49 protein-coding genes and 3 tRNA genes (2 of these 52 only partly in view) are annotated in these 57,671 nt (G+C 33.6%); 23 read left to right on the top strand and 29 right to left on the bottom strand.

Features of this window, described 5'->3' with window-relative positions:
• On the bottom strand, positions 1 to 502 hold the 5' portion of the coding sequence (locus tag RT250_RS07140) for a nitroreductase family protein (RefSeq protein ID WP_313113452.1). The gene continues 101 nt to the left of window position 1, outside the view; 502 of the gene's 603 nt are visible here — the first part of the coding sequence; it begins with the start codon at positions 500 to 502; its stop codon lies off the left edge, out of view.
• Positions 503 to 648: 146 nt separating this feature from the next.
• Here RT250_RS07140 and RT250_RS07145 point away from each other — a divergent pair, with 146 nt between their 5' ends.
• The 3 genes from RT250_RS07145 to RT250_RS07155 all read left to right on the top strand — a co-directional run bounded on the left by RT250_RS07145 (position 649) and on the right by RT250_RS07155 (position 2,458).
• A complete protein-coding gene (locus RT250_RS07145) occupies positions 649 to 1,608 on the top strand; it encodes a TerC family protein (RefSeq protein WP_313113453.1) in 960 nt (319 codons plus the stop codon).
• An 80-nt stretch (positions 1,609 to 1,688) separates the two neighbouring features.
• Positions 1,689 to 1,991 (top strand): ribosome hibernation-promoting factor, HPF/YfiA family, encoded by a 303-nt coding sequence (hpf, locus tag RT250_RS07150; RefSeq protein ID WP_237607030.1) that lies wholly within the window; start codon positions 1,689 to 1,691, stop codon positions 1,989 to 1,991.
• A gap of 11 nt (positions 1,992 to 2,002) precedes the next feature.
• Positions 2,003 to 2,458 (top strand): arsenate reductase family protein, encoded by a 456-nt coding sequence (locus RT250_RS07155; protein WP_313113456.1) that lies wholly within the window; start codon positions 2,003 to 2,005, stop codon positions 2,456 to 2,458.
• Between the two features lie 112 nt (positions 2,459 to 2,570).
• Here the strand turns inward: RT250_RS07155 and RT250_RS07160 are convergent, their stop codons facing one another.
• The 11 genes from RT250_RS07160 to RT250_RS07210 form a co-directional block, all read right to left on the bottom strand.
• Positions 2,571 to 2,819, bottom strand: a complete 249-nt coding sequence (locus RT250_RS07160) for an acyl carrier protein (protein WP_313113458.1) — start codon at positions 2,817 to 2,819, stop codon at positions 2,571 to 2,573.
• A 7-nt stretch (positions 2,820 to 2,826) separates the two neighbouring features.
• A complete protein-coding gene (locus RT250_RS07165; RefSeq protein WP_313113460.1) occupies positions 2,827 to 4,095 on the bottom strand; it encodes a beta-ketoacyl-[acyl-carrier-protein] synthase family protein in 1,269 nt (422 codons plus the stop codon).
• Positions 4,088 to 4,528, bottom strand: coding sequence for a 3-hydroxyacyl-ACP dehydratase FabZ family protein (locus RT250_RS07170; protein ID WP_313113462.1), 441 nt, complete (start codon positions 4,526 to 4,528; stop codon positions 4,088 to 4,090). The genes RT250_RS07165 and RT250_RS07170 overlap by 8 nt, the downstream gene beginning before the upstream one ends.
• A 15-nt stretch (positions 4,529 to 4,543) precedes the next feature.
• Positions 4,544 to 5,311 carry an SDR family oxidoreductase gene (locus RT250_RS07175; protein WP_313113463.1) on the bottom strand — a complete coding sequence of 256 codons (768 nt, stop codon included), beginning with the start codon at positions 5,309 to 5,311 and terminating at the stop codon, positions 4,544 to 4,546.
• A gap of 10 nt (positions 5,312 to 5,321) precedes the next feature.
• On the bottom strand, positions 5,322 to 6,374 hold the full coding sequence (locus tag RT250_RS07180) for a type III polyketide synthase (protein WP_313113909.1): 1,053 nt from the start codon (positions 6,372 to 6,374) through the stop codon (positions 5,322 to 5,324).
• The gene (locus RT250_RS07185) at positions 6,371 to 7,090 is read right to left on the bottom strand and encodes a methyltransferase domain-containing protein (protein WP_313113465.1); all 720 of its coding nucleotides are present in this window, start codon (positions 7,088 to 7,090) and stop codon (positions 6,371 to 6,373) included. Before RT250_RS07185 ends, RT250_RS07180 begins: the two co-directional genes overlap by 4 nt.
• The gene (locus tag RT250_RS07190) at positions 7,087 to 8,214 is read right to left on the bottom strand and encodes an NAD(P)/FAD-dependent oxidoreductase (protein WP_313113466.1); all 1,128 of its coding nucleotides are present in this window, start codon (positions 8,212 to 8,214) and stop codon (positions 7,087 to 7,089) included. The genes RT250_RS07185 and RT250_RS07190 overlap by 4 nt, the downstream gene beginning before the upstream one ends.
• Positions 8,215 to 8,282: 68 nt before the next feature.
• Positions 8,283 to 8,990, bottom strand: a complete 708-nt coding sequence (locus RT250_RS07195; RefSeq protein ID WP_313113468.1) for a YiaD family glycine zipper/OmpA-like lipoprotein — start codon at positions 8,988 to 8,990, stop codon at positions 8,283 to 8,285.
• 6 nt (positions 8,991 to 8,996) lie between these two features.
• On the bottom strand, positions 8,997 to 9,476 hold the full coding sequence (locus RT250_RS07200) for a lipocalin family protein (RefSeq protein ID WP_313113471.1): 480 nt from the start codon (positions 9,474 to 9,476) through the stop codon (positions 8,997 to 8,999).
• A gap of 46 nt (positions 9,477 to 9,522) precedes the next feature.
• Positions 9,523 to 9,684, bottom strand: coding sequence for a DUF1328 family protein (locus RT250_RS07205; RefSeq protein WP_139854662.1), 162 nt, complete (start codon positions 9,682 to 9,684; stop codon positions 9,523 to 9,525).
• A 97-nt stretch (positions 9,685 to 9,781) separates the two neighbouring features.
• Positions 9,782 to 11,788, bottom strand: coding sequence for an alpha-ketoacid dehydrogenase subunit alpha/beta (locus RT250_RS07210; protein ID WP_313113473.1), 2,007 nt, complete (start codon positions 11,786 to 11,788; stop codon positions 9,782 to 9,784).
• 254 nt (positions 11,789 to 12,042) lie between these two features.
• Here RT250_RS07210 and RT250_RS07215 point away from each other — a divergent pair, with 254 nt between their 5' ends.
• The 4 genes from RT250_RS07215 to RT250_RS07230 all read left to right on the top strand — a co-directional run bounded on the left by RT250_RS07215 (position 12,043) and on the right by RT250_RS07230 (position 15,191).
• Positions 12,043 to 12,993, top strand: coding sequence for an isopenicillin N synthase family dioxygenase (locus RT250_RS07215; protein WP_313113474.1), 951 nt, complete (start codon positions 12,043 to 12,045; stop codon positions 12,991 to 12,993).
• Positions 12,994 to 13,065: 72 nt separating this feature from the next.
• The gene (locus RT250_RS07220) at positions 13,066 to 13,395 is read left to right on the top strand and encodes a translation initiation factor (RefSeq protein ID WP_313113477.1); all 330 of its coding nucleotides are present in this window, start codon (positions 13,066 to 13,068) and stop codon (positions 13,393 to 13,395) included.
• A gap of 63 nt (positions 13,396 to 13,458) precedes the next feature.
• Positions 13,459 to 14,340 (top strand): nucleoside phosphorylase, encoded by an 882-nt coding sequence (locus RT250_RS07225; RefSeq protein ID WP_313113478.1) that lies wholly within the window; start codon positions 13,459 to 13,461, stop codon positions 14,338 to 14,340.
• Positions 14,337 to 15,191, top strand: coding sequence for a substrate-binding domain-containing protein (locus RT250_RS07230; RefSeq protein WP_313113480.1), 855 nt, complete (start codon positions 14,337 to 14,339; stop codon positions 15,189 to 15,191). Before RT250_RS07225 ends, RT250_RS07230 begins: the two co-directional genes overlap by 4 nt.
• A gap of 273 nt (positions 15,192 to 15,464) precedes the next feature.
• Here RT250_RS07230 and ung read toward each other — a convergent pair whose 3' ends face one another.
• Positions 15,465 to 16,130: a uracil-DNA glycosylase gene (gene ung / locus RT250_RS07235; RefSeq protein ID WP_313113481.1), complete on the bottom strand. Its 666-nt coding sequence runs from the start codon at positions 16,128 to 16,130 to the stop codon at positions 15,465 to 15,467.
• A 194-nt stretch (positions 16,131 to 16,324) separates the two neighbouring features.
• On the opposite strand from ung, the gene RT250_RS07240 reads away from it, so the two are divergent.
• Positions 16,325 to 18,505 carry an endonuclease MutS2 gene (locus RT250_RS07240; RefSeq protein WP_313113482.1) on the top strand — a complete coding sequence of 727 codons (2,181 nt, stop codon included), beginning with the start codon at positions 16,325 to 16,327 and terminating at the stop codon, positions 18,503 to 18,505.
• Between the two features lie 100 nt (positions 18,506 to 18,605).
• Positions 18,606 to 19,007, top strand: a complete 402-nt coding sequence (locus RT250_RS07245) for a thiol-disulfide oxidoreductase DCC family protein (RefSeq protein WP_313113483.1) — start codon at positions 18,606 to 18,608, stop codon at positions 19,005 to 19,007.
• Between the two features lie 8 nt (positions 19,008 to 19,015).
• Here the strand turns inward: RT250_RS07245 and RT250_RS07250 are convergent, their stop codons facing one another.
• From RT250_RS07250 to RT250_RS07265, 4 genes are all read right to left on the bottom strand, one after another.
• On the bottom strand, positions 19,016 to 19,774 hold the full coding sequence (locus RT250_RS07250) for a lamin tail domain-containing protein (protein WP_313113484.1): 759 nt from the start codon (positions 19,772 to 19,774) through the stop codon (positions 19,016 to 19,018).
• Positions 19,775 to 19,903: 129 nt separating this feature from the next.
• A complete protein-coding gene (locus tag RT250_RS07255; protein WP_313113486.1) occupies positions 19,904 to 21,349 on the bottom strand; it encodes a dicarboxylate/amino acid:cation symporter in 1,446 nt (481 codons plus the stop codon).
• A gap of 63 nt (positions 21,350 to 21,412) precedes the next feature.
• Positions 21,413 to 22,480 (bottom strand): chorismate synthase, encoded by a 1,068-nt coding sequence (aroC, locus tag RT250_RS07260; RefSeq protein ID WP_313113489.1) that lies wholly within the window; start codon positions 22,478 to 22,480, stop codon positions 21,413 to 21,415.
• A 124-nt stretch (positions 22,481 to 22,604) separates the two neighbouring features.
• Positions 22,605 to 25,523, bottom strand: coding sequence for an FAD-binding and (Fe-S)-binding domain-containing protein (locus tag RT250_RS07265; protein WP_313113491.1), 2,919 nt, complete (start codon positions 25,521 to 25,523; stop codon positions 22,605 to 22,607).
• A gap of 130 nt (positions 25,524 to 25,653) precedes the next feature.
• Between RT250_RS07265 and RT250_RS07270 the strand changes: the two genes are divergently transcribed.
• The gene (locus RT250_RS07270) at positions 25,654 to 26,148 is read left to right on the top strand and encodes a hypothetical protein (protein WP_313113495.1); all 495 of its coding nucleotides are present in this window, start codon (positions 25,654 to 25,656) and stop codon (positions 26,146 to 26,148) included.
• A 129-nt stretch (positions 26,149 to 26,277) separates the two neighbouring features.
• Entirely contained in the window at positions 26,278 to 27,732 is a 1,455-nt protein-coding gene (locus RT250_RS07275; protein WP_313113497.1) for a membrane dipeptidase, read from the top strand.
• Positions 27,733 to 27,735: 3 nt separating this feature from the next.
• Here the strand turns inward: RT250_RS07275 and bshA are convergent, their stop codons facing one another.
• From bshA to RT250_RS07315, 8 genes are all read right to left on the bottom strand, one after another.
• Positions 27,736 to 28,872, bottom strand: a complete 1,137-nt coding sequence (bshA, locus tag RT250_RS07280; protein ID WP_313113499.1) for an N-acetyl-alpha-D-glucosaminyl L-malate synthase BshA — start codon at positions 28,870 to 28,872, stop codon at positions 27,736 to 27,738.
• Between the two features lie 53 nt (positions 28,873 to 28,925).
• Entirely contained in the window at positions 28,926 to 31,844 is a 2,919-nt protein-coding gene (locus RT250_RS07285) for a serine hydrolase domain-containing protein (protein ID WP_313113501.1), read from the bottom strand.
• Positions 31,845 to 31,859: 15 nt separating this feature from the next.
• On the bottom strand, positions 31,860 to 32,345 hold the full coding sequence (locus RT250_RS07290; protein ID WP_313113503.1) for an ABC transporter ATPase: 486 nt from the start codon (positions 32,343 to 32,345) through the stop codon (positions 31,860 to 31,862).
• Between the two features lie 115 nt (positions 32,346 to 32,460).
• Positions 32,461 to 33,252, bottom strand: coding sequence for a (Fe-S)-binding protein (locus tag RT250_RS07295; protein ID WP_313113504.1), 792 nt, complete (start codon positions 33,250 to 33,252; stop codon positions 32,461 to 32,463).
• Between the two features lie 76 nt (positions 33,253 to 33,328).
• Positions 33,329 to 33,763, bottom strand: a complete 435-nt coding sequence (locus RT250_RS07300) for an LNS2 domain-containing protein (RefSeq protein ID WP_313113505.1) — start codon at positions 33,761 to 33,763, stop codon at positions 33,329 to 33,331.
• Between the two features lie 12 nt (positions 33,764 to 33,775).
• Complete coding sequence (locus RT250_RS07305; RefSeq protein ID WP_313113508.1) at positions 33,776 to 35,080, bottom strand: (Fe-S)-binding protein; 1,305 nt, start codon at positions 35,078 to 35,080, stop codon at positions 33,776 to 33,778.
• A 2-nt stretch (positions 35,081 to 35,082) separates the two neighbouring features.
• Positions 35,083 to 36,030, bottom strand: coding sequence for an MlaD family protein (locus tag RT250_RS07310; RefSeq protein WP_313113511.1), 948 nt, complete (start codon positions 36,028 to 36,030; stop codon positions 35,083 to 35,085).
• A 54-nt stretch (positions 36,031 to 36,084) separates the two neighbouring features.
• Positions 36,085 to 37,215 carry an N-acetylmuramoyl-L-alanine amidase family protein gene (locus RT250_RS07315; protein ID WP_313113513.1) on the bottom strand — a complete coding sequence of 377 codons (1,131 nt, stop codon included), beginning with the start codon at positions 37,213 to 37,215 and terminating at the stop codon, positions 36,085 to 36,087.
• 206 nt (positions 37,216 to 37,421) lie between these two features.
• Between RT250_RS07315 and RT250_RS07320 the strand changes: the two genes are divergently transcribed.
• Positions 37,422 to 40,187 (top strand): putative LPS assembly protein LptD, encoded by a 2,766-nt coding sequence (locus tag RT250_RS07320; protein ID WP_313113515.1) that lies wholly within the window; start codon positions 37,422 to 37,424, stop codon positions 40,185 to 40,187.
• A 98-nt stretch (positions 40,188 to 40,285) separates the two neighbouring features.
• Positions 40,286 to 40,666: a RidA family protein gene (locus RT250_RS07325; RefSeq protein ID WP_313113516.1), complete on the top strand. Its 381-nt coding sequence runs from the start codon at positions 40,286 to 40,288 to the stop codon at positions 40,664 to 40,666.
• A gap of 39 nt (positions 40,667 to 40,705) precedes the next feature.
• Here RT250_RS07325 and RT250_RS07330 read toward each other — a convergent pair whose 3' ends face one another.
• On the bottom strand, positions 40,706 to 44,473 hold the full coding sequence (locus tag RT250_RS07330; protein WP_313113517.1) for a translocation/assembly module TamB domain-containing protein: 3,768 nt from the start codon (positions 44,471 to 44,473) through the stop codon (positions 40,706 to 40,708).
• Between the two features lie 723 nt (positions 44,474 to 45,196).
• Between RT250_RS07330 and tsaD the strand changes: the two genes are divergently transcribed.
• The 8 genes from tsaD to RT250_RS07370 all read left to right on the top strand — a co-directional run bounded on the left by tsaD (position 45,197) and on the right by RT250_RS07370 (position 50,835).
• Complete coding sequence (gene tsaD / locus RT250_RS07335; protein WP_313113520.1) at positions 45,197 to 46,219, top strand: tRNA (adenosine(37)-N6)-threonylcarbamoyltransferase complex transferase subunit TsaD; 1,023 nt, start codon at positions 45,197 to 45,199, stop codon at positions 46,217 to 46,219.
• Between the two features lie 69 nt (positions 46,220 to 46,288).
• Positions 46,289 to 47,005, top strand: a complete 717-nt coding sequence (locus RT250_RS07340; protein WP_313113522.1) for a 16S rRNA (uracil(1498)-N(3))-methyltransferase — start codon at positions 46,289 to 46,291, stop codon at positions 47,003 to 47,005.
• Between the two features lie 280 nt (positions 47,006 to 47,285).
• Complete coding sequence (locus tag RT250_RS07345) at positions 47,286 to 47,930, top strand: DUF4159 domain-containing protein (protein WP_313113525.1); 645 nt, start codon at positions 47,286 to 47,288, stop codon at positions 47,928 to 47,930.
• Positions 47,931 to 48,055: 125 nt separating this feature from the next.
• Entirely contained in the window at positions 48,056 to 49,153 is a 1,098-nt protein-coding gene (locus tag RT250_RS07350) for an AI-2E family transporter (RefSeq protein ID WP_313113526.1), read from the top strand.
• Positions 49,154 to 50,335: a THUMP-like domain-containing protein gene (locus RT250_RS07355; protein WP_313113528.1), complete on the top strand. Its 1,182-nt coding sequence runs from the start codon at positions 49,154 to 49,156 to the stop codon at positions 50,333 to 50,335. It abuts the gene before it with no gap.
• Between the two features lie 137 nt (positions 50,336 to 50,472).
• Positions 50,473 to 50,556, top strand: a tRNA-Ser gene (locus tag RT250_RS07360).
• Positions 50,557 to 50,640: 84 nt separating this feature from the next.
• Positions 50,641 to 50,715 (top strand) — tRNA-Pro (locus tag RT250_RS07365).
• A 46-nt stretch (positions 50,716 to 50,761) separates the two neighbouring features.
• Positions 50,762 to 50,835, top strand: a tRNA-Arg gene (locus RT250_RS07370).
• Between the two features lie 53 nt (positions 50,836 to 50,888).
• Here RT250_RS07370 and RT250_RS07375 read toward each other — a convergent pair.
• Positions 50,889 to 52,934: an HD family phosphohydrolase gene (locus RT250_RS07375; protein WP_313113530.1), complete on the bottom strand. Its 2,046-nt coding sequence runs from the start codon at positions 52,932 to 52,934 to the stop codon at positions 50,889 to 50,891.
• Between the two features lie 129 nt (positions 52,935 to 53,063).
• Between RT250_RS07375 and RT250_RS07380 the strand changes: the two genes are divergently transcribed.
• Together RT250_RS07380 and RT250_RS07385 are read left to right on the top strand one after the other, a co-directional pair.
• Entirely contained in the window at positions 53,064 to 54,242 is a 1,179-nt protein-coding gene (locus tag RT250_RS07380; protein ID WP_313113533.1) for an acetyl-CoA C-acyltransferase, read from the top strand.
• Between the two features lie 24 nt (positions 54,243 to 54,266).
• A complete protein-coding gene (locus tag RT250_RS07385; RefSeq protein WP_313113535.1) occupies positions 54,267 to 55,016 on the top strand; it encodes a C40 family peptidase in 750 nt (249 codons plus the stop codon).
• A gap of 123 nt (positions 55,017 to 55,139) precedes the next feature.
• On the opposite strand, the gene RT250_RS07390 is transcribed toward RT250_RS07385, so the two are convergent.
• Entirely contained in the window at positions 55,140 to 56,396 is a 1,257-nt protein-coding gene (locus RT250_RS07390) for a tetratricopeptide repeat protein (protein ID WP_313113539.1), read from the bottom strand.
• Between the two features lie 10 nt (positions 56,397 to 56,406).
• A protein-coding gene (gyrA, locus tag RT250_RS07395) for a DNA gyrase subunit A (protein WP_313113541.1) crosses the window boundary here: on the bottom strand, positions 56,407 to 57,671 show its 3' portion. It continues 1,261 nt past the right edge of the window; the window shows 1,265 of its 2,526 coding nt (coding positions 1,262–2,526); its start codon lies off the right edge, out of view; its stop codon occupies positions 56,407 to 56,409.

A 57,671-nucleotide genomic window follows, 5' to 3' on the forward strand; every position in this document is an offset into this window, starting at 1 on the left:
AATCTTCAGGATTACCACCAAAATAGCCAAAAGCTATCGCTGTAGTTACATGATAATCATCGGTAAACCCAAATTCTTGTTGGGCTTTCTTAAAATCTACTCCAGCCATTTGATGGACTGCAATTTCCATACTATTTGCTTGTTGGATTACATTCCCCATAAATAGCCCTAAATCGTGTAAGGCGTGAAAGTTATCCACATCTCTATTATTCATGGTTTTTTTATAGGCGTTAATCCATAGTAACTGTGAATTCCCCGCCCAACTACTATTAAATTCGTCTAAGCAATTAAAAATTCGATCGTACATTTCTGTACCTTTTAATCCCCATATTACACGCCATGGCTGAATATTTGAAGCGCTTGGCGCCCAACGTCCAGCTTCTAGCAATATTTTTACTTGTTGTTCGGTAATGGGTTTATTAGAAAAGACCCTTGGACTCCATCTATCTTTGATACTTTCTAAAATTGGGTAATCAGTTGGTGTAGTTTTATTTACTTTCATACGTTTTAAATATTTTTATTAAAATTAATCAGTTAATGACTGGCTAAAAAGGATTTAAAAAAGATTTAACGGAAATATAATTTATTAACAGATCTGTTGTATATTTTAACATGATTTACACCTAAATTTAGCCGAAAATTTTCGCGATGTTAGTATGGGGTGTATTTATAGCATTTATAATTTTATTTCTAGCCTTAGATTTAGGGGTATTTAATCGTACTCCGCATGTAATTAAAACCAAAGAAGCGGCAATTTGGACTTCTATTTGGATAACTATTGCCTTAGGTTTTTCTGGCATAATCTTTTGGTTGTTTTCTGAAGGGCTAGTTGAAAATCCTACAGAGCTTACTCCACAAAATGCAGTTCTTAAGTATATCACTGGATATTTAATCGAGCTGTCGTTAAGTATTGACAATGTATTTGTAATAGCTGTTGTATTTTCATCCTTTGCTATTCCTCAAAAATATCAACATGAGGTATTGTTTTGGGGAATTTTAGGCGCGATAGTTTTTAGAGCGTTAATGATATTTTTTGGTGTAGCTCTCATTAACAAGTTCGATTGGATAATCTACGTTTTTGGTGCTTTCCTTTTACTTACGGCTTTTAGAATGTTAATTCATAAAGAGTCTGAATTCGATCCAAAAAAATCGAAAGTATTTCGATATATGAAAAAACTCTTTCCTATAAGTTATAAAATGGATGGAGATAAATTTTTTATAAAACGAATGGGAATACGAGCAGCCACTCCCCTTTTCGTGGCTTTAATAATTATAGAATTAACCGATATTCTTTTTGCTTTAGACAGCATTCCTGCAATACTTGCAATTACATCCGATCCATTTATTGTTTTTAGCTCTAATATCTTAGCAATTCTAGGACTTCGCTCTATGTATTTTTTAATTTCTAGAATGTTGACGAAGTTCAGATTCATAAACTATAGCTTGGTTATTATTCTTGCATTTGTCGGTATTAAAATGCTACTATCACATAATGTAGAAATACCCGAATGGCTTTCACTTGGAATTATAGGCATATCTTTGGCTGGAGGTGTATTAGCGTCTTTGTTAATTCCAGATTCTAGTAATACACCAATTAAGGACGATTAATTTCACAAAAAGCTATTAAAAGTTTGGAATGGATTTTATGCTATTGTATCTTTAATATTCAAATTTTAAATACATAAAATATGACTATCAATTTTGAATATCACGAGGTAACCGCAAGTCCAAGGTTAGAAGCTTTATTGACAGAAAGGTTAAATAAACTGGAATCTAAATACGACTCTATAGTAAGTGCAGATGTTTATTTCAAAAAAGAAAATAGCAGCAATCCAGAAAAAGGTAAAATTTGCAGTGTACGTTTAAGCGTGCCAGGCTCTAATATTTTTGCTGAAACATCAGCAGCATCATTTGAGGCCTCTGTGGCAAAGGTTTCAACAGAGCTTAGAACACAACTACAAAAGCGAAAAGAAAAACTACAAGCACATTAATTATATATAATATGGGAGTTATAGCACGTGACGAAAATCAATTAACATTAATATACAGCAGTAATACACGTGTAGGGGCACATACGTTGAGTTATCTTACAGGTATTGAGAAACCGTATTTAGCAGTTGATATTGCTAAAACCAAGGTTGGAGATACCCAATGGGTGGAAATAGCAAAGGCACTTGGAGTGAAAGTTGGCGACCTTGTTGACACTCGTGAGCTTGATCTCAATTCTGATAACACCTCGGATTTTAACACTGAGGATTGGATAAAAATTATTCAAAGTAATGACTTTGTAATTTCGAATCCTATTGCTATAAATGGCGATAGAACAAAACAAATTGAGAATCCTACAGAAATATTAGCGTTTTTTGAAGTTGAATCTGCAGGTTTGGAGCAAAGTCCATCCAACGACACGCAACCAGATATAACACCTACTTCCGAAAACGAAAATTTTATAGAGTAATAAAATTTATCAACTGTTTTTATTAGTATTTAGGAATCTAGTCCTTTGCACTAATAAAAACAGTTTTTTTATACCAAGTAAAACTCAGTAACTGTTAACTAGGAATACCTAATTATTCCGTTTTCTGTTTGATTAAATTAATTACATCATTCAGATTTCTGAGTTTTTCGAGATCTTCATTTTTTATTTCGATATCAAATACATCTTCTACATCTAAAACAATATCTATTAAATGAGCTGAGTTGATATTCAATTCTTTTGTAAGATCACTTTCTCTATTAACTTCCATTTTAGAAACATCTTCTGGTAAGTAGTTCTTAATAATTGGTTCAATTTTTTTATATATAATTTCTGAAGTCATATTTTATTTATTTTTTGAAAATAACACAGGCGTTGACATCTCCAAACCCAAAACTCGCCTTGGCCATAACATTAAATGATTTGTGTAACGTTTGTGTTGGAATTTTATCAATAGAAATGTTTTTTAGTATTTCAGGGTGTATTGGTTCACAGTTAAGATTTTGAAAAATAAATCCTTCCTTCATTTGTACTAATGCCGAAACTATTTCAATACTAGCACTAGCACCTATACAATGCCCTATTGCACCTTTTAAGGAATTTATATAAGGAAAGTTATTTCCATTTCTATTAAGTGCTTTACACCAACTTTCAATTTCCTCTGGGTCTTTGGAAGTTGCTGTTAAATGACCATTTATATATTCAATATCTTTTCCTTCAATTTTTGAATCAACTAAGGCTGCTTGAATACATTTTATAATAGCTTTATTATTAGGAGCTGTCATAGTTCCTTTACCTCTTTGTCCACCGTTATTAACGGCACCCCCTAAAACTTCTGCATAAATTGTAGCTCCTCTTTTTTCCGCACTCGTTAACGATTCTAATAGATACGCCCCTGCTCCACTTCCTGGTATAAATCCTTTTGCAGCTTCACTTAAAGGACCCGGCACTTTTCCAGGAGCATCGTTATATCTATAATTAGAAACTCTTAGAGCGTCAAAACCAGCCCAAATATAGGGGCCGTGATCACTTGTACTCCCACAAAGCATTTGCTTGGCTTTGCCAGTTTTTATTCTTTCGTAACCTAATAGTAGCGCTTCAGTACCCGTGGAACAGGCAGATGAATTTGTTGTAACCATATTTCCTGCTCCAATTAAACCCCCTAAATAAGCACTAATTCCGCTAGTCATTATTTGTTGAACGGTATTACTACTTAACCTACGTGAGTTTTTATCATCTACTTTGTGTATGCTTTCTCTAAACTTTTCTACGCTACTTACACCGGTTCCGAAAATAATTCCTAAATCCCATAATGGTTCATCATCAATTTTAGCTGCTGGAATTTTCGCATCTTTTAGAGCGTCCATTCCTGCAATAATACCATATAAAATATTACTACTTTTAAAATTCCGTAGCTGTAGTTCTGTAAGATACTCCCTCTTTTTTTCTTCAGTAACTTTAGGAATGGCCCCTAAATGACAAGAAAACTTTAAATCTTCTAATTCAGAATAATATCGAATTCCCGAATTACCGTTTTGTAAAGCTTTTGTAAAATCGGGTAGCCCCACTCCTATTGGGGAACATACACCTAAACCAGTTATTACAACTCTATTATTCATACTTCTTTACCATTCCGCTTAATTCACCATTCGCTACGAGCTCCCCTTTTTCATTAAACATCCTAATCTTGCATTTTAATTTATTAAATCTAAAGTAAACCTTTTCTGAAACAACTTTTACTTTTTCTCCCGGAAACACAGGGATAAAAAAGTCGACTTGAGAGCTGCTAAATGCAACTGCTGTTTTCTCAGATATCTTTTCTGAATTTAATAAATATATTCCCAAACACACAAGGCCGATTTGAGCCATACACTCTATTAGGATTACTCCAGGTGTTACAGGATTTTCTTTAAAATGACCTTTGTAAAAATATTCGTGCTTTTTAAACGTGTAGTAGCCCTCAGCCCTTTCCGAAGAAATCTTAGTGAGTTCGTCCACAAATAAAAATTCGGGTCCGTAAGGGAGTATTTTGATTATATTATCGCGCTTCAAATTTTACTTTTTTGTTTACCGAAGACTTTCGCCACCATCAACTTTTATTATTGTTCCATTGATCCACTTAGCCTCATCTTTGCAAAGTAAAAATACCACATTGGCGACATCTTCTGCTTGCGTCATTCTTTTAAATGGATTCCTGAATTTACTCATTTCCGCTAATTTCCCACTACCTGGAATCATTTTAAAGGAAGCTGTTTGTGTGGTACCGGCTTGAATACAATTAGTTGTAATATTAAATGGTGCAAGTTCTACAGCCATACTTCTCATTAAAGATTCTAAAACCGATTTTGCAGCTGAAACTGCCGCGTATCCAGGCCAAACCCTAGTATTTCCTTCACTTGTAAAAGCTAGATTTCTAGCACTATCTGAAAATTTATTGTTTTGGATTAAAGCTTGAGTCCACTCGTACCAACTAGTGGCCATCGCATGTATGGTTATATCTAAATCTTGTTTTTCAAGATTAGCTCCATCGTCAGTCATAGATTTTAAACTTCCTTTCGCAATACTATGCAATAACAGCTTCACACTCATTTCTGGTAATTCAGAAATTATTTGATTTCGTACCTCTCTGTTTAATGCATCCTTATTAAAAGTTTTTATATCTATTCCTAACGCTTTTAATTTAGAAACTTCAGCTTCAAATTCAGGTATGTAACTTTTTCTATCTCTATGAACAATACAAATATTCATTCCTTCAGTAGCGAGTTTTATAGCAGTTGCAAGCCCTAAACCACTACTACCACCTAAAATCACTGCCCATTTATTTTTAAAATTCATAGTCTTTACCTTAAAACTTTAACAATATGCGCTGAGCCGAAAATCCTGGGCCAAAGCTCAACATAAGTCCATAGGAGCCAGCTTCAAGATTTCGTGTCATAAATCTTTCTAGAACAAAAAGTACAGTGGCACTACTCATGTTTCCATAGAGCCTTAACACTTCCTTGGTATCGGTAATATTCTTTCCTAATTTACCAAAAAGTTCTTCCACGGTTTCTACAATTTTCCTCCCTCCTGGGTGGAAAATTAGGTGGTCTATTTTTTCGATTGCCAGATCATTCGTTTTTAAAAATGGGTGAATGATTTTAGGAAAGTGTTCTGCTATTTTTTCGGGAACTTCCTTATCAAGTATCATTTGTAAGCCTGTATCAACAAGTTTAAATCCCATCATATCCGTTGCATCATAAAAATGATACATTTCATCGGCAATTATTTCAGGCCCAGTGTCGTCTTCACACGAAGATAACAATACACAGGCAGCACCATCTCCAAATATTGCGGTACTTACAATATTTGCCATTGAGTAATCATTAATTTGAAAGGTTGCAGTAGGAGCTTCAATTGACACTAAAGCAGCTCTTTTTCCCGGATTCGCTTTTAAGAAATTTCGAGCATAGATTATTCCAGATACTCCAGCGGCGCACCCCATTTCAGTTACAGGTAAACGCACAACATCATCCCTCATTTTTAGGTCATTAATTAAATAAGCATCCACCGAAGGAATCATAATTCCTGTACAACTTACGGTAATAATAAAATCAATATCAGTAGCCTTCCAATTTGCTTGGTTTAGTGCTGTTTGGAGGCATTCTTTGCCCATTTTTTTTATTTCCTTAATGTATATATTATTACGAGATTCAAAACTAGGATTTTTAAATACATCTACAGGGTTCATAATAGAATAGCGTTTGTCCACCCCTGCTCCTTCCATTATTTTTATTACTTTACGTTTATATCGATTATCTTGGTTGCTCATCCAATTTTTGACTAGCTCAATGATCTCAGGTGTTTCTCTACAATGTTGAGCTACTTGAGTCGATACTGTTGTAATTTTTACCATTATTTATTTTTATTTATAATCCATTGAAATCTAAAGGCCCAACACCAACGGATAGTACTTTTTTGATTTGGAATGTGCTCTGAAAATCTTACAAGTTCATTCTTTTTAAAACCTCTTGCGATGGATATTAAACCGTCGTATCTAGCTGTTTTTGTTTTCAGAAATAATTTATGTACCAATTTAAACAAATTAAATGCTAGTTTACTTCTTTCTAAATCATTTATAACTATCCCTAATCGTGACTTGACCAAAAACTTTTTTATTAACTTTTCTATTTCTTCATTTTTGAAGTGATGAAGAAATAATGTACATAAAATAATATCGCTTTCAGGTATTGCTTCTGTATTGTTTACGACATCCATATTAAGAAATGAAATATTTGAATAACCAACGCTTTTGGATTCGGCTATTTCTAATATGTTTTCATTGAAATCTATACCAATAAGCTTAAATCTTAAATTTTGCTTTACAAAATAATCAGCACATTTTCTTAGCATTTCTCCATCACCACACCCAATATCAAGTATTGTAACAGTACTGTCTCTAGAGTGATTTTTTATTAACTTTTTAACCCCATCAATGGTAATGTGATTGCCCCCCAACCACTTGTTTATAGCTTTTAAGTCAAGCAGTAGATTATTCAATTCATCTCCTTGAAAATCCAAACTGTCCATCACTTCTTTTTGAGAAGATCTATTTTTATGGCTGAAACTAATCATTTAGTAGGATTACCATGTGTTTTTTTAATTAGTATAGGAATTATTGATGGAAATGTTTTGGCTACGGAAAATCCAATTTTTGAACTATGGGGATTCATCAGCAAGTTTTGAATAAATCTTCCTGTTTTTAGCCTATTACCGAATTCAGTGTACCATGAATGTGTGTAACTTTCTTCTAATGTTTCTCTGTTGAAACTATCTTTTTTCATGGCTTCTATAAATAAATTTGAAAATATTTGAGCACTTCTAATGGCCATAGCCATTCCATTTCCGCATAAAGGATGAATTAATCCAGCACTATCACCAATCATAAAGATATGATTTTCTACTGGTTTCTTTTTTTGAAATGAAACTTGACTAATAGTAATTGATTTCTCGAAAATGGGGGTTGCAGTATTAAAAAATTCTTTTAGAAATGGGTTTTTACTCATTTCGTTACGCTGAAAAGCATCAATATCACTATATTTTTTAAATGCGCTAAAAGTGGTTAAATAACAAGCATTCACGGCACTTGTCTCAATTTTACTAAGGCCACAATATCCACCATTAAAATTGTGCAAAGCCACAGTATCCTCGGGAAAATCAAAGTTATAATGCCCCTTAATGGCAAGCCAAGGTGATTTTTGCAATATAAATTCTCTTTTTAAAAACGAATCGATATTGGATCTTTTTCCAAATGCTCCCACCACAAAATCTGCATTAAATATTTTTTTGTTTTGAGTGGATACTTCGAAATTATTTTTTTGAAAAACTACTTTCTCGACCGTTTCAAATATTACTTCTATTTTATTTTTTAAAGATTTATAAATTAAATCATCAAAAGCGTAACGACTAATTCCGAAGCCCCCTAATGGAAGGTTTGTGTTAAGTGTATTACCTTCTAAATTCGTAATATTGAATTTTGTGATTTTTTTCGCTCCGATAGAAAAAGGATCAATGTTTAACGATTTTAGGTATGGTAAAATTTCATTACTTACATATTCACCGCATACCTTATGGTTTGGATATGTATTCTTTTCTATCAAACATATCTTTAAATTATGATTAGATAAATGTAAAGCAGTGGTAAGGCCTGCAAGACCTCCCCCAATTATAATTAAATCCCATTTATTTTTTTTAACCATAATATCTAATAAAAATAAAAAATCCCGCTCCGATTATGGGCGGGATTTAAAATACTTTCAAATTTTAATTATTCTCCAGCTTCGTTCTTTGCATCATTCTTCATTTTTTCATTTGGAACAATAGCAATGTTTACACGTCTGTTTTTAGCTCTTCCTTCTACAGTACTATTATCTGCTATAGGAGTGTCAGGTCCGAACCACTTAGTAGTAATTCTTCCAGAACTAATTCCTTTTTGAGCAACGAAATAATTAGTTACTGAATTAGCTCTATCTCTAGAAAGTGTCATGTTAAAATCTCTTGGACCAGTACTATCGGTATGTCCTACTACCAAAATATTAGTATCAGGATATTCTTTTAATACATTTGCCAATCTATCAAGCGTTTCTTGAGATTGAGTATTTAAATTATACTTGTTCGTAGCAAAATAAACACCACTGTTTTCATCAAAAGTAACTACAATTCCATCATCAACTCTTTCTACTTGAGCTCCTGGAATTTCCTCTTCAATTTTTTGTGCTTGTTTATCCATTTTGTTACCGATAATTACACCGGCACTACCACCAACTACACCACCAATTACTGCTCCTAGCTCACTGTTTCCTCCTTTACCAATATTATTTCCTAATATGGCACCAAGAACAGCTCCACCAGTAGCACCAATTACGGCGCCTTTTTGTTTATTATTTGCGTTTCTAGTTGCTTCACAGCTTCCTAAGCTTATTACTAGTGTAAATGCTAAAGCAACTATTGCGGTTTGTTTGAAAAAAGTCTTCATAAGTTCTTATTCGTTTATTTTAGAAAAGTTCATATTAATTTTAAATGGTTTACCATCGAGATTTACAGTTTGCTCCCAACGCATTGAATTTTCATTGAGTTGAGTTAAACGCAATCTATAACCAGCATTCGTATCTGATTTCCCTTTGGCATTAGTAGGTTTTAGTAAGAAATCGTATAACCCACTTGTTGGATCTATTTCTTGAATAGTAAAAATAAAGTTACGTTCACCAGTAGGACAATTAGAGTTTTCGATACTGTATCTACCAGTATTATTGTTAGGGATAAAACGCCACATACTGCCTTCAAAACATTCTGCAGATGTGTCATTAAACATTGTAACGTTAAAAGTACCAGACGAATCGTATGAAATTTCATCTAAATTCCAGTAACCTTTAATTACTTTTCGAGATTCTTGTACTGTTTTTGGGGTACCGCAAGCAAAAGCGGTTGCTGCAACTAGTGCAAGCATTATTAATTTTTTCATAATTTTAAAATGTGATTTGTTTGTAAATAAATTGGTTAGAATAACTCTATTTTCTAAATAGTCTAGAAAGTAGAGACAGCACTAGTAATACAATAAAAATCCAAAAAATAATCATTGCGATGTCAGTTGCACCATCTGCGATGCCCCCGAATCCAAAGATTCCAGCAATTATTGCTATTACTAAGAAAATAATAATCCAGCGTACCATATTGTTTAGTTTTAATGATTAGTATTTCACTAAAGTAAACAACAATTTTAGCGTTTGTATTTCCTTTATCTAAAGTTTAACAGAGAGTGTTAAATGATTAATAAGATAATAAGTTAAATAGTTCTTTTTTAAATTTTCCTTTAGAAAGGTACCCTTTTTCAAGGTTTGCGGCAAAAGGGATTGGCGTTTCTAAACTAGCCACACGCTTTACGGGTGCATCCAAGTGTTCGAAACAATTCTCCGTAATTAATGCTGAAATATCAGATGCTATTCCTCCAAATATAGAATCTTCTTGTAGAATTATGACCTTTCCAGTTTTCTTTGCAGATTTGTATATAGTATCGGTATCTAAAGGCATAAGTGTTCGTAAGTCTATAAGGTCTGCCTTGACTTCAAGATTTTGCTCAAGAGTTTCAAGCGCCCAATGTACTCCTGCTCCATAAGTTATAATAGTAATATCTTCTCCTTCATTTAGCAAGGCTGCTTTTCCAATTGGCAAAGTGTAATAATCTGTCGGAACATCTTGTCGGATACTTCTATACAGTGCTTTATGTTCAAAGAAAAGGACTGGGTTTGGATCTTCAATACTCGTTGCTAATAATCCCTTTGCATCATAAGGAAAAGCAGGATATACAACTTTTAATCCCGGAGTATGTGTAAACCAAGCTTCATTTGTTTGACTGTGGAATGGTCCGGCACCTACCCCTGCTCCACAAGGCATTCTTATTACAACATCAGCTTTTTCGTTCCAACGATAATGACTTTTTGCTAAATAATTAACTATTGGGTTAAACCCAGAACTAACAAAATCCGCAAACTGCATTTCTACAACTGCTTTATAACCATTTATTGAAAGCCCCATTCCCGCAGATACAATAGCTGACTCACATATGGGAGTATTTCTAACTCTATCTTTCCCGAATTGCTCTACAAACCCGTCGGTGATTTTAAAAACCCCACCGTATTCCGCTACGTCTTGTCCCATTATTACAAGGTTGTCGTGGCGTTCCATGGATTGTTTTAAGCCTTGAGAAATTGCATCAATTAATCTAATGTTTTCTTTTTCTATATTTTCTCTAACTTCCTGATAGTTAAATGATTTATAAACATCATTTAATTCATTAGTTTCAGAAAATTCAATTACAGGTTCTGCAAATGCTATCTCTAAATTTTCGTCAATTTCACGTTTAAATTCATCTTTAAACTCTTTGATTTTTTCTTCAGTAAGGATACTTTCAGCTAATAAATAGTTTTCAAAATTCACTAGTGGATCCCGATCTTCCCACTTTTCAATTAATTCTGAAGGAACGTATTTTGTACCACTAGCTTCTTCGTGACCTCGCATTCTAAAAGTTTTAAACTCTAAAAGAACTGGACGAGGATTTATACGCATATCCTCTACAACACTTTTAAGTGTAGTGTATACTTCAAGAATATTATTGCCTTCAATAATATGTGATTCCATTCCGTAGCCTACACCCCGGTCTGCTATGTTTTTACAATTGTATTGCTCATTTGTAGGGGTTGAAAGTCCGTAACCATTGTTCTCAACACAAAACAAAACCGGCAGTTGCCATACTGAAGCAACATTTAATGCCTCGTGTATATCACCTTCGCTCATCCCGCCTTCTCCCGAAAATACTGCACATACCTTATTGTTGCCTTTTAATTTATTAGCCAATCCTATTCCATCAGCAACGCCAAATTGTGGTCCTAAGTGCGAAATCATACCAATAATATGGAATTCTTGTGTTCCAAAATGGAAACTTCTATCTCTACCTTTTGTAAAACCGTTGGCTTTTCCCTGCCACTGTGAAAATAATCTGTGTAAAGGAATCTCACGAGTAGTAAAAACCCCTAGGTTTCGGTGCATTGGTAAGATGTATTCATCTTTTTCTAATACAGACGTTACACCAATAGAAATTGCTTCCTGCCCTATTCCACTAAACCATTTTGAAATTTTTCCTTGACGAAGAAGAATTAGCATTTTTTCTTCAATTGTACGCGGCTTCAACATAGCGCGATACAGTTTTATTAAAGTAGAGTCATCAAGACCTTTTCGGTCGTAATTATAGAATATTTGTGGAGTTGTTTCAGTTTTCATCTTAAAAAGTTATAACAATCAAAATTAGGAAAAAACCCGTATCTAACAGGATTATTATAGCAAATTTTAACTTCGTATAAACTTTATCAATTTGGTATATTTGTAAAACTAAAAATTATTGAGAATTGTAAGAATTTTAAAATAGCTTTTAATAGTTATACAAAAATGTAGTTGTTTATAAATTACAGACTTAGGCTTACTTCCTAAATCTTCAATCTGTAAACGACGAATAAATTCATTAAAAAAATGAAACTATGAATAATATACCAAGTGTAGATTTAGCTGATTTTCTTTCTGAAGATCCTAAGAGAAAACAAAAGTTTGTAGACGAAATTGGTTCGGCTTATGAAGATATAGGGTTTGTTTCACTTAAAAATCACTTCCTAAGTGATGATTTAGTTGATGAGCTTTACAAAGAAGTTAAAAGCTTTTTTGCACTTCCTGAAGAAACAAAAAAGAAATACGAAATTGAAGGTCTTGGTGGCCAACGCGGATATATTTCTTTTGGTAAAGAACATGCGAAAGGTAAAAAAGAAGGAGATTTAAAAGAGTTTTGGCATTTTGGTCAAGAACCATCTGCAGACGCTAATTTAGATGAAGATTACCCCGATAACGTGCAAGTAAGTGAACTTCCAGACTTTAATCATACAGGAATGGTAGCCTACAGAATGCTTGAAAAAACTGGAATTTACGTACTAAGAGCCTTAGCGCTATACATTGGAGTAGATGAGTTTTACTTCGACCATTGGGCAAATAATGGAAACAGTATTTTAAGGCCAATCCACTACCCGCCTATTACTGAAGAGCCAAAAGGAGCTGTTCGTGCAGGTGCTCATGGCGATATAAATTTAATCACACTGTTAATGGGAGCTTCTGCTGGAGGCTTACAAGTATTGAGAAAAGATGGGGAATGGATTGATGCAATCCCAAATGAAGATGAACTAGTAATAAACGTAGGTGACATGTTAGAGCGCCATACTAATAACAAACTTCGTTCAACTATACATCGCGTAGTAAATCCACCTCGTGAAGAATGGGATACACCTCGTTATTCTATACCTTTCTTTATGCATCCTCGTAGTGATATGAAACTAAACTGCATGCCAGAGTGTATCGATAAAGATCATCCTAAAGCATATGACGACATTACTGCCGGAGAGTTTCTACACCAACGTTTGGTAGAAATAGGACTGATAAAAAAGTAGCCTTTCGACTTCACTCAATAACCAAATTCTCATATTGAGAATAGCCGAAATATAAATCTTAAACTTTACAATTTGAATTCTTTAGAAGACCAATTAAAAAACTTATTTCCAGATCACGAACCAAAAGACGTTCCTGAGACAGAGGAAGAATCAACAATTTGGTTACAAGACGAGCCTCTGATATGTAAATACGAAAAACGTAAAGGCAAACCTATTACTATAATTGAAGGTTATAATGGTGCAGATTCAGATTTTAAAATGCTATCGAAAGAACTAAAGAAGCTTTTAAGCGTGGGTGGAAGTTTTAAAAATGAACAAATTATAATTCAAGGTGATTATCGCGATAAGATAATGCAGTTTTTGAAGGATAAGGGGTTTAAAGTAAAACGTGTAGGAGGATAATTGAAATTGAAAGAAATCGATTTGAAATACTTTTTTTCACACAGTTAATCACAAAGAATTAATATGCAACCAGAATCTATAAAATCGAGTGAATTAATTTTAACACCTGAGGGTAAAATTTACCATTTAAACCTTGCTCCTACCGAGTTAGCTCCAACAGTAATTACAGTTGGCGACCCAGGTCGGGTTGAAATGGTTTCAAAATACTTCGATTCTATTGAAGTAAAAGCTGAACATCGTGAATTTAAAACTCATACAGGTACTTACAAAGGGAAACGTATCAGTGTTGTTTCAACAGGAATTGGTCCAGATAATATTGATATTGTTTTTAACGAACTCGATGCCTTAGTAAATATTGACTTTGGCAATAGAACGATTAAAAAGAAACTTACTTCTCTCGATATTATTAGAATTGGAACATCTGGTAGTTTGACTGATGAAATTGAAGTAGATAGTTTTTTAATAAGTGCTATAGGTATTGGCTTAGATAATGTTATGCATTATTACAATGATATTGACACCATTTTTGAACGGGATTTTGCCCAAAAATTTATTGATCATACACAATGGAATCCAGATAATTCGGTTCCTTATGCTGTTAGAGCTGATAAAAATTTATTAGAAAAATTAGCTTCAGATAAAACTTTTAAAGGAATTACTATAACTAATGTAGGTTTTTATGGTCCACAAGGACGTGTGTTACGAGCTAGATTAAGAGATGAAAAACTTAACGAAAAACTTACATCATTCCGTATTGATAAAAAGAAAATTACCAATATGGAAATGGAAACTGCAACGATGTATGGTATGTCTAAATTATTAGGCCATAGTGCTATTTCAATGAATGCAATAATCGCTAATCGCGCTACAGGTAGTTTTAGTAAAAATTCGTATAAAATTATCGATGAGCTTATTCAATATACTTTAGAAAAAACTGTACAATGAAAAATTTTTTAATCGGCGGTGTGCCGGAACACTTTAATTTACCTTGGTATATTGCATTACGCGATAAGGAATTTCACAAGAAAGATATTAATTTGCGTTGGAAAGATTTTCCGGAAGGAACAGGTCATATGGTTCAAGCTTTACGTGAAAAGGAAATTGATATGGCTGTAATTCTTACTGAAGGAATTGTTCGCGATATTATAAATGGAAATGACTGTAAAATTGTTCAAGTATTTGTAAAATCGCCATTACTTTGGGGGATTCATGTAGCCGCCAATTCCGAATATAACGCAGTGGAAGACTTAAAAGGTACCGAAGCAGCAATTAGTCGATACGGATCTGGATCGCACTTAATGGCTTATGTGAATGCTGAAAATTTAGAATGGAATTTACAATCCGATTTAAAGTTTAAAGTAATTCAAGACTTAAATGGAGCTATTGAAGGATTGCCTAAAGGAAATGGAGATTATTTTATGTGGGAGAAATTTATGACTAAACCATACGTAGATAATGGTACCTTCCGATTAGTAGGTTTATCGCCTACTCCATGGCCAAGTTTTGTAATTGCTGTTAGAAATGACGTGTTAGAAAATGAGGCATCTTGTATTCAAGCCATATTGGATATCATTAACAAGACTACATCCGATTTTAAAAATTTACCAGAAATAGACGAAATAATTGCCAAACGCTATGGTCAGAAAATAGAAGATGTTCGTGAATGGTTATCATTAACAGAATGGTCTGATGAGCAATTAACATCAAAAGAGCTTCAAAACATACAACAAAAACTTCTAGAACTTCAGTTAATCGATGCTAAGGTTCAGGAAAGTAGAGTGTTACATGAATTCTAAAAAAAATCTTAATATTTACGCAACCCAAAAGTAATCCTTGCATCTTATTTATATAAAATCAAGTATTATGACAACTTTTTTAATTATTTTGGGAGCGTTGTTAGTTACAAACTTTTTGTTACTACAGTTTAGTTGTAATGACGCAAATGCCGACACTGAAGTGCCTGAAGAAGAATAGAAAGCTTCAATTTTTCTTTTTAAGTTAACTGTGTTATCTAAGCCATTTCGCTTCTTAGATTTTGTAATAAATTATAAGGCTCAGTAAGTTTTAGCCTACCACTCAATTGGGGTTTTTCCAATTTCTTTTAAATATTCGTTTGCTTTACTAAAGTGTTTGTTTCCAAACCAATAACCTCTATTGGCTGCTAATGGTGATGGATGTCCGCTATTTAAAACCAAATGCTTAGTACTATCGATTTTAGAACCTTTCTTTTTAGCAGGTCCCCCCCAAAGTAGAAAAACGATGCCTTCTTTTTCGTCAGAGAGTTTTTGAATAATAGCATCGGTGAATTTTTCCCAACCTTTTTTTTGATGACTACCTGCTTGATGTGCTCTAACGGTTAAAGTAGCATTTAACAGTAATACTCCCTGCTCAGCCCATCGAAGTAAATAGCCATTATCTGGGATCACTTTGCCCACATCTGTTCTAATTTCTTCAAAAATATTTTTTAGTGATGGCGGAATAGCTACATCCTTCCCCACTGAAAAGCATAAACCATGTGATTGCCCCTCTCCGTGATAAGGGTCTTGACCTATAATCACCACTTTAACTTCGTTAAATGGGGTATAATTTAAGGCTGAAAATATTTGATTTTCAGGGGGAAAGCATTTTGATGTTTTATATTCATATTTCACAAATTCCATTAAATCTTTGAAATATGGTTTTTCGAATTCATCTTTTAAAATCGCCCTCCATCTAGGCTCTATAGTTATCTGCATTATACTTACTTTTGTGGAGACAAAAATAAGATAACATATCACGAATAGATAGATGTTTATATCTTTTAATTATTTAAAAAGTAAATAAAAGGCCTTACTATTCAATCCAAAACTTACTAATTTGTTTTATTCAATCGTTGGCGTTTTAATTTTTTTGATGAATTAGTACTAAGAAAATCCCAAGTGTAATCTGTATGATTAAAATTGATAAAAAGACTTTAGAGGATCTTGAGTTTCCAACCGTTCTGAATCAGATTTCAGAACTTAGTGTTACTGAACCTGGTCGGGAACAGGTACTTTCAATAAGACCGTTTCAGGAATTTTCGGAAATTGAATCTGAATTATTGCGTTTAAAGGAATTCACGGTATCTTTTGAAGGCGATAATAAGATACCCAATCACGGTTTTGATCCTATTTTTAGGGAGCTTAAACTATTCAGTATTGAAAATAGTACTTTGGAGATTTCAGGCTTCAGAAAGATTCTTTCTATATCTGAAACTACTCGAATTTTACTAAAATTCTTCAAAAAATACGAAGAGTTTTACATACACCTTAATGCTTTTTCAGAAGAAGTAAATTACACTTCAATAATTTCAGAAGAAATTAATAAAAAAGTTAATAAATACGGTGAGATTAAAGATGAGGCCTCCAATGAATTAGGAACAATTCGCAGGAGGTTAAATGTGGTAAAAGGAAAAATTAATTCCTCCTTTACTAAAGCTCTTTCCCAATACTCACAAAACGATTTCTTAGACGACATTCGAGAATCGGTTGTTGAAAATCGTAGAGTACTAGCAGTTAAAGCAATGCATCGTAAAAAAGTAAGAGGGGCAGTTTTGGGAAGTTCAAAAACTGGGAGTATAGTTTATATAGAACCCCAAGAAACTTTAGAGTTTGCAAAAGAGTTAAGCAATCTACTGTATGAAGAGGGAGAAGAAATTAAACGAATTTTAAAAGCATTAACTGAATTTGTCCGGCCATATGCCGAGCTTTTAGCGAGTTATCAAGAATATTTAACTACCATGGACGTGCTTTACGCGAAGGCAAAGTACGCACTTAAAATAAATGGAGTTCTTCCTATTCTTACCTATAAGGCCGAAGGAGATAATTCGAAAAAAAAGATTTCCTTACTTGACGCATATCACCCTTTGTTGTTAATTTCTAATAATAAGAGGAAACAAAAAACTTACCCTCAAAGCATTGAATTAGTTCCAGAAAAGCGAATTATTGTTATTTCAGGACCTAACGCAGGTGGAAAAAGTATTACGCTTAAAACAGTTGGTTTGTTACAAGTAATGCTGCAAAGCGGCATGATGATTCCTGTAAAACCACAAAGTGAATTGAGCTATTTCAAACGTATTTTAACCGATATTGGAGATAATCAATCTATTGAAAATCATTTAAGTACTTATAGTTATCGATTAAAAAAGATGAATTATTTTCTTAAAAAGTGTAATAAAAATACTCTTTTCTTAATTGATGAATTTGGTACCGGTAGTGATCCAGAATTGGGAGGTGCATTAGCAGAAACTTTTTTAGAAGTTTTTTACGAACGCAATGCGTTTGGAATTATAACAACTCATTATACCAATTTAAAACTATTGGCAAATGAACTTCCACACGCTATTAATGCAAATATGCAATTTGACAGTAGGTCTTTAGAACCTTTATATAAGTTACATTTAGGCGAAGCTGGAAGTAGTTATACTTTTGAAGTAGCGCAAAAAAATGGGATACCATATAGTTTAATTAATAAAGCTAAAAAGAAAATAGAGCGTGGAAAAGTAAGATTTGATAAAACGATTGCCAATCTTCAAAAAGAACGCTCAAACCTTCGAAAAACCTCTGAATCCCTAAAATCTGAGGAACAAAAAGCACGTATTGAAAGCAAACAACTCGAAGAAATAAACGCACGCGTTCAAGAGAAATTAGAAAGCTATCAAGAATTATTCGACGCTAACCAAAAGCTTATAAGTCTTGGTAGAAAGGTTGATTCTCTTGCAGATAAATACTTTAATAATAAAAAGAAAAAACAGCTTATTGACGAGTTTATGAAGCTCGTCATGATTGAAAATAGCAAACGTAAAAAGCTTGCGCCTAAAGTGAAAAAAGCCGTAAAAGCGAAAAAACAGAAGGTAATTAAAGAAGTAGAGAAAAAGGTTGAAGTTATTCGCGAAAGAAAAAAAATCGAAAAAGAAGAAGCCAAAAAACTCCCGCCACCAAAACCAAAAGTTACTTTAAAAATTGGGGATCGAGTAAGAATGATAGATGGAAGAGCAATTGGAACAATAGATACTATTGAAAAAAATAAAGCTTTTGTAAATTATGGAACTTTTACAACTAATGTAAGTTTATCTGAATTGGAGAAAGTATAATTATAAAAATTCAAAAACGTAAGTATCAAACTTTAAAACCGAACCCCTTAAAAATTAAGATTAGTTTTGAACTTGATTTAAGTGCTTTATAAAAACGATTATGGCTGAAAATCATAAAATAATTTTATTCGACGGTGTTTGCAATCTCTGCAACGGTGCGATTAATTATGTTATTAAACGAGATCATAACAATGTTTTTAAATTTGCTGCTCTTCAGAGTGAAATAGGACATAGTCTTACTGCAAAATTCAAAATTGATAAATCAAAAGTAGATTCTATTATTTTAATTGATGGTGATAAACACTATGAAAAATCTTCAGCAGCACTATATATAGCAAAACATCTTTCGGGCGCTTATCCCCTACTTTTTGGATTTATTATAGTTCCAAAATTCATAAGAGATGCTGTTTACGATTTTGTGGCTAGAAATAGATATAAGTGGTTTGGGAAAAAGGATCAATGTATGATTCCTACAGCAGAGTTGAAAAATAAGTTTTTATAGGTTTCTAATTAATAGGTGTGGCTACCTATCCCTGAAAAATCATCAAGACCTAATACCAGATAATCTGTTGGCTGGTAAGTAAGCGACGGACCTATTGTTGGTTTTTTTCGAAGAGTAACATTTTCTCCATAATTAACTGTACTACCAACTTCTCCTAATATATCTATATGCTCTCCGGATGAATATATAAGAACAACAGCATCATTTCCATTAAAATCTAAATTATTTGCTGTTTGATTTGCAATTATACTGCTTGATGCGTTTGTATGTTTTATAACATATACACTTTCATTTTCTAATATAAACCCACTATTAAAAGCAATAGTTGATTGAGTAGTACCACCATTGCGACTAATGTAGAGTCTATAAGATTCCAAACTTACAGAACTACCAGTGAAATTTGCAATTTCAATAACTTTATTATCTAATGTACCCTCAACATATTCTGAGATAAATAAGTCACTTGCTAGTGCACTTGAATTATTACAATGAATATTTTCCCATGAAATACCATTCCAAATTTGTAGACACCCTGAGTCTTTTATATACACCACCAAACCATCATCAGACGAAGTAACAGGTATTTGGTCACGAGTAGCTGCATCAGGAACACGAGGAGGCATAAATCCGCCAAAGGATACACCGTCCGAAGTACTACTCACCTCCAGCATAGACGCAGCTGAAGGGGTAGTTGTGCCAATACCAACTTGGGAATAAGTTATTGTGGAAAACAATAAAATACTAAATATAAAAAGCAACCTCTCCATAACTAACAGATTTACAACATTAATAATGCAGTATTTCTAAATTATAGACTTAGAAAAATTTTGGGGAGTATGCTAATATAGAAATAAAATAGATGATTTCAAAACCTAAATAGCTAATAATCAGTATGTTTACGAATCGTAGTCGAATGTTTCAGAAGGGTTTCTTCTAGCTTTGTAGTTAAGCATACCTTCTCCCTTTGCAATTATGCTACATACGGTAGCATCACCCGTAACATTTACGATTGTTCTAAACATATCTAGAATTCGATCCACAGGGAAAATTATAGCAATCCAAGCTGGATTTAAGCCAACCGATTCTAAAACAATTATAAGCATTACCAAACCAGCACTTGGTACAGCGGCAGAGCCAATTGATGCCAATGTAGCAGTAATCACAATGGTTAATTGTTGTCCAATGGTAAGATCAATCATGTGTAATTGTGCAAGAAAAACTACTGCAATAGCTTGGTACAAACAAGTTCCATCCATATTTACTGTTGCTCCAATTGGTAAAACAAAACTGGTAATTTTTTTATCTACGCCTAAATTTTCTTCAACACATTCCATTGTTACAGGTAATGTAGCAGCACTACTCGATGTTGAAAAAGCCAATGTTTGTGCTGGCGCCATCGCTTTAAAGAAACCTCTATATGGAATACTTCGTACAAAAAGCTTCATAAAAAGAGGATAAATAATAAATATCATTAACATTAATCCTAAGAAAACAGTTAAAGAATACCAACTAAGACCTTTAAATATTTCGTAAACTTTACCTATATCATCTCCCGCCATTTGACTTACAACTCCTGCTAGTAACGCAAATACGAAAAATGGAGCGGCTTGCATGACAAGGTCTACCATTTTCAGGAAAACCTCCATAGCCCCATCCATAAAGTCGGTTACAGGTTTTGATTTTTCGTTAGGAATTAACAACAGACAGACACCGAAAAATATTCCAAAGAAAATTATTTGAAGCATTAATCCATTATTTGTAAGTGAGAAAAAAAAGTTTTCTGGTACAATATCTATTAGGGGCTGTAATGGAGTACTTTCTTTTGTTTTTTTAGCTGTTTCTAACTTATCTGATACCGAAGCATCTTTTAATTCTCCTTTAGATAAGGTTGTTATTTCTTGTGCACGTTCAAAAAAAGCTGGGTCTTGTAAGTAATTAATTCCGTCCTTTATTTGATGCCCCTTAGAATCCGCCCAAAGCTCATAACTTATACGATTGTCTATTCTACTTTGTTCATCTATTAATTTACCTGGTTTAATAGTGTTTACAAGGATTAGCCCTAAACTCACAGCAAACAATGTTGTAAATAAATAAGCCAAAAGTGTCTTTCCTCCCATTCTACCTAAGCTAGATGGATCTCCAATATTTGCAACTCCAGTGATAATAGAAACTAACACTAAAGGCACGGCAATCAACTTTAACAGATTTATAAATATTTTACCAAATGGAGCAATCCAATCTAAAGTAAATTCACTCCATCCTAATTTACTGGAAAGTAATGCCCAAATTATACCTAATACAAGTCCGATTATAATTTTCCAGTGAAGTGCGATTTTTTTCATATTGAAGTTTTGATACTAGATTTTAATTATGGTAAATTATTTAATTTATAGGTTTATGAAGTTCTAATTTATTTTTGAAATTTTATTCAACAACCAAAAATCCGCAATAACTAAAGCTGCCATTGCCTCAACTATAGGAACAGCACGAGGTACTACACAAGGATCGTGTCGACCTTTTCCTTCAGCAATTACCGTGTTCCCTTTGCTATCTATAGTTTCTTGTTTTTGCATAATTGTAGCTACTGGTTTAAATGCTACTCTAAAATAGATTTCCATACCATTGCTTATTCCACCTTGAATTCCGCCACTTAAATTAGATTTTGTAGTTCCATCGGAATTAAAAAGGTCATTATGTTCACTCCCTTTCATCTTTGCACCGCAAAACCCACTGCCGTATTCAAATCCTTTTACAGCGTTAATTGATAGCATTGCTTTTCCCAATTCTGCGTGAAGTTTATCAAAGACAGGTTCTCCCAATCCTGCTGGTACGTTTTCTAATACACAAGTAATTGTTCCGCCAACAGTATCACCATTTTTTCTAGTTTCTCTGATAAGCTCTTCCATTTTTTGAGCGCTTTCTGCATCAGGGCAACGAACTAGGTTACTTTCAGTTTTTGTAAAATCGAGCGCTTGATATGGTTTATCTATAAAAATATCACCAACCGAAGATACAAAAGCGTTAATTTTAATTTCTTTAATTAATTGTTTTGCAATCGCTCCCGCTACAACTCTACATGCAGTTTCACGTGCAGACGAGCGTCCCCCACCACGATAGTCACGTATTCCGTATTTTTTATCATAAGTATAATCGGCGTGGGAAGGTCTATACACATCTTTTATATGGCTGTAATCCTTACTCTTTTGATTGGTGTTTTCAATTATGAATCCAATGGGAGTTCCTGTAGTTTTTCCTTCAAAAATTCCGGAAAGAAATTTAACTTCATCTTCTTCTTTTCGTTGGGTGACAATGGCAGATTGCCCAGGTTTACGCCGCTGCATTTCAGCATTAATTGCCTCGAAATCTATGGAAATCCCTGCAGGACAACCATCTATCACCCCACCAATAGCCTCTCCATGAGATTCGCCAAAAGTGGTGATTTTAAAGATTTTTCCAAAAGAATTGCCCGCCATAGATTGGTTTTGAACAAATGTAAACTTTCGAATTTAATAATTCAAGGATTCAAATTTCAAAATTCAAGATTTATCATTTAAAAACTTGAATTACAGGTATATTTAAAACTTATTTTGGGTGAATTTACTTTAAAGCATTTTTAAGTATTGTAACTGGATGCAAAGCTTCACGACCTGTCCCATCAAAAATCTGGTGCCTGCAACTCGTCCCATTTGCCGAAATAATAGTGTCTTCGGAAGTTTTTCTAACAGCTGGAAAAAGTTTTAGCTCTCCAATTTGCATACTCACATCGTAATGTTCTTTTTCATAACCAAAACTCCCAGCCATCCCACAACAACCTGAAGTAATTATAGTTGGTTTGAAGTTTTTAGGAATGTTTAATATATCGAAAGTTACTTTTTGGTTACTAAGAGATTTTTGATGGCAATGTGAGTGAATTTTAATATATTTTTCTTTAGAAGTAAACATATTAGATGATATATTACCATTTTCAAACTCAACAGCTAAGAATTCCTCTATTAAATAACTGTGTTTTGAAATATTTGTAGCTGAAGCTTTATCAGTTGCTAATCGGAGGTACTCATCGCGAAAAGAAAGAATTGCAGAGGGCTCAATCCCTATTAAAGGAGTAGTTGCAGATATTTTTTCCTTTAGCTTATTTATATTCTTGTCAATCTCTTTTTTTGCCTCCTCTAAAAAGCCTTTAGAAAGTAAGGCTCTGCCGCTATCCAAGGTATCAATAATGTTAACTTTATAACCTAAACGCGTTAGAAGTACATACGAATCTACAGCGATGTCTGTATCCAAATAATTGCTGAATTCATCTACAAATAAATATACTTCTCCGTTAACTAAATTTTCATTGTTTGCCTGATATATAAGATTTTTAAGTAATATATTTAAACTTTTAGTTGAAACTAATGGTAGGCTTCTTTTAGGATGAACTCCTCCAATTATTTTAATAAAACTGGAGGTTAAATTATTTGAAAACATCCAATTTGACATTTTTGGTAATTTAGCGGCTAATCTGTTTATATAAGTGCTTTTTCCAAAGAGTTTGTTAGAAAATGAAACTCCATTTTCTTTGTTATATTGATATAAAAATTCTGCTTTTGCAGTACTTATATCTACATTACTAGGACATTCACTGGTACAAGCTTTACAACTTAAACATAAATCAAAGACTTTTTTCAAGTCTTCAGAATTGAATTTATTTACAGCATTATTGTTAGTTAGCACTTCTCTTAAAGCATTAGCTCTAGCTCGAGTTGTATCTTTTTCATTTTTTGTTGCATGGTAACTAGGACACATTGCTCCAGAAGCTTCAGCGCTTTTTCGGCAGTCCCCACTGCCATTGCATTTTTCGGATAATCGGAGGATTCCCTCAGAATCACCAAAATCCATGAAAGTTTCGATTTTAGGTTCTACTCTATTCACTTTATAACGAAGGGATTCATCCATTTTAAGAGCCTCTACAATTTTACCAGGATTAAAGGTGTTTTGTGGATCAAATGCTTTTTTTACTTTTTTTAATAGCTTGTAATTCTTCTGCCCAATCATTATTGGAATAAACTCTGCCCGCACTATTCCATCGCCATGTTCTCCCGAAAACGATCCCTTGTATTTCTTACAAAGCAATGCAACATCGGTAGTGATTTTTCTGAAATACTGAACACCTTCAGCTTTCTTTAAATTTAATATAGGTCGTAAATGCAATTCTCCTGCTCCAGCGTGAGCATAATAAACAGCTTCTTGATTATACTTTTTCATTAAAGCTGAAAACTCTTTTATATATGCAGGCAAATCTTCCAAAGCTACTGCAGTATCCTCAATACATGCAACTGCTTTTCTATCGCCGACCATATTCCCTAAAAGCCCTAACCCGGCTTTACGGAGTTCTAACGCCATAGTTATTTCATCACCTCTTAAAACTGGATTATGATAACTATACCTTGAATTTTCTAAGGAAGCCAACAAGGAGTTTACTTGATTTTGAAGATCTTCTTTTGAATTACTCTTTAATTCTAATAACAAAATAGCCTTGGGATTATCTTTTACGAAAAAGCGATAAGGCTCATAAGTTTTATTATTAGTAGTGCAACTCAAAATAACATCGTCCATCATTTCACAAGTATGCAAATTATGCTGCATGGCTACAACAACATCGTTTAAACACGAATCGAGGGATTGATAGTGTGTAGCTATCATTGCTGTATGAAATGGAGGTAATGGGTCTAGCTGAAGTGTAATTTCAGTTGTAAATGCTAATGTACCCTCACTGCCACAAAGTAGATTACAGATGTTAATATCATCTTGAAAGTCGCCAAAAACAGATGTATTTATTAAACTATCTAGAGCGTAGCCTGTATTTCTACGATGAATTTCGGGTTTTGGAAATTCTTTTCTAATTTCTTTTTGAACTTCTTTAGGAGATAATACTTTAAAAAGCTTTTTATAAATCTCACCTTCTAGGGTGTTTAAATTTGTTTTAACCAGAAATTCTTCTCTTGTTAACGGTTCAAATATTGCTTCACTACCATCGGATAGAATAGTCTTTAATTTTAAAACCTTATCACGAGTTGTACCGTATTGAATTGAAGTTGTGCCACTACTATTGTTCCCTACCATCCCACCTATCATACAACGATTGCTGGTTGATGTATTTGGACCGAAAAAAAGTCCGTATGGTTTTAAATATTGGTTCAATTCATCCCTAATAACTCCCGGTTGAAGGGTAACGGTTTTCATTTCAGTATTTACTGAAATTATCTTTGTAAAATGTTTTGATACATCTACAACAATACCTTCCCCTACACATTGCCCGGCAAGTGAAGTTCCTGCTGTTCGAGGGATTAGTGAAATATTGTTATTACTAGCAAAGTTTACTAATTGCTTAATGCCGCGTTCATTAGTAGGATAGGCTACTGCCAAAGGGATTTTTCTATAAACAGAGGCATCCGTTGCATATAGTATTGTATGTAGTGAATCAATGTTAAATTCACCATTGAAAATCTTTTTAAAATCTTGGAGTTGCTTCTTCATATAGTAATGTAAATGTAGAAAATTCCTTAACAAAAGTTTGTAAAATTTGAGATGTAGATTGGCACACTGTTAACTAAAACTATCTTGAAATACATCTATTTTTGTGATGTTTAAAACTAAAAAGCAAATTATGAAAAAAACAATTTTAATAGTATTCACAGTGTTTGTATTAGGTTTGCAAGCCAATGCTCAAGAAATAGCAAAAAATGCTATTGGTATTCGTTTAAGTGAAAGTGACGGTTTTGGTCCTGAAGTAAACTACCAAAGAGCTCTTGGCGAAAACAACAGACTAGAGTTAGGTTTGGCAATTCACAGTAAGAGGTATTGGGACGCTGTAAAACTTACAGGAATTTATCAGTGGGTATGGAATATTGATGGAGGTTTTAATTGGTATGCAGGGCCAGGGTTAGGTGCTGGTGTTGTAAATTATGATAAAAAACATTGGGACTACGATCATAGATACGATGATTCTGAAGCCTTTGCATTTTTAACAGGAGATGTTGGTATAGAATATAGCTTTGACTTTCCATTGCTAGTTTCTTTCGATTTCCGCCCTCAAATTAACTTAGGATATAGAGATGACGTGAGCTTCGACGTAGGTATTAGTGCTCGTTATCAATTCTAAGAATTGTAAAATATTTATATAAAATGCCCCACTTATCGGGGCATTTTTATTTTTATGGAATAAATAAGTTTTTATTCTTTAGTTTCATAGGTCTTTACTTTTTTTTATAACTTGTACAAAATGAGCATTATGGATACAAGTTATATAGATTTACATTGTCATCCTTCTCTAAAGCCATATAGTAAAAGTTTTAAATATAATCCCACAAAGCAAAATGCGCTAGACCCAAATCGCAAAAACTCTATATGGCACTATAGTCCTCCTAATTTTTTGGAGAAATTAGTCAATCGTTTGGTTACGTTGACTAAATTCACTCAAACAGACCTTACTGCCCTTGCCAAAGCTAAAACTAAAATTGTTGTAGTTGCGCTCTACCCTTTTGAGAAACATTTTTTTGGAAAAGAAGTGTTAGGAATTAAAGGGGTTACAGATGTTTTAGTAAACCTTGTAGCAAGTATTAGTCAATCGCGCATGGATAATATTCGTAGTAATGAAAACTATTTTGAAGATTTAGTTGATGAGTATAATTATTATTTACAACTTCATAATCAGATTCAAAAAATAGACGGAAAAATCTATACTTATCGCATTGTTGCAAGTTTCCAAGACATAGAAGCCAACTTAACGCAGGAAACTGAATCTAAGAAAATTATTAATATCATACTTTCTATTGAAGGAGGACATAGCTTCAACACAGGGCTAGTTATGAGTAAAAATACAGCCAACAAAAATGAAGTTCTAAGAAAAGTTTTGGCTGTAAAAAATTGGAAGCACCGACCATTGTTTTTAACATTTGCTCATCATTTTTATAACGAACTATGCGGTCACGCGCGCAGTATTTCTATTTCTCTATTAAAAAAAAACCAAAATAGAGGATTAAACTCTGGAATAACAGAATTAGGTTATGAGGTAATTAAACTATTACTCGATAACTCAAAAGGAAAGAGAATACCTATAGATATAAAACACATGAGTACAGCTTCTAGAAAAGCTTATTATAATTTATTAGACGCAAAATACGCCAATGAGAGTATACCTATAATTGCGAGTCACGCCGCTTGTAATGGGAAGCATTCAATTGTACAATGGGATAAAGTAGGTATAAAAAATCATCGAGAATGGTTTGCAGATATAGATATTAATTTTTACGATAGCGAACTAATACGCATTGCCAAAAGCAACGGGATATTCGGAATTCAATTAGATGAACGTCGTATTGGAAGTAAAAAGGAAATAAACAATAGTAAAATCTATATTCCCAATAAGAGAAAACAACTCAAGAAAAAATCGCTATTAGTTTGGAGACAAGTTGTGCATATAGCAGAAGTACTTGATGAGCAAAATCTATTTTGTTGGGGAATACAAAGTATCGGTAGCGATTTTGATGGAATTGTAAACCCAATAAATGGTCTTTGGACTGCAGAAAATATGAAGGATTTAGCTGAAGAAATGCTTAATCACGCTAAAGATTATCTTTCAAATAATTTAAACAACTTGAATGAGTTTAACAGAATTTCCGCAGAATCCATTGTTGCACGCGTGATGAATGAAAATGCAATACTTTTTATAAAAAGAAACTACTAAAACTTATTTGTTTTGTTTTTGAAAGATAGCTTCTTTATATAAAGTTTCGTACAAAGGGACAATTTTTTCTGTATCGAATACCATTGCTGCTTCAACAGCTTGTTTCTTGAAATTATTTAAATTTTCATCCGATGATAAAATTTTTAAAGCATTCTCCGCCATTTCAGCAACATTACCAACTTCACTTAAAAATCCGCTTACTCCATCAATATTAACTTCAGGCAAACCTCCAGTATTACTAGATACAACAGGAACTCCACAAGCCATAGCTTCTAAAGCCGCAAGTCCGAAGCTTTCTTTTTCCGAAGGAAGTAGAAATAAATCTGTAAAGCACAATATTTTATCCACTTCATTACTATTTCCTACAAATAGTACTTTTTCTTCTATGCCCTTTTCTACACATAATTGTTCGCAGGATTCACGTTCGGGACCTTCACCAACCATTATTAATTTTGAAGGAATTTTTTTCTGAATTCTATCAAATATTTCAATTACGTCGGTTACGCGTTTTACTTTGCGAAGATTACTAATATGTGAAATTATACGTTCTTCTGGAAGCGCCATAAGTTCACGTTGGCAATCGGTATATGTATTAATTTTTTTAGGAATATCTATAAAATTAGGAACAACGTGAATCTCGTTTTTAATGTCAAAAAGATGAAGTGTATCCTCCTTTAAACTTTGAGAAACAGATGTAACAACATCGCTATTATTAATACTAAAAGTAACAGCTGGCTTATAAAAAGGGTGGCTCCCTACCAAAGTAATATCGGTGCCATGTAGCGTTGTTACCATTGGAATATGAATATTCTCCTCGGCTAACATTTTCTTGGCCATATATCCCGCGTAAGCGTGTGGAATGGCATAATGTACGTGTAAAACTTCAATTTTATGAAGCTTCACCATATCTACTAATTTGCTTGAAAGTGCAAGTTCATAGGGTTGAAAATGAAATAAAGGATACTCAGGAACAGAAACTTCGTGAAAATGTATGTTTTTTGATAGCAACTCTAATCTTACAGGTTGTTTGTAAGTTATAAAATGTATTTCGTGGCCGCGTTCTGCAAGAGCTAAACCTAATTCTGTAGCTACAACACCACTTCCTCCAAAAGTAGGATAACATACTATTGCTATTTTCATAATTTTCTATTTTAATATTAAATTAGACATAATAGAACTACTAAAATTTATTTTTAATAATCAATAGCGTCGTAAATTGCTTCTTGAATTAAACTTCTTAAGTCACTTCTAATTAGTTTTCTGTTTTCTGAATCTGGAAAGGTTCTGTTTGATAAGAACACATATACTATTTCTTGTTCTGGATCTGCCCAAGCGAAAGTTCCAGTAAATCCGCTGTGACCAAAACTCGTCATAGACACGCATCCACACGTTGGCCCTACAGTTCCTAACTGAGGCTTGTCAAATCCAACCCCTCTTCTTACATTATTTTCACAATAATAACAGGTATTGAATTTATCTAAAACATCGGGATTATAAAATCTAGTTCCGCCATAAAATCCTTTCCATAAAAACATTTGCATAATTTTAGCCACATCATTACTATTTGAAAATAATCCGGCGTGACCTCCTACTCCTCCAAGCATCGCAGCACCTTGATCGTGTACATAGCCTTGAACTTTTTGCTTTCTAAAAATATTGTCTTGCTCTGTTGGAGGAATTTCATTCTTAGAAAATTTTTCTAGGGGTTGGAATAGGGTATAATTAGCGCCTAACGACTCGTAAAGGTTTTCCTGTACAATATTTTCAAGTGGCTTGTTATATTTTCTCTCTAAATATTCCTTTAGAATATAATATGGTAAATCACTGTATTTATATGATTTACTTACGTTTAAATCACTTTCACGAATAGTTTTGTAAATGGTGTCAATGTAATCACGTCTTAGGTATAGATTATCTGCAACTTCCACATTGTAGTCTTTATCCGGCCTGCTAGCGTAATATTTTGACGATACACCTGTTTTATCATCATTTAGCGTGTTTCTATAAAAAGGAATCCAAGACTTCAAACGGGCATAATGTGAAAGCATTTGCTTTAAGGTAACGTTTGATTTGTTAGATTTTTTGTATTCTGGAAGCATTTCAGAAAGCTTAGTGTTTAACGTAAGCTCCTTTCTGTCAACCAATTCCATTACAATCGGTAGTGTAGCTAAAATTTTAGTAAGAGAGGCTAAGTCGTAAATATCAGTGTCTTTTACTTCAATTTTTTTGTCGTAATCGTGATAACCAAAACTTTTTTGATAAATTACTTTACCCTTGCGCGCTACCAATATTTGAGCTCCAGGATACATCCCTTGCTTAAGTCCGACATTGGCAAGCGAATCAATTTTTTTAAGTTTATAGCTATTTACACCCACACTTTCAGGAGTTCCATATCGTAATCTTCGCAATGATTTAGTTTGCATAAAGGTGTTTAATGGAAAATCTTCTCCTAATGATACTGGAAGTTTACCTTTCCCATCTATAGCTCCAAAAATTAATTGAGCAGACAATTGCTGAGATATCTTACTATTTTGATAAGATATAATCACCCCTTCAAAATTAGCTGTAGTTTTAACATCTAGCATAGCGTATGGTCGAGCAAATACATCGAGAATTACTGTGTTTGTACGTGCAATTTCATACATCCATACTAATTCCTTTTGGGAAAACTTATAGCTCTTCCAAGGGTTTTCATTGCTCTTATGGAAACCAATTATAACATAGTTATAATCTTTAAGCTTCTGAATATATTCATCTAAACTATTAGCTTTTACCCAGTGTACGTTTCCATATTTTTTGAGTTCATTCAAAAAATCTTCCCCTGAATCATCACCAAAGTTTACATAGGCTATTTTCTTCTTTTGCAAATCTTTAATAGGAAGAATAGCGCGATCATTTTTTATTACTGTGAGTGCATTACTCATTGCTTCTTCATAAAGAACATCATCGTTTATAGAATTTAAATCTTCTAATAAATATGCTGTTCTTACCGGTTTATAGTTATTTAATCCAACTTTATATTTGGCATAAAGAATTTTCTTAACTGAATAAGCTAAACGCTTTTCGGTTATGGTTTCATCATTATAAGAATTTATTAGAAAACTTACTGCCTTTGGGATATCTTCAGAAATAAGAAGAATATCATTTCCAGCTAAGAATGCTGCTAATTCAATTTCACCGGGCTTCTTAAAGTTTGAAGCACCTTTCATATTCAAGGCATCTGTAAAAATAAGACCATTGAAACCCATTTCTTGCTTTAGAAGATCGGTAACTAGTTTTGTAGAAAGCGATGATGGATAATTCATTTGTGGTTCTAATGAAGGTACATTTAAGTGTGCGATCATTACACTATTTAGGCCTTCATTAATTAATTTTCTATAAGGGTATAACTCTAAAGTGTCTAATCTTTCCCTGGAGAAGTCAATAGTAGGCAGAGTCTTATGGCTATCCATATCGGTATCGCCGTGACCTGGAAAATGCTTTGCACTTCCCATAACACCTGCACTCTGCATTCCTTTCATAAAGGCAAGAGCTTTATCGGTAACATTGTCGCGGTCTTCACCAAATGAACGATTACCAATTATTGGGTTTTCAGGGTTTGTATTAATATCAACAACGGGAGCAAAATTTATATGTACTCCTAGTCGTTTAGAATGTTCGCCGATACGTTTCCCAACTTTTTCAACAATTTTATTATTTGTAATCGCGCCTAATGTCATATTCCATGGAAATGCATAGGTAGAATCTAAACGCATTGATAGCCCCCACTCTGCATCCATACCAATCATAAGTGGTACTTTGGCAAGGGCTTGAAATTCATTATTCAACTTTGCTTGACGCATTGGTCCTCCTTTAGAGAAAATCACGCCACCTAGATGATACTCAGTTATGAGGTTTTTTATCTTATCTGTTTTTGATTTTGGGTCGCTAGAAAATATATCAGCCATAAAAAGCTGACCTATTTTTTCTTCTAAGGACATATTATCATAGATGCTATCAACCCATTTTTTTTGATTTTGAAAATCATTTTTAACAATTAATGGATTGATTTCTTGTGCTATTGCCGGTAAACAAAAGCATAAAAAAATGCAGGTAAGAAAAAACTTATTCATAGCTACAAAAAAGGTTTAAGATAAAAATCGAGCATGCCAACTTTCGGATGCGGGAACTTCCCAATTCTCAAGGTATTCTGCTTTAGTATTTACAAGATTATTAAAAACTACAGTGTTTTTTGAAACAGATTTATCTTTAGCCATTTTTCTAAAATCTGTAAGCGGTTTATGAGCAATATACTCACCAGTGTAGAATGTAACATTCATTTTATCAAGAAGATCTATATCAAACTTTTTTTCTAGAGATTGTATAAAATGAACTGAAGCATCAATACTACATCCAGATGCGGAAGCATTGGCTTGGTTAAGGCCTAAAACAATAAATCGGTTGTATTTAATTTCAAGTCCTGCTTCTAACTCAGCACCGTGAGCAGTCCATTTTGTAAGGAAATCGTTTGTAAGTTCCGTTATTTCAGCAACTTCGTCGTCGCTCAATTTTCTATTTGCCTGATAAATCCAAACTCTGGAATCATCTGGTAAATTGGTAAAATCTGTTAACATTATTGGAAAATTAAAGTGATTAATATAATTACAAACTAATCATTCCCAAGTATTTTTGGAGATGATAAGTGTTGTAATTCAACTGTTTTTGATCGTGATTGTTTATTCGGAAAACTTAGAGGTCTTCGGCACTTGCAATCATTTCTGCAACGTCCATTACCTGTACGTTGTTTTCAGCATTCTTGGCTTTTACACCATCGGTCATCATTACCATACAGAACGGACAACCAGTAGCAATTATTTCAGAAGAAGTTTCTAAAGCCTGTTCTGTTCGCAAAACGTTTACATCTTTGTCGCCAGCTTCAGGTTCTTTAAACATTTGAGCTCCCCCAGCACCACAACACATGCCTCGTTTTTTATTTCGTTTCATTTCTACCAATTCCAACTCCAATTTTTCTAGAAGTTCCCTAGGCGCTTCGTACTCATTATTAGCACGTCCTAAATAACAAGGATCATGGAAAGTAATTTTTTTACCTTTAAACTTCCCGCCTTCTACTTTTAATCTTCCTTCGTTTAGTAATGATTTTAAGAATTGAGTATGGTGCATTACTACGTAACTACCACCTAATTCTGGATATTCATTTTTTAAGGTATTAAAGCAATGCGGACAAGTAGTTACGATTTTCTTTACACCATAACCATTTAAAACTTCAATATTGGTCATAGCTTGCATTTGGAACAAAAATTCGTTTCCTGCTCTTTTCGCAGGGTCACCGTTACAGCCTTCTTCAGTTCCTAAAACAGCAAAGTCTATATTGGCTTTGTTAAGTAGTTTTACAAAAGCTTTAGTAATTTTCTTTGCACGGTCATCAAAGCTTCCAGCACAACCCACGAAAAAAAGAACTTCTGGTTGTTTTCCTTGAGCCGCATATTCCGCCATTGTAGGCACTTTTATTTGTTCACTCATTATATTAATCTTATCTGTTAATTATTAAATAACAATTGCCGTATACAATTGCATTTAATTATTCCTATAACTTTTTTTAGTCTTTAAAAACTTCAATCGTTACTTCTTTTTCAACTAAGTCTGTAAATTTTCCTTTGTAACGGGTGGCTTTTACTAAATGGTTATCCACCCAATGGTAATTGCCACCTCGTGGTTTTCCCATTAACATACTGTGATATTTAAAACCATGTTTTTTAAGCCAAGTTTCAGTTATTTCACGATGTGCTTCTGTACGGGATGTGAAAAAGCAAATTATATGACCTTCATCATACCATTTATTTAAGGTATTTAAGGCGTCAGGAAAAGGTTTACAGGTGGCCATTCGTTCAGGTTCCTCATTGGGGACATCATCTGTAATGGTTCCGTCAATATCAATTAAGTAGTTTTTTACACCTTCTGGTAGAATTGGGCTCACGTGTTCACCTTTTTCAACCTTCTCACTCAACATTCTATCTACTTCGTCTTTCTTCATCCTAAATTATATTTACTTCTCATTTTTCCAATTAAGTCTATCCATTTGGTTGTATGGCCAAGGCGCTCCATTGTTTTCGATGTTTGTCATTGCCACATTCAATTCAGCAGGTGCAGCCGACTGCTCCATAACTAGGTATTGACGCATGTCCATAATGATGCTTAATGGGTCGATACTTACTGGGCAAGCTTCAACACAGGCGTTACAAGTTGTACAAGCCCATAATTCTTCACGAGTTATATAATCGTCTAATAATTGTTTACCGTCATCTTTAAACTCACCATTCTTATCTATGTTTTTACCAACTTCCTCCAATCGGTCACGGGTATCCATCATAATTTTACGAGGTGATAATTTTTTATCGGTATTATTAGCAGGACATTCATCTGTACACCTACCACATTCGGTACATGTATAGGCGTTTAGAAGTTGGATTCTATTTAAATCTAATACATCACTAGCTCCGAATTTTGATGGAGCCTCTGTTGCGCCTTCAGCTGGTGCTGCAAATGGATCAATATTTGGATCCATCATCATTTTCACTTCATTGGTAACAGATTCAAGGTTTTTAAACTTACCTTTAGGTACCACTTTTCCGAAATAAACATTAGGAAAAGCAAGCATTATATGAAGGTGCTTAGAAAAGTATAAGTAATTTAAGAAAGCTAAAATCCCTAATATATGTAACCACCATGCGGTGCGCTCTATAATATGAAGCGTTCCTTCTGGAGTGCCACTAAATATAGAAGCTATGTATTTTGAAACTACATTTCCGTTATTCATTTCTTGAAATGAAACATCTGTTGCATTCATTACAAGAAATAAAATCATCAGTACCATTTCAAAGTAAAGAATTATATTTCCATCACTCTTGGGCCATCCTTTCATCTCAGATTTCCAAAACCTTCGAATTTTAATAATATTTCTTCTTATCCAGAATACTATAACAGAAACCAAAACTAAAAGCGCCAAGATTTCAAAAGAGCCTATTAAATATCCGTAAAAACTACCTAAAGAAGAGAAAATTCGATGTGTACCAAAAATACCATCGATAATAATTTCAAGAACTTCAATATTGATAATTATAAATCCAACATAAACTATAATATGAAGGAAACCAGAAATTGGTCTAACTGTCATTTTAGACTGCCCAAGTGCGATGCGAAATACATTTGCCCATCTTTCACTTGTATGATCAGAAGCGTTTACTTTCTGACCTAACTTAATATTGCGAATTACTTTACGAATGTTAAGGGTAAAATAACCGATACCCGCCACTAGGGCAATGATAAAAAGAATGTTTGGAATGTATTGCATGATTATTTGTCTGGGTTGTCTGGTTGCTCGTATTCTTTATTTTTTCTTCCGAAAACAGAAATGTGTACGTATCGTTTAGGATTTAATTTTACATCTTGAAGAAGTTGCTCAAGTTGTCTTGAAGCTCCTTCTAAATTCTCATATAACTTATCGTCGTTTAATAATTTTCCTACAGATCCTTCTCCATTGTCAATTCCAGCAACAATGTTATCCATTCTATTAACCATATCTTGCAAATCTCTCACTAATCTACCTGTTTCTAGTTGAGATAGTGAGTCGGTAAGTTGAGAAAGATTATTTGCAGTTCTATCAAGATTGGTAAAAGTGTTATCTAGTTTCCCAGTATTGTTTCCAAGTATTCTATTCAGTTTTTCCGAAACACCGGCAAAAGAGTTTAGGGTTGTGTTAAGATTTACAATTGCTTCTTGTAAATTATTACGTGTATTTTCGTCAACAATTGCGTTCACATTTAATAATAATGTATCTACGGTGGCTAGCGTATTGTTAACCTTTTTTTCTAATGGGCCTAAGGCTTTGGTAACCGCGGTAAGCATTCCATCTTCTACATCACCTTTTAAAGTGTCACCACTTTTGGCTACATACTGATCATACTTTGGAAAAATACCTAGATTTTTACCTCCTATTAATCCCGAGCTGTAAATTCTAACAATACTATTCTTTGAAAAGTCAAAGTCTTTTTCAACTGTAAATTTCACTACTAAGCCACCTTTGGAATTGGCGAAGGTAATATTTTGAACTTTACCAACTGTAAGACCATTAATGGTAACTGGAGCTGATTGTGCAAGACCTTCAACGTTATCGTATTTCACATAGAACTCACGATGTTTTTCTAGTAAGTTAGTACCTTTTAAAAAGCTATATCCAAATATCAATAGCAATATGGCGCCTATGGCAAGAATTCCGGTTTTTACTTCTTTGGATAGTTTCAAGTGTAATGTTTTTTGTTAGCAACAAATTTAAGCGATAAATATAAAGAAAGCACACTAATTTGCTTTGGATTTTAACACTTCTGAAACATTAACCTTTTTACCTTTTTTAAAAGCAACTATGTATGCAGATGGAAATCCTTTTTGCTGAGCAAAGGTTTTTATTACTTGAATCTTGTTGTAGTCTGAAGTATTACCGTAATAATACTTGAACAACCCACCTTCTTTATCACGTTCAACATCTTTTAATCCTTTGAAATTATAAGGTCTTGGGTCTATTTTTTTACTGGTAGCCGCCAATTGCACTTTAAAAGTTACTCCCTCAAAAATATCTTCTTTAGTAGTTTCAATGGCTTTTTCAACTTCTAACTCCTTGACCTCGGGATGTTTTATTTTATCATCAGAAATTGAGAGACTGTTGATATAACTTTTTATGGCATTACCAATTTCTCTAGCCATATCAGCTTGACCCTTAGCTGAATTTAAATATGCTCCTTCAACTTTATTGGTTAAAAATCCAGTTTCAATAAGCACACTAGGCATATAAGTATTGTGTAGCACCCAGAATCCAGCCTGCTTAACACTTCTATCTTTACGCTTTAGATTGTTAATGATGTTATTTTGAACCAAACTAGCTAAAAGAATACTTTGATCTAGATATTCCTCCTGCATTAAAACCATTCCAATTAGTGATTCAGGTGCATTAGGGTCGAACCCTCCGTACTTCTCTTCATAGTTTTCTTCAAGATAGATTACTTCATTCTCTTTTTTGGCAACCTCAAAGTTGGCTTGACTCTTATGTAACCCTAAAACGAAAGTTTCAGCTCCGTAAGCATCAGAATGGTGTGCATTACAATGTACCGATACAAAAAGATCGGCATCTGCTCGGTTGGCAATTGCAGCACGTTCACGCAATTCTACAAAAACATCTGTTTTGCGAGTGTAAATCACGCGTACATTAGGTAGTTTTTCCAATTCAGAACCTACCTTTAATACTATATTTAAGGAAATATCAGATTCTTTGTACCCACTACCCGGTTTTCCTTTGTTTCCGTGGTCATGCCCTCCGTGCCCAGCATCAAGCACAACTACAAATGGTTTAATTGGGTTTTCTGCAGCAAAGGCCGTGAAATTGAAAAATGAAAAGCTAATTATTAATACGAAAGAAGAAATTAGTTTCGTTATCATATTTTTATAAAGATTGTTATTGTTAATTATGTCTAAAACGGACTGTTTTACAATAGATTTTCAAATATTTCACATTAAAATTTATCGTTTACATTATAACGATAATATTATGAATCATTATATTAAACCCTAATAATTTTTGGTTGTTAGTTCTTTTCCCTAAAATTTTCATTTTAAAAAACCTACCCCAAAAAATATGTTTATTTTTGACCGTTTCAAATACTGAGCCAAAATTACAAAATAATAGCATCAGCGCATTGCAGACCAATAGTCAATACTTAACAATTTTCTTAACATTTCTGCTTTTTAGCAGTTCTATTTTGCGTGCACAAGACATACCGTCTAATAAAAGTGCTAAACTTCCTAATTCTAATATTCAGGATACTCTCTCAGTAAACTTAAAACCTATAGTTGAAGAGATAAATGAACAAGCTCAGGACACCGTAAAAACCGACACTATAAAACCGCCCAAAGAGACGTTGACAGATATAGTTGATTATTTTGGAGAAGATTATGTTTTTCTGAATAGAAAAGAGAATAAAATCTATATGTATAATAACGCTTATATCAAATATGAAGATATGCGTATAGATGCTGGTTTAATTATTCTAGATTACAATAAAAATGAAGTTTACGCTAAAGGAATAGATAGCGCTGGAGTTTACAGTCAGCGACCTGTATTTGTTCAAGGCGCGAATAAAGTAGAACCTGATAGCATTAGATATAATTTTAATTCTGAAAAAGCGCTGGTTTATAACAGCCGTACCGAGCAAAGTGGGTTTAGAGTTATTGCAGAAGTGACTAAGAAAGTAAACGATTCAGTAGTTTATCTACGAAATGTGAAGTTTACTACCTCTAAAAATATCGATGATCCCGAATATTATTTTTATACTCGAAAGGCTAAGTTTGTGCCTAAGAAAAAAATTGTAACAGGGTTAACCAATATGTATATTGCCGATGTACCAACTCCGGTAGGTCTTCCCTTTGCATATTTTCCGTTATCTGAAGATCGTACATCAGGATTTATACTTCCGTCTTTCGGAGAAAATAACAGTCGTGGTTTCTTCTTACAAAACGGAGGATATTATTTTGCCATCAACGATTATTTAGATTTCACAGTTACTGGTGATTATTATACTAACGGAAGTTATGCATTGCGTGGCGAATCTTCGTACGTTGTTAAATATAAGTACCGAGGTAATTTAAGTGCGCGTTACGAAAACCTTGTACAAGAGGAACGTGGCTTTCCAAATTTTCAACAAAGTAGCATATACAATATTAGATGGACACATACTCAGGATCCTAAAAGTAATCCTAGTTCACGATTTTCAGCTTCTGTAAACTTAGGAAGTAGTAAATATTTTACACAATCTATCAATCAGACGAACAATGCGAGTGCATTAGTAAATACATTAAGCTCTTCTATCTCGTATGCAAAAACATTTGAAGGAGATCCACAGGTAAACGTAACATTGGCAGCTACGCACTCTCAAAACACCAATACCAATCAGATTTCAATGTCGTTACCTAATTTGAACGCAAGTGTTTCTAGAATTTATCCTTTTGCACCTAAAAACGGAATTAAAAAAGGAATTATTCAGAATATAAACTTTCAATACGACCTTACTGCCGAAAATAGAATTCAAACTGTAGATTCACTTTTCTTTAAACCTGAAATGTTTAATAGTGCACAGATTGGAGCGCAACACAGTATTCCAATCACTACTAATTTTAAAATTTTTAAATATTTAAGTGCATCTACTGGTACAAATTTCCGTGAAACTTGGGTTATGAAGAGTACTCGCCAACGCTATGAAGAAAATGCGTTTGATGGTCGTGGAGGAATTGTAAAAGACACTGTTTCTGGCTTTGAAAGCTATAGAACTTACAACTTCTCGACTAGTTTAGGTACCACCTTATACGGACTTTTCAATTTTGGAAACGACAAGAAAATTCAGGCTGTACGCCACGTTGTTCGTCCATCTTTAAGCTACAATATAAATCCTGCTTTCGACAGGTATTACGATGAGTTTATTATACCTGAAACAGCAGAAGAAGCTGCAGGACAAATTTATCAGTATTCACGATTTGAAAACACCTTATACGGTCCTCCTAGCAAAGTGTATTCTAGCAGTATAGGAATGTCATTAAGCAATACTTTTGAAGCTAAGGTGCGAGACCGAGATACTACTTCTATAGAACCAAAAAAAGTGATATTATTAAATAACCTGAATTTTTCAACGGCCTACAACTTAGCGGGAGATTCACTTCAATGGAGTCCGGTGCAGTTTTCAGGGAACATTCCAATTATTCCTAAATTAGATTTAAACTTCAGCGGAACCTTAGATCCATATGCTTTAGACAATAACAATAATAAAATAGATGTTTTTAATATTGAAAACGGCGGAAGCTTATTTAGGCTTACCAATGCTAATATCAGTATTAATTATTCGTTTTCTAGTAGAGATTTTCAGTCGAAAACTAGAGACATTGATAAAATCGATAATGAAACCTTTAGAAATGGTGGGCGTCCTGACGATCTATTTGGAGATGCGGCAAATATTTATGACGGAAGGATATACGACAATGATGATGATGATGACACCGACAAAACAAATGTAGATTGGTATAATTATAAAATTCCTTGGGATATGCGTTTTGCATATACAATTACTTACGGCAATGCACGTAGACAAAATGAAATTTCGAGTCAGTCGTTTATGATGAGCACCAATTTAGAACTCGCCCCGCGTTGGACAGTTGGAGTTTCTTCGGGTTACGATTTTAAAAATAAAGGTGTAACCTTAACACAGTTCCGTTTCCAACGTGATTTGGAAAGTTGGCAAATGAGTTTTAATTGGACGCCAATTGGAAGTATTAATACAGCTTGGTATTTCTTTATAGGAATTAAATCATCAATGCTTAGCGATATTAAATACGACAAGCGTAGAGAAAGCGATAAGCGATTATAGCCTTATATTTGGGTTTTAAATGTTGACACTACGATAATTTGAATATGTACAAGCGTCTTTTTGCAATATAAAGCTTAAGTCGATTTAAAATTTTAGTTATGAAAAAAATAATAAATACTTCAAATGCACCTGCCCCTATCGGCCCGTATAATCAAGCCGTTCTTATTGGAAATATGCTTTATACTTCGGGACAAATAGCAATCAATCCTAAAACAGGAAAGTTAGAGACAGAAGATATAAAGTCTGAAACTAAACTAGTAATGGAAAACTTGAAGGCTATTCTAACTGAAGCAGGAATGACTTTTGAAAATGTAATTAAATCTTCGATTTTTATAAGTGATATGCACAACTTTGCAGCTATAAACGAAGTATATGGCACTTATTTTAACGAGGAAACAGCACCAGCTAGAGAAACAGTAGAGGTAGCAAATTTACCTAAGTTTGTAAATGTTGAAATTTCTGTCATTGCTTCGAAATAAGTAGTGATAGAAGTTAAATTAATTTAATAATTAGCTGTCCTACTCTTCCTCCTCAACTTTTGTAGCTTGAGGCTTTATACTTTCGGAGTTATTATTTTCTTCTTCGTCTTTTTCATTTTTAACATCAGACTCTAATTGCATTCTCTTATTAAATAACTTCTGATAGAGCTCCCTGAAGGTGTTGAAATCTACTGAATAAGAAATACCTGTACCCTGCTCGAATATTTGATCTTCTCCGATAAATTGAAGATCTGCTTGACGGTTAAAGAATTTCATTCTTAAACTTCCATCTTCATTTATCAACCATTGAACTTCAATATCTCCTGCTACTGCACTTTCATTTGCACCACCTACTGGTACTCCTACTTTTCCATTAATTAAAACGCGTTCGCTAATTTCTGTCGAAAGTGTAAGGCCAATGCGGTCGGCTGTTTCTTGATCTGGAGTTCTTGTTCCCACTGAATAATCTAAACCTACACGAAACTTGCCGTCCTCATCTGCAAAAAGGTTGTTTACTAATCCAGAAACTCTATCTGCCACTGTTCCTGCAAATGCATTAGTTCCTGCATAATTATCACTAACAAATGATCCCGAAGCGAGTAAGAATAATGCCTGTTGTTGTTTCTGTTCTTCATTTTGAAGTTTGTATTGCAACTCACTTTTAAGCGTAGAGCTTACTCTTGGGAAATCGATGTTAAACTTAAGTTCAGGATGCGCTAATTGACCTAGTAAATCAACATATACTTCTACAGGTATCTTAGTGTTAATAGCTGGGTTATCAAGCAAAACAGATGGATTTGCCTCTGTTTTATATACAGCGCTTAAATTCAGGTTTGCTTTTTCAGGAGCTCCATTCCACGTAATATTACCACCAGGAACAACACCAATGTTTCTTTGTATAATTCCACCGTATCGGAAATCGTATTCTCCTTTATAAACCTGGAAATCTCCATACATCTGAAATTTTCCATTTGTATTTATTTCGATAAGTAGAATTCCTGCACCACGACCTTTTAATGTAGAATTATTTACTTTATCAACAACAACTTCAACTTCTGCATTGTTATTTATATCGAGATCGAAATTTAAAGAAAGTCCTTTAATAGATTCGGTAACGACTGTTTCACCTTCAATTCTTGCTTGTTTTTCTTTAGGTGATAGGAAATATACAAAGGAGTCGTCACTAATAGATTCTGTTTCACTAATAGGTATTTTAAAAGTGGTTCCTTTTTCAGTAGTAGCTGCAACATCAATAACTAATTCGTCAATAGGCCCCGTAATATCAGCCCTACCTCGTATAAATGCAGTACCATAGTAGAGAGCATCTTCATCTGGTGGCGTATCTAATACTAATAACCTATCAGGCGCTTCAAAATGTAAATCTAGTTCCCAATCGCCAAAATTGTTGTGCTTTGCATTACCATACATTATCCCCTCAGTTCCGTATTTTGTGTCTTTAAATTTAGAACGAGACATTTCTAGTTTACCTTTTGTAACTAATATTTCAGCATCGTCATCAATGTTAAAATCAGTATTTAGTTCAGGAACTTTTAAGCCACTTTTTTCTAAAGTAAAGCGGCCATTAATATCTGGAGATTTGTAGTTTCCTGAAACTTTAGCACTACCTGTAATCAAACCTCTAATGTCGGTTAGTACATCCCCGCCAAATGGGCTAAACGCTTGCATATTAAACTGATTTAAATCCACATCCATCCGAATCTGTGGATATTTAGTGGCAACGTCAATTTCGCCTATGGCGCTAATAGATTTTATATTATCATTGATTAGTGAAGTGTTTATGTTGTATTTGGACAAATCTTTATTTCCGTCAATATTCAAATTTAAATCTCCAAAAGGAATTTCATTTACAACTACATTATCAATAGTTACTGAGCTATTAGGATAATAAGCCCCATCTTTTTGAAGGAAATCGAAACGCCCATTCATATTTCCTTGAAGTCTTAAACTGTCAATTTCTGGTGTGATATTACCAATATTTACATCATTAAAACGAACTTTTAAATCCTTATACGTCGAATCTCGTAGCACCCCAGCTAGTTGAATTACCTCATTATTATGGTTAAGTACTAAGGAGTCAATTCGCATTTCATTAAAATTATCATCAAATACAACTTTGTTTAATCTATTGTTGTTCTCGTTGATATACCAAACATTGTTTTTATAGGTTATGTCAGATTTTTTTACTCCTATAACCGATTTGCCCGCAGGATTGATTGTGTGATATAATGACAGGTTAAATAGGTCTTCTTTGTTTTTACCTCCTTTAAATTCTGAACGCACATACATAGTGTCGTTCAAGGTTTTATTAATTACATTAAACGGTTTAATATTATAAAATCCCGTATAAATTGAATCTGCCTCTATATATGTGTTGTACAGAGGATTATCGTTGTCTATTTGAATGTTTAGTTTACTTATATAATTATTGAATAATATAAGTTCGGGAGAACGAAAGTCGAGTTTGAATTTTGATTCATCTGAATAAACCGAACCTTTCATTCGTGTGTTATCACCCAACTTTAACTGTGGGACAAAGATGTCTACAATCTTATTATGGACTACAAATTCATAGTCAATGTATTGATTTGTTGTAACTTCTTGAGGAATGTAATTGGCATATATACTAGCGATACCATTCTGAAAAAGATTAGGAATATCTGCAATTAAAAATTCACCTGAAATTTGCCCATTTAAAATGTCGGGGGAATTAATTTCGATAGTTCTAACGGGGCCGTTAAATGTTGAGGCAACTGTAAAATCATCAAAATAAAAATAGTCGCGTTCATTTTGGTAAAATGTTTGGCTAAAATTGATAGTTCCTACAACATCATCTATTGTTCTACCATCCATATCTACAACTACATTACCAGTAAACACAGAAATACTATCTCGTTTTATTAAGTTGAGTTTATTAAGCTCTGCATATTCTATATTAGCCTCAAAGTCAAGATGGTTTGTTTCTTTTGATGCGTCTATTAATCCTTTAAAATCTAATTTAAGGTTTGGGTCGTCGATGGTTAATTCACCATTAAATAGCGGATTTTTTAAATTTCCAGAAACTTCAATATTCTGATAGTTATAATCTTCAAAGGAAAATGATGATATTTTACCAGATATCTCGGTATTTACAGTTTCTTCGTTAAACCCTCGCCCATCAAAATTGAGGTTTCCTGTCATTTTTCCTAAGGAAGTAGTTTTTGCAATCTTACCTAGGTTAAACTCTTTAAAAACAACATTTCCTTTATAGTAAGCATTCTCAATGTAGGTGATATTTCCAATTTTTAAATTAAGCTTAGCATTACCTATAGCACTTTGTAAATTACTAATAGTATTGAGTTCATCTCCAACTATTGAAGTATCTCCAACTAAAATAAATTTACCTGCAGGCTTTAACTCAACAGGAATTACATTTCCTAATACATTCGGCATAAATCGCCTTAAATCATAATAGTTTGTTGAAATATTATGATTATCAGCTATTATCACGTAGTTCCCTTCAGGGTCTAGAATATTTTTAAACTTATAATCTCCGCGTATATCAGTGTCGCTTGTTTGAAATTTGAGGTTATTCGCGCTAAAGTCGTTTAAAGTTCCGGTTAAATCAACGTCAAGCTGAATCATTTGATCAGGGCCAAATTCGTTATAAAATCCATTTAAATCATTGGTAGATAATTTTGAATCTTTAAGATTGGCAGTAATTACAACATCATTTACAAAGTCTGCCATTCCATTTTTAGAGTAATCCAAATCGACATCACCTATTAAAAGTGATTCTGAAGTTTTCAACGTGAGGTTTTTTAAGGTGATATTAGTTTCAGTATAGGAAAAATCTGCTTGCATATCTACAATAGCAATCCCCCTTTCGGCAACTAGTGAAAGCTCTTTGATGTTTGCTGTAACATCAACATCGTGGATATTAAAGTTATTGGCAAGAAGATTTACGCCATTAAGAACAAATACTTCAGGGTTTTCGAGGTTTTCGTCGGTGATTTTTATTCTACTATTTTTTAACCTTACATCATTACTAAATAGCTCAAATGGTGATTTCGATTCTTTTCCTGTATTAAATTTTTTTGAAAAAATTGAAAGGTTATCATTATCCTCCCCTTTGTATGTTTTAACGTAAAGTTTTGCACGGTCTAATACTATATCGCCAAAACCAAGTCTTCCCTTGATTAAGTTGCTGAAATTGATAATATTTGTTTGAAGTTCCTTGCTGTAAATTAATGTATCCTTATGGTGATCAGCTATATATACATCTCTAATATCAACTTCTCCTTTCCAGTTAAGTCCGAGTCGATTAATAGTAATATCTGTACCGTAGGTTTCGTTTAGTGAAGTAGTAACTTTTTTAGCAGCATAAGTTTGAACCGATGGAATAGAAAAAATAATAATAACAAGTACAATTAGTAATGCAATGATTACAAAGGCACGAACTATTATTTTCCTAAGTTTTTTGATACGCTTTTAAAGTTTTAATTTTACAACCAATAAATATACCCTTTTGCTTTGACAGAAAAAGAATGTTACATTTTAGGAATTGAATCCTCTTGTGATGATACTGCTGCTGCGGTAATCAACAACGGAAAAATACTCAGTAATGTTGTTGCTACACAAGCTATTCACGAACAATACGGTGGTGTTGTTCCTGAACTTGCTTCGCGTGCACATCAGCAAAATATTGTTCCCGTAGTTCACGAAGCTTTACGCAAAGCAAATATCGACAAAAATCAGTTATCTGCCATTGCTTTTACACGTGGACCAGGACTTATGGGGTCATTACTTGTAGGTACCTCATTTTCAAAATCTTTGGCATTAGGATTAGGTGTTCCTTTGATAGATGTTAACCATATGCAAGCACATATACTGGCTCATTTTATAAAAGCTGAAGGACAATCGGCACCAAATTTTCCTTTTTTAGCAATGACTATTAGTGGTGGGCATACACAAATAGTAAAAGTTACCAATTATTTTGAAATGGAAGTAATTGGCCAGACTATAGATGACGCTGTTGGTGAAGCTTTCGATAAAAGTGCCAAAATACTTGGACTACCTTATCCTGGAGGACCTTTAGTAGATAAATATGCACAGACCGGAAATCCTAAAGCTTTTAAGTTTCCAAAGCCAAAAGTTGGATTAATGGACTTTAGCTTTAGTGGATTAAAAACATCGGTACTTTATTTTGTAGAAAAGGAAGTTGCTAAAAACCCTGATTTTATTTCTGAAAATTTAGAAGATATCTGTGCTAGTTTACAATTCACCATAGTCGATTATTTAATGGATAAACTCAAGAACGCCGTTAAAAAGACGGGGATTAAGGAAGTTGCAATTGGTGGTGGTGTTTCTGCAAATAGCGGGATTAGAACTGCTTTAAAAGAAGCCGAATCCAAATACGGTTGGAAAACGCACATTCCGAAATTTGAATTCTGTAATGATAATGCTGCTATGATTGCTATAGTTGGAGAATTAAAATACAAAAATCACAATTTTGCTGAAAACAATGTGATAGCTTCAGCACGAATGAAATTTTAAAATTCTCTTCATAACCATGTTGTTTTAAGTTTTCAGTAAAAAGTATAAGCAGAATTAAATACCTTTTAAATGCAATTATTCTACAATCCAACCATCTCTAGTTCTGACAAAGAAATATCTTTCGACAAAGAGGAAAGTCGTCATATCGTAAAGGTTTTACGGATGCAAGAAGGTGATGTTTTTAAAATAACCAATGGAAAGGGTATTTTCTTTGATGCTGAAATTATTAACGCTAATCCCAAAGGTTGCTTAGTTAAAATACTTTCTGAAGAAAAGCAACCACCACTACCCTACCAACTTCATTTAATTGTAGCACCCACCAAACTTAACGATCGTTACGAATGGTTTTTAGAAAAGGCTACAGAAATTGGAGTAACTGAAATAACACCAATTATTTGTCATCACAGTGAACGTAAGGTTATTAAACCAGAACGCTATGAAAAAATATTACAAAGTGCAATGAAGCAATCTTTAAAAGCTTATTTACCTATTTTAAATGAAGCTATTTCTTTTAAAAGTTTTATAGATTCTCAAACCATTTCAGATGAACTTATGTGTATAGCACATTGTGAAGATGATCCCACAAGTAAGAAATCATTAAAATCTGTATTAATACCCAATAAAAATATCTCTATATTAATTGGTCCCGAAGGTGATTTTTCTCCTGAGGAAATAGAATTGGCCAAAAATGCAGGATATATACCCGTTGCACTGGGAGAAAGCAGACTACGGACAGAAACTGCGGCTATAGTAGCCTGTCATAGTGTAGCGTTTATAAATGAATAAAAAACCTAACAGATTTACAGCTTAATAAACTCTCATTATAATTTAATATAATTGTAGAACCGCCTATTATAAAGTTAAAAGCGCTTTATAATACAGAGGAAGTAAATCTGTTAGGTAAAAGTTAGACTTGTTTTAAAATTTTGGGGATTAGATCGTTAAAAATAGTTACCCATAGGATATTTTATTATTTTGTCAATTTTTCTGTCCGTAACTTACATAAAAATACATCATAATTTATTTGCGTGGTGGTATTGTTTACTTATTTGTATTTTTGACGGCTATGCGATTATTGGTTTTACCATATTTACTTTTCATATTCACAACGACTACTCAAGCTCAAGAAATTGCAGTCTTGCAGTATGGAGGTGGTGGCGATTGGTATGCAAACCCTACGTCACTACCCAATTTGATAAAGTTTTGTAATGAAAATATCAATACAACTATTAACGAAAAACCTAAAACCGTAACTCCAGCCAGTATTGATATTTTTGATTATCCTTTCGTGCATATGACAGGCCATGGAAATGTTTTTTTCTCTGCAGAGGAAGCTGAGAATTTAAGAAATTACTTGTTAAGTGGTGGTTTCTTACATATAGACGATAATTATGGAATGGATACTTATTTGCGAAAAGAGATTGTTAAGCTGTTTCCTAACAAAGAATTAAAAGAGTTGCCTGCTAATCACCCATTATTTAATTACCATTTTAAATTCCCAAATGGAATGCCTAAAATTCACGAACACGATGGTTTAAGACCTCAGGCATTCGGAATATTTGAAGAAGGCAGACTTGTACTACTCTACACTTATGAAACAGATTTAGGAAATGGTTGGGAAAATCCCGAAGTGCATAATGATCCTCAGGAAATAAGATTGAAGGCACTGCAAATGGGTGCAAACATTATTAAATACGTTTTTAAAAATTAATATATTGTATTTGGTGATAGACTTGTATCTATAATTTAATCCTGCAAACAATCTATCAATTTTCATCTTAAATACTTAACAAAACATTTAATTTTTCACAGTATGTTTTGTAGTATATTTACCGCGTGAAAGTCACCGCAAGAGCAATTACACTAGGTATTTTAAGAGCACTAGCCGTATTGGTTGGCATCTGTATTTTGTTTTGGATTATCCACAAAATTCAGGCGCTTATTCTATATATTGGGTTAGCAATTGTGCTTTCACTAATTGGTCGACCGGTTGTAATTTTCTTAAAAGACAAACTAAAATTCACTAATACCTTAGCTTCAATAACCACTCTATTACTGATTATCGGAGCATTCAGCCTTGTACTAAGTATTTTTATCCCTATTATAATTGAGCAAGGAAAGCATATTTCACAAATAAATTTTGATGAAGTTAAACGCGATTTAAACGAACTTAATATTCAAGCAAGTGATTATTTGGGCGTAGATCACTTTCAATTAGTTGAAGCTGTTAAAAGGACATCATATGCAAAAAATATGGATGTAGAAATTATACCGAGCTTCGTAGATATACTCTTTGGAAATGTTGGTTCCACTGTAATAGGAATATTTTCAGTATTATTTATTCTATTTTTTCTACTAAAGGACGAAGGTTTGATTGCACGATCTGTATTGTCTTTTGCAAAAAATAAGAACGAAGCAAGATTCAAAAGGATATTGATTAAGATAAAAGAGCTTTTATCAAGGTATTTTATTGGAATTGTATTTCAAATTACAATCCTTGCTTTATTCTACTCAGTACTTTTATTATACATAGATATAAACGACGCTATAGCTGTAGCTTTAATTTGTGCTTTTTTAAACATTATTCCATACTTAGGACCTTTAATTGGTTGGGGTTTAATGTTGCTTGTGGTAGTTTCAAATAATTTAGCAGCCGATTTTTCGTCAGAATTATTGCCGTTATTAATTATTATTACGGTTGGGTATTCCATTGCACAAATATTTGACAATTTTATTTCACAACCTGTAATATTTGGTCATAGCGTACGATCACATCCTTTAGAAATTTTTATATCCATAATAATGGCTGGGTTTATTTTTGGTATACCGGGAATGATACTTGCAGTACCTACTTACACTGCAATAAAAGTTATAGCGAAAGAGTTTCTTTCTGAGTATAAAGTTGTAAAACGCCTAACTAGAAACCTTTATTAATTGTTTAACAAGTCAATTTTAAATACCGAAGTTCAAGATTTCATAAGAAATTTTGAAGGGGAGATTTCTAATCTTGCTTTCAGCGGAAGTCCATTTGACGCTGTTAGCATTCAAGAGTTGCTTCAGCAAATTGAAAGTCGAAGTAGAATAGAAAAGAAATTACCAACTTGGTTTTCTACCCGAGATATTATATATCCTCCAAAATTAAATCTGGAGCAAACGTCATCTGAAATTACTTCAGAATACAAAGCTTCGTTAGTGAAAGGAGAATTAATCGCGGACATTACAGGGGGTTTCGGTGTGGATAGTTTTTATTTTTCTAAAAAGTTTTCTGAAGTTCATCACTTTGAATTAAATGAATCTCTTTCAGAAATAGTGCGCCATAATTTTCAAGTTTTAGGTAGTAATATCAAGTGCTTCAACGAAGATGGCTTAAACACGGTTTTAAATAAGAAGTATTCCGTAATTTACGCCGATCCTTCGCGACGTCACGATAGTAAAGGAAAGGTTTTCTTCTTAAAAGATTGCCAGCCAAACATTCCAGACAATATTGATGAAATTTTAAGCAACTGTGAAATTTTTCTTTTAAAAACCTCTCCTATGCTAGATATATCAGTGGGTTTAAAAGAATTAAAAAGAGTTTCAGAAATTCACATAGTTGCAGTTGAAAATGAAGTAAAAGAGCTTCTATGGCTTCTAAAAAGAGGGAAAAATTCTGAGTTAAAAATTAAAACTATAAATTTCAAAAAAAATAAAGAAGAAGAATTTAGTTTTACTTGGAATGAAACTGCTAATGCAAAATATAGTATGCCTCAGGAATATTTATATGAGCCTAATGCAGCAATTTTAAAAAGTGGTGCATTTGATTTGATTTCAGAAAAACTCAATGTAGATAAAATCGGGTTAAACACCCATTTATATACCAATGATAATTTAATCGATTTTCCTGGAAGGAGGTTTAAAATTGAAAAGGTAGTTCCTTATAATAAAAAGGAAATTAAATCGGCTTTAGCGTTTAAGAAAGCAAATATCACCACAAGAAACTTCCCAGAATCGGTTGCAACACTTCGTAAGAGATGGAAACTCTCTGATGGAGGTTGTATTTATCTATTATTTACAACCAATTTGGAAGGTAAAAGAGTAATGATTGTATGCTCTAAGGTACAGGACAAGATTTTTTAATTTTTTTTAATTGGCATCTCCTTGATTTCAAATCGATTAAAAAATATCTAGAAAAAAAGCTCATATTTGTTTGTGGGAATTGATAAGAAGACATATATTTGCACTCGCATTTCAGGATGCAAGTTCATAAAAAAATTGGAGAGGTGCCGGAGTGGTAACGGAGCAGATTGCTAATCTGTCGACGGGTAACCGTCGCCAGGGTTCGAGTCCCTGTCTCTCCGCATTGACTCGAAAAACTAAAGTTCTTTATTTATACTGATATTAGTTTTTAAAGTTAGAAATGTTAAAGTTCGCGAGAACTTTTTCGGGGTGTAGCGTAGCCCGGTTATCGCGCCTGCTTTGGGAGCAGGAGGTCGCAGGTTCGAATCCTGCCACCCCGACAAAAAGCCGGACAAGTAATATTGTTCGGCTTTTTTATTTTTTATTGGTCGCGTAGCTCAGCTGGATAGAGCATCTGCCTTCTAAGCAGACGGTCCCAGGTTCGAATCCTGGCGCGATCACACTCAATCCCCTACTAAGGGGATTTTTTGTTTCTAATAGTTTCTAATAAATGTTATTCAGGATACTCAACACGCAAATGATAAATATTGTTGAGCTTTTTCTTTAAAACCTTTTTGATTGTTTCAATTTCCTTAAAAGTAATATCAGCATTTAAAAATTGTCCCTGCGCCATTTGATTATTAATAATCTTTTCTACAAACTCATCGATTATCGTTGAAGAAGGCTCTTTTAAACTCTTACTAGCAGCTTCTACACTATCTGCCATCATTAAAATTGCAGTTTCTTTTGAAAAAGGTATAGGACCTGGATAAGTGAAATCTTCTATATTGGCCTCTCCCTGTAACTCCTTCTCCTTCTTATAAAAATAATACACCAAACTAGTACCGTGATGAGTTCTAATAAAATCAATTACACGGTCTGGTATATTGTTTTTTCGTGCTATTTCAATACCCTTAATTACATGGTCAATAATTATTTTGGCACTTTCTTGAGGGTCAAGTTCATTATGGGAGTTTATTGAATTGGCCTGATTTTCGGTAAACATGGTAGGATTTAACATTTTACCTATATCGTGGTATAATGCCCCTACTCTTACCAACATACTATTAGCTCCAATTTCGTTTGCAGAAGCTTCGGCAAGATTTGCTACGTTTAATGAATGGTGAAATGTTCCGGGTGCCTTATTCGATAACTCTTTTAAAAGTTTAGAATTTGTATCACTAAGTTCTAAAAGTGATACATCCGAAACTAATCCAAATATCTTCTCGTAAAAATAAATTAATGGATGGGCAAATAGTGTCGCTAGGCCACACAGGATAAAATATTGAAAACTTTGCCACTCTAGAGCTTGAACGTTTCCTTCTTGAATTACAAAAAAAGCAAAATAACCAATAATGTAAATTAAAGTTATTTGACCCACAGATATAAATAAATTAACTCGCTTATAAAGCTCTGAAACCGTAAGTATTGTTACAATCCCGGCAATGAACTGTAAAAACATATATTCAAAACTATTAGGAACAATAAAACCAAGTAGTAATATCGTTAAAACGTGGACAAACAAACCAACACGTGGATCGAAAAAAGCTTTCAAAATTAATGGTAAAATACATATTGGCACTATATAAACATAGTCTGAATGCACCTTCAATACTAAGGTGGTTAAGAAAACCATTAAAAAAATATTGAAAAATATAAATGTTACTTTGGTGTTGTTATTATATATATAAGGTCTATACTTTTTTAGAAATAAGAAAAGCATTAAGAATACTAACGACACCAATATAGTATATCCAACCAAAAGCCAGAGGTAGTTATTCTCACTCCATATCTGACTATCGAATTCTGCTTTTAGGGAATTCAGAATTTGAAATTTATCTCCTTCAACAACTTCTCCTTTAGCAATCACTCTTCCTCCCTTTTCAATAATACCTTTATTGGGGTTTAATGCTTTTATTTCCGATTCGATTGCAGCTTCGGTTAATTTTGAATTTAACCTTATATTAGATTCTACTACATCGTTTAATATATTATATAATAAGGCTTGCGAATCTTCAATTTTATGCTTTTGAACTAATTGCCTTACGCTATTGTTTAACTTATCTTTCTTAAATAGTTGAGAATAATTGTGTTCTTCAATTTCATTCCCATTTTTTAAATAAATAAGACGATTTTCCTCGTAATTAAATATTTCATCAGTTAACCCGTTCTGATATATTTGAGAGATAAACTTCACCCCTATTTGTTCAACCCTGTATTTTGGGGTTTTATAGAGGCTATCTATATATCTTAACTCTAGTTCTTCTTTAAAGCCATCAATAACCTTAGGTTCCACTTTGCTATTGTATTCAAAATACGGAATTGCATTAGCCCTAATTTCTTCTTTCTCCTTTTTTAAGCTATCCTCTGCCTTTTTTATTGTGAAACTAAATGGAGCATATAAGTTTTCATATTGCCATGGCTTTCCTTTTTGGAAATTATACTTGAACTGTCCTCCCTTAGGAAGAAAGTAGATAACTAGGAGTGTGGCAAAAAGAAATAGAAAAACCTTATAAATAAGAGATTGGTTTTTCGCGAACAAAGAAAAATAGTTCTTCATATATTAATTACTTATAGTAAAGGTATAAATAAGGAATGAGTTATCCCAAAACCTATCCCTGCAAAGATTGATTTTTAAGATTGAAATCCGTAATTTCGCAGTCCTTATTTTAATATTAAAAACAGTAATATGAGCAATAAAGTAGTAATAGTATCGGCAGCAAGAACCCCAATTGGAAGTTTTATGGGTAGCCTTTCATCTCTAACTGCAACTCAATTGGGGTCTGCAGCAATTAAAGGAGCCTTAGATAAAGTTAACCTCGATCCTTCTTTAGTACAAGAAGTTTATATGGGTAACGTGGTTCAAGCTGGTGTTGGCCAAGCTCCTGCTAGACAAGCTGCTTTAGGTGCAGGTCTTCCAGATAGCGTACCAAGTACTACAGTAAACAAAGTATGTGCTTCGGGAATGAAAGCTGTAATGCAGGCTGCCCAAGCAATCGCTTTAGGGGATGCAGAAATTGTTGTTGCAGGTGGAATGGAAAGTATGAGTAATATTCCTCACTATGTGCATATGCGTAACGCTACAAAATTTGGTCCAGCTACTTTAACAGATGGTATGCAAAAAGATGGACTTGTAGATGCTTATGATCACAACGCAATGGGAACTTGCGCAGATTTATGTGCTACAGAATATAGTTTTTCTCGTGAAGATCAAGATGCATTTGCTGTACAATCGTACGAGCGTTCTGCAAAAGCTTGGTCTGAAGGTAAATTTAAAGAAGAGGTAATTCCAGTTGAAGTTCCACAACGTCGCGGCGAACCAGTTATAGTTTCGGAAGATGAGGAGTATAAGAATGTAAAGATGGATAGAATTGCATCACTACGCCCTGCATTTACTAAAGATGGAACTGTTACTGCAGCTAATGCTTCTACAATTAATGATGGTGCTGGAGCCATGATTTTAATGAGTGAAGCTAAAGCAAAAGAATTAGGTCTTACTCCTTTGGCTTACATTAAAGGTTATGCAGATGCTGCTCACGAACCAAAATGGTTTACAACCGCTCCTGCAAAAGCGCTTCCAAAAGCAATTGCAAAAGCTGGGATAGATATTAAAGATGTAGATTTCTTCGAATTTAATGAAGCATTCGCAGTTGTTGGACTTGCAAATATGAAGATATTAGGTCTTAACGATAGTAATGTAAACGTTAACGGAGGTGCTGTTTCTTTAGGTCACCCACTTGGATGTAGCGGTGTAAGAATTTTAATTACGCTTGTAAATGTGTTAAAGCAAAATGATGCAAAAATTGGTGCTGCAGCTATTTGTAATGGTGGTGGCGGTGCTTCTGCAATGGTAATTGAGAGAATCTAAACCGTATACTTCAATATATTCTGAATGGATTACGGGATCTGTAATTTAAGCATAGTTCCTCTTCGGGCCGAAGCTAGTGATGCTAGTGAAATGGTTACGCAGGTGCTCTATGGCGAGCACTTTAAAGTTTTAGAATCTCGCAAGAAATGGAGCCGAATCCGTTTAGCTTTTGATAAATATGAAGGTTGGATTGACAATAAGCAGTTTGTAAATATTTCAGAACAAGATTATTTCAATTTTGATAAGATTGAGTTACAGCTTTCTTCAGATTTAGTTGATTTTGTGACTGCTCCTGAAAATCAATTATTTTCAATTTGCTTAGGAAGTAATGTTTCTGCAGCCAAATATTTAAATCATCATTTTGAGGGAAAAGCAATTACAAAATCTCTTCCAAAAAAACATTTAATAGAAACGGCCCTACTCTATTTAAATAGTCCGTATTTATGGGGAGGTAAAACACCTTTTGGAATTGATTGTAGCGGTTTTACTCAAATGGTTTATAAACTAAACGGTCAAAAACTATTAAGAGATGCTAGTCAACAAGCTACGCAAGGTGAAGCTTTAAGTTTTATTGAGGAAAGTGAACCAGGAGACTTAGCTTTTTTTGATAACGACGAAGGAAAAATTACTCACGTGGGGATTATTATGAAAGACAATTATATAATTCACGCTCACGGAAAAGTGCGCATTGATAGAATTGATCATAGCGGAATATTTAATTATGACGTTCGTAATCACACTCACAAACTAAGAGTTATAAAACGTATAATATAACTTTTAATTTAAGAAGGATTATACTATTCAATTATAAAAATAATAGCTAGTTCAACATTGTTAAAAAGCAAAACCCTCTGAAATTTCAGAGGGTTTTGTTTTTATATATGGAACTAACTTAGCTTACTTTTCTAACGTAGCGAGTTTAGCTTTCATTTTTTGATAATTTGCGTCATCCGCCAATTGTCCGTAAATGTTCATCAATGTTCTTACAACATCTGGATTATTAGGGTTTAACTCCATTGCTTTAGTAAGGTATGGAACCGTTGCTCTATAAATATCAGAACGTTGTTCCTTAAGCTCATCATAACGAATATTATCAGCTCTTGAATTGCCTAAACTATTCATTTCTTCAACTAAAGCATCTTCAGTAGATAATTTCAAAACAGCAACATTTATAAGAGCAGCCTCGTAATCAGGTTTCAACTCTAAAGCTCTGTTGTAGTGCTCTAACGCTTTGTCGGTATCTCCCAATTCTGCACTTGCAACACCCATATTGAAGTAAATCTCTGGATTGTCAGGATCAGTTGCAGCAATTTGGTTCATGATTTTATTATATCGAGAAATATCACCCATTTTATAACTCATGTCCGCTTCTGCTCTCATTAGATAGATATCATCTGGATTTTCTTCTCTAGCAGCTTTCATTACTGAAATAGCTTTGTCATTATCCCCTTGCTCTAAATAAATTAGGGTCATATTACGAAGAATTTCACCTTTTCTAGATGCAGTAACTCTAATTTCAGGCTTGATGTATTGACCACTTTTGAGAGCTAAGCTTCTTGATTGCTCAGTTTCAAAAGGAATTACTTCACCAGTTTCTTTATCAGTAGCAACAAACTCTTCAGTTGCACCAGTATAACCAGCATCCAACAACATTTGATAATACTTTAAACTTGATTGGTAATCTTTAGAATTTACCGCATTACCAGCAGCAAAATAAAGATCATCCATATCCTTACTTACTGTGTAACTTGTATACAATTTTTCTGTCGCTAACTCATAATTACCAGCATTTTGGTCTTTAATTGCGCCATTAATTAATCCAGCACGAAGATTCTGAAGTGAAGCTGCTAATTGTGATTCTAATTTAGGGTCTAACTCTAATGCTTTAGCAAATGCATCTGCAGCACCTTTTAAATTAGAATAATCGGTAGCTACGCCATTACCTAATAAGGCATTACCTCGTGTAGCATAGAACTGAGCTTTCATATCCTTATCTACAGTTCCTAAAAGAGGTTCAGCTTCATTTAAATATGCTAAAGCTTCTTTAAATTCATTAGACTTTAACGCTTTTTCTGCCTTTCTTATTTCTTTTTTTTGTCCAAATGAAATAGCAGATACAAAAGCAAGTCCTGTTATTAAAATTCGTTTTTTCATGTGTTAATTTTTATTCGTTATTTTCGGTTTGTGTGTCGTTATTATCAAGAGTAGTGCCATCATTATTATCGTCAACAATTTCTAACTCATCCTCGTCTTCATCTTTCATTGCTTTTGCAACTGCAGCAATGGCGTCATCCTCTCTAACTTTTATTAAGCGAACACCTTGCGTAGCACGACCCATAACTCTTAAATCGGAAACTGCCATACGAATTGCGATGCCAGACTTATTGATAATCATTAAATCATCATCATCTGTCACATTCTTAATCGCTACTAATTTACCGGTTTTTTCGGTAATATTAATAGTTTTCACACCTTTTCCACCACGGTTGGTAATTCTATAATCATCTATTAATGACCTTTTACCGTAACCATTTTCAGATACTACTAATATATCGGAATCACCAGGGTTAACCGCAATCATTCCAACCACTTCATCATTTTCATCTCCTAGAGTAATTCCGCGAACCCCAGACGCATTTCTTCCCATAGGACGGGTTTTTTCTTCTTCAAAACGAATTGCTTTTCCTGAACGAACTGCCAACATTACTTGGCTATCACCAGTTGTAAGTTTTGCTTCTAAAAGCTCATCGTCTTCACGAATTGTAATGGCGTTAATACCGTTGGCTCTAGGTCTTGAGTATTGCTCTAAAGGAGTTTTCTTAACTTGTCCTTTTTTTGTAGCCATAATTACATAATGGCTATTGATGTAATCTTCATCTTTTAAGTCTTGCGTACAGATAAAGGCTTTTACTTTATCTTCTGGACCAATATTAATTAGATTCTGAATTGCTCTACCTTTAGATGTTCTTGTACCTTCAGGGATTTCAAATACACGCATCCAGAAACATTTTCCAGTTTGAGTAAAGAACAACATATATTGGTGGTTTGTACCGACAAATAGATATTCTAAGAAATCTTCATTTCGTGTAGATGAAGCTTTTTGACCTACCCCTCCTCTATTTTGAGTTTTGTATTCTGAAAGTGAGGTTCTCTTTATATAGCCGGCGTGAGAAATCGTAATTACCACCTGCTCATCTGGGATTAGATCTGTAATACTTACATCTCCTCCTGCATATTCAATTATTGAACGACGTTCATCACCATATTTAGCTCTAATTTCTTCAAGCTCTTCTTTTATAATTTCCATTCTACGTTCTTTACGAGCAAGAATATCTTTATAATCTTCAATCGTTTTCATCAACTCTTCATACTCACTGCGCAATTTGTCCTGTTCCAGTCCAGTTAATTGACGAAGACGCATTTCAACAA

The sequence above is a fragment of the Aequorivita sediminis genome, from assembly GCF_032080575.2.
GTDB lineage: Bacteria > Bacteroidota > Bacteroidia > Flavobacteriales > Flavobacteriaceae > Aequorivita > Aequorivita sediminis.

What these genes read in the sequence shown, in the direction of transcription:
- RT250_RS07305 (WP_313113508.1), bottom strand. Translation starts at nt 35,080, where the DNA reads ATGCAATACATTCCAAACATTCTTTTTATCATTGCCCTAGTGGCGGGT.
- ung (WP_313113481.1), bottom strand. Translation starts at nt 16,130, where the DNA reads ATGCAGATAACTATAGAGCCTAGATGGAGGGCGATTTTAAAAGATGAA.
- RT250_RS07155 (WP_313113456.1), top strand. Translation starts at nt 2,003, where the DNA reads ATGGGAGTTATAGCACGTGACGAAAATCAATTAACATTAATATACAGC.
- RT250_RS07340 (WP_313113522.1), top strand. Translation starts at nt 46,289, where the DNA reads ATGCAATTATTCTACAATCCAACCATCTCTAGTTCTGACAAAGAAATA.
- RT250_RS07175 (WP_313113463.1), bottom strand. Translation starts at nt 5,311, where the DNA reads ATGAATTTTAAAAATAAATGGGCAGTGATTTTAGGTGGTAGTAGTGGT.
- RT250_RS07325 (WP_313113516.1), top strand. Translation starts at nt 40,286, where the DNA reads ATGAAAAAAATAATAAATACTTCAAATGCACCTGCCCCTATCGGCCCG.
- RT250_RS07165 (WP_313113460.1), bottom strand. Translation starts at nt 4,095, where the DNA reads ATGAATAATAGAGTTGTAATAACTGGTTTAGGTGTATGTTCCCCAATA.
- RT250_RS07290 (WP_313113503.1), bottom strand. Translation starts at nt 32,345, where the DNA reads ATGTTAACAGATTTTACCAATTTACCAGATGATTCCAGAGTTTGGATT.
- RT250_RS07315 (WP_313113513.1), bottom strand. Translation starts at nt 37,215, where the DNA reads ATGATAACGAAACTAATTTCTTCTTTCGTATTAATAATTAGCTTTTCA.
- RT250_RS07205 (WP_139854662.1), bottom strand. Translation starts at nt 9,684, where the DNA reads ATGGTACGCTGGATTATTATTTTCTTAGTAATAGCAATAATTGCTGGA.
- RT250_RS07190 (WP_313113466.1), bottom strand. Translation starts at nt 8,214, where the DNA reads ATGGTTAAAAAAAATAAATGGGATTTAATTATAATTGGGGGAGGTCTT.
- RT250_RS07390 (WP_313113539.1), bottom strand. Translation starts at nt 56,396, where the DNA reads ATGAAAAAACGAATTTTAATAACAGGACTTGCTTTTGTATCTGCTATT.
- RT250_RS07385 (WP_313113535.1), top strand. Translation starts at nt 54,267, where the DNA reads ATGGATTACGGGATCTGTAATTTAAGCATAGTTCCTCTTCGGGCCGAA.
- RT250_RS07185 (WP_313113465.1), bottom strand. Translation starts at nt 7,090, where the DNA reads ATGATTAGTTTCAGCCATAAAAATAGATCTTCTCAAAAAGAAGTGATG.
- RT250_RS07380 (WP_313113533.1), top strand. Translation starts at nt 53,064, where the DNA reads ATGAGCAATAAAGTAGTAATAGTATCGGCAGCAAGAACCCCAATTGGA.
- RT250_RS07240 (WP_313113482.1), top strand. Translation starts at nt 16,325, where the DNA reads ATGATTAAAATTGATAAAAAGACTTTAGAGGATCTTGAGTTTCCAACC.
- RT250_RS07255 (WP_313113486.1), bottom strand. Translation starts at nt 21,349, where the DNA reads ATGAAAAAAATCGCACTTCACTGGAAAATTATAATCGGACTTGTATTA.
- RT250_RS07375 (WP_313113530.1), bottom strand. Translation starts at nt 52,934, where the DNA reads ATGAAGAACTATTTTTCTTTGTTCGCGAAAAACCAATCTCTTATTTAT.
- RT250_RS07345 (WP_313113525.1), top strand. Translation starts at nt 47,286, where the DNA reads ATGCGATTATTGGTTTTACCATATTTACTTTTCATATTCACAACGACT.
- RT250_RS07160 (WP_313113458.1), bottom strand. Translation starts at nt 2,819, where the DNA reads ATGACTTCAGAAATTATATATAAAAAAATTGAACCAATTATTAAGAAC.
- RT250_RS07230 (WP_313113480.1), top strand. Translation starts at nt 14,337, where the DNA reads ATGAAAAATTTTTTAATCGGCGGTGTGCCGGAACACTTTAATTTACCT.
- RT250_RS07210 (WP_313113473.1), bottom strand. Translation starts at nt 11,788, where the DNA reads ATGAAAACTGAAACAACTCCACAAATATTCTATAATTACGACCGAAAA.
- RT250_RS07215 (WP_313113474.1), top strand. Translation starts at nt 12,043, where the DNA reads ATGAATAATATACCAAGTGTAGATTTAGCTGATTTTCTTTCTGAAGAT.
- hpf (WP_237607030.1), top strand. Translation starts at nt 1,689, where the DNA reads ATGACTATCAATTTTGAATATCACGAGGTAACCGCAAGTCCAAGGTTA.
- RT250_RS07195 (WP_313113468.1), bottom strand. Translation starts at nt 8,990, where the DNA reads ATGAAGACTTTTTTCAAACAAACCGCAATAGTTGCTTTAGCATTTACA.
- RT250_RS07295 (WP_313113504.1), bottom strand. Translation starts at nt 33,252, where the DNA reads ATGAGTGAACAAATAAAAGTGCCTACAATGGCGGAATATGCGGCTCAA.
- RT250_RS07145 (WP_313113453.1), top strand. Translation starts at nt 649, where the DNA reads ATGTTAGTATGGGGTGTATTTATAGCATTTATAATTTTATTTCTAGCC.
- RT250_RS07270 (WP_313113495.1), top strand. Translation starts at nt 25,654, where the DNA reads ATGAAAAAAACAATTTTAATAGTATTCACAGTGTTTGTATTAGGTTTG.
- aroC (WP_313113489.1), bottom strand. Translation starts at nt 22,480, where the DNA reads ATGGCGGGCAATTCTTTTGGAAAAATCTTTAAAATCACCACTTTTGGC.
- RT250_RS07300 (WP_313113505.1), bottom strand. Translation starts at nt 33,763, where the DNA reads ATGAAGAAAGACGAAGTAGATAGAATGTTGAGTGAGAAGGTTGAAAAA.
- RT250_RS07275 (WP_313113497.1), top strand. Translation starts at nt 26,278, where the DNA reads ATGGATACAAGTTATATAGATTTACATTGTCATCCTTCTCTAAAGCCA.
- RT250_RS07265 (WP_313113491.1), bottom strand. Translation starts at nt 25,523, where the DNA reads ATGAAGAAGCAACTCCAAGATTTTAAAAAGATTTTCAATGGTGAATTT.
- RT250_RS07245 (WP_313113483.1), top strand. Translation starts at nt 18,606, where the DNA reads ATGGCTGAAAATCATAAAATAATTTTATTCGACGGTGTTTGCAATCTC.
- bshA (WP_313113499.1), bottom strand. Translation starts at nt 28,872, where the DNA reads ATGAAAATAGCAATAGTATGTTATCCTACTTTTGGAGGAAGTGGTGTT.
- RT250_RS07250 (WP_313113484.1), bottom strand. Translation starts at nt 19,774, where the DNA reads ATGGAGAGGTTGCTTTTTATATTTAGTATTTTATTGTTTTCCACAATA.
- RT250_RS07200 (WP_313113471.1), bottom strand. Translation starts at nt 9,476, where the DNA reads ATGAAAAAATTAATAATGCTTGCACTAGTTGCAGCAACCGCTTTTGCT.
- RT250_RS07225 (WP_313113478.1), top strand. Translation starts at nt 13,459, where the DNA reads ATGCAACCAGAATCTATAAAATCGAGTGAATTAATTTTAACACCTGAG.
- RT250_RS07285 (WP_313113501.1), bottom strand. Translation starts at nt 31,844, where the DNA reads ATGAATAAGTTTTTTCTTACCTGCATTTTTTTATGCTTTTGTTTACCG.